This window comes from Aurantibrevibacter litoralis, assembly GCF_034651555.1.
In the GTDB taxonomy this organism is placed as follows: domain Bacteria; phylum Bacteroidota; class Bacteroidia; order Flavobacteriales; family Flavobacteriaceae; genus Aurantibrevibacter; species Aurantibrevibacter litoralis.
This window is the reverse complement of record NZ_JAYEEQ010000006.1, coordinates 140,070-197,740: the sequence shown is the minus strand read 5'-3', so window position 1 is coordinate 197,740 and position 57,671 is coordinate 140,070. Positions and strand designations below refer to the sequence as shown.

Sequence of the window (57,671 nt, the reverse complement as noted above, 5' to 3'; positions counted from 1 at the left end):
AACACTCATTGGTGATTTTTAAATTGGATCCGGATTGCATAAGTCCTATAAAAAGGAAAAGGTTTATCATATCACGTTACTCTTTTACTTAATAAATTTTACCAAGGAATTTTGGCATTTACCAATAGTTACCATTTTACCTATTACATCCATTCTATTTTTTTTTTAAAACAGCTACTCCATCTCTTTCGTAGAATTCCGAATCGAATAAATTCGCGCGCAAAATTTCTTCATAATTTGCTTGATCCATTTCATAAATTGGATGGAGTTCTCTGCTAACAATCATTTCATTTAGCTGGTCTATGGGCGTTTTTTTACAATTAATAATTAACGTGGAATCCTTTTTGAAAGAATGCAGACCATTTGCTGCTTTCAAATGTAGGGTTAATAAAGCTTGACCTTTACTATCAGGCTCACACCAAGCAGCTTTGGTCTCCTCTGCGAGGATTCCTAAGTTAAATAGTCCTTTATAATTAATAAGATCTAACTCCATTGTTTCCAAGAATTGACCTGTTTCGTTCATATTGAATTTCGCTGCAACACCAAAAAATGTCCCATATAGCTGACTTGCATAGATTAATTGAATATTTTGTTTATCCTTCTTCTCTTTTTCCTTTCCTACCCTAAGATCAACATTTCAAATAACTTGTTTATTTAGCGCAATGGTTCTTGGTTGTACAGGTTCTGTTTCCATTTTTTATAGATTTTATGTGCAATGAGTTTATCGTTATTGGATTAATAACCCTTACTAAGATACTGAAATGAATGGTTTAATTATAATTTTCATTATTTAGTTTGGTCTTTGGTAATCTGGATTTGAGGGAGTTATTGTTTTAAAAGAAGATCGTGCCTAATAATGCAAACCAAGAGTATGTCATAAGACAAAAAAAAGTTCAATTAATTGAAAATCAATATTTTAATCTTATTTAAATCATTGATTTTGGGTATCCTCGTGGTCAATTTCAATACGATTATTTTGAATTCAAAAAACAATATCAAGAACCAAAAGTTAGTGAAAATATACTATTCACCCCAGTTTGATTACTATTTTAGGTTTGTAATTTTGAAAGAAGGCAGAATTTTGTAAGTTAAAGTGTTGATAAATAATAAATTATAAAATGACTGCGAAAATTATAATAAAAAAAGTCACTTAAATTTTCTGTCTTATGACCTAGAAATTGGATTGCTTTTAATATCATCCTTAATTCTTACATAATTATACGCAAACTTCATGGCCAAACTGGTATTTGGACTAGTGACCTATGTTTTTCTAACAAAAATCCTTATATCTGGGGCATCGAAACCGCCAGCCAACTATGCCTGTTTTAATCGCACTCAGGTTATGATGTACAAACGTGAAGTGGCATAAGCTTGAACTCAATGTATTAAAAATAAAATGTTGTACCTATGTTGTACCCGTAAAAAAGAAAAAGCTTTCCAATTGCTTGAAAAGCTTTTTTTTGTGGATGTGGGCCCTACTGGGTTCGAACCAGTGACCCCCTGCTTGTAAGGCAGGTGCTCTGAACCAGCTGAGCTAAGAGCCCGTAACCCTTTGTTATGCGTAAAGGAAATTAAGTTACCTTTCCTGTAAGCGAGTGCAAATATAGGATAGTTTTTCATTCCCCAAAAGAAAAAACAAGAAAAGATTAAACCACTTCTGCCACCACAAATGTACTGCCTCCCACAAACACTAAATCATCTGGATGCGCCTTCTTTAATGCGGCCCTTAAGGCACTTTTTACAGACACATAAATCTTGCCCTCCAAGCCGTTTTCCCTTGCCTTTTCTTTCACCGTTTTTACGGCTAATCCTCTTGCAATATTGGGCCGGGCAAAATAATACTGAGCATCCTTGGGAAATAACGGTAAAATGGCATCCAGGTTCTTGTCCTTCACAAATCCGATAACCAAATGCAAGCGTCGGAATTTTTCATGTTTTACCTGATCTAATACCAAGGCCAAACCCTCACTATTATGTGCGGTATCACAGATAACTTTTGGTTTTTCTTGCAACACGTGCCACCTTCCCAATAAACCAGTGTTTTCAACCACATGCAGTAGCCCCGCTATAATATGCTGCTCCGTAATGGTAAAACCTTTCAGCTGCTGTAATACACAAAGGACACCTTTTATATTTCTTTGTTGGTAATTTCCTAGAAGGGAGACTTTATATTTTTTTAAGCGCTCTTTGCTTGCAAATAGGATTTTTGAATTCGTCTTGGATGCTACATCTATAAATATTGGTGCTGTTTCTTCTTGATATTCACTAATAACCACCGGTACATTTGGCTTTATAATTCCGGCCTTTTCGGTGGCTATTAATTCTAGTGTATCGCCTAAAATGTCAATATGATCAAAGCCAATATTAGTAATGAGTGAAACTTGGGGGAGGATAATGTTAGTAGAATCTAACCGACCACCAAGACCCACCTCTATGATGGCAATATCTACTTTTTTATGCGCAAAATAATCAAAAGCCATACCCACCGTCATTTCAAAAAAGGATAACCTTTTGGAGCTTAAAAAATCCAAATGACGTTGAACGAAACGGGTTACAAAAGTACGACTTACCGGTATTCCGTTAATTTTGATGCGTTCTCGGAAATCTTTTAAATGAGGTGAAGTATATAAGCCCACGGTGTAGCCCGCTTCTTGTAGAATAGACGCAAGCATGTGGCTGCTAGAGCCCTTACCATTGGTACCGCCTACATGTATGCTTTTAAATTTGGTTTCCGGCTGATTGAGATAGTTTGAAAATTCCTTTATGGCATCTAATTTGGGACTATAAGCCGATTTACCGGAATGTTGGTACATGGGAAGTTGGCCATACATCCATGCCAAAGTCTCCTTGTAACTCATTCCTTATTCTCCCAATTTAAAATTGACCACCACAAAACCTATTTGTTGACTTGGGGCATTGGCGTCCAAATTCCACTTGTGCATAAAGGCGGTTTTTTTAGCGGGTTCTAAAAGGCACGGATGATTGTTGGTAGTGCCTTGTACACCCGGAGTAGCGCTCACTACGACCCCATTTCGGTCTACTGTAATTTTTACTACAACCCTTCCTTCTTCATTACAGTCTTGTACTACTTTTCCTTTACTAATTAAGGATCTTCCGTTTAAGCCAAAACCACCGGTTCCGGAACCAGAACCTGGACTTCCGTAATAGCTTGTGGCATAGGGGTCACCATCGGGCTGCCCCTTGTCGCCGGCTCTTTTGTCATCGCCCTCGCCACCTGTAGCAGTACCCTCATTTTTAGGGCCATTGATAATGCTGGAAAGCGCATCGGTGGTGCTCTGGGAAGGTTTAGGAGCTTCAACAGGTTTTTTAACTTCTTCCTTGGGTTTAGGTTCTATCTTGGGTGTTTCTTTAATTTCTTTCTTTTTGGGGGAGATTACTGGAGCATCGATATCGTCATTGGTTAGCACCTCTTCTATTTTTTCTTGAGGAATTTCCTTTACCACTTCCTCTACTTTTTTGTCTGGCTGTTTTTCTTGCTGAGGCACTGTTTTTATGGCTTCTTTGGGCTGTATTGTTCCGGAACCATAGTCCATGGCTCCAAAATTAACAGAAATGCCATTTTCTATTGGCGGATCCAAATAGGTGAGACCAATATAAAATAGCAATAATAGCAGTACACTTAACAAGAGTGTTGTTAGTGTAAAAGATTTTTTCTTGTGTCTTGTATCTAAGAACGACATTAATTGGGGCGCACCGCCAAAATAACCTTGTAATTATTCCTATTAGCGATATCCATAACGTTTACGGCTTCCTTTATCGCAACGCTTTCTTCTGCCCTAAGAATGATGGTAGGTTTATCTTGTCCTTGAAGTGCTTTTTTAAGTTCAATTTCTATATAAGCTCCGTTAATCTTTTGGTTGTTTACAAAGTATTCTAAATTCTTATTAATACTTACCGATACGTTTTGCGTATTGGTAGATTTTCCCTTAGCCTTTGGCAATAATAAGTCTAGGGCATTAGGCGAATTGGCCGTAAGCATAAAGAATACCAATAACAGAAACACAATATCTGTCATTGAAGCCATGCTGAAATCGGGACTCACCTTATTTCTTCCTTTCAATTTCATTTCAACGGCGTTTTATTATATGGGTTCGTTAAGTAAATCTAAGAAATCTACGGCATTGGCTTCCATTTTATGTACAACCTTATCCGTCCGGTTTACTAAATGATTATAACCGATATAGGCAATAATGCCCACAATTAACCCGGCAACCGTAGTGGTCATAGCCGTATATATCCCGGCCGCCAAGGAACCCATTTCCGCTTGTCCGCCACTAGTGGCCATTTGGTGAAATGCCAATATCATTCCAATAACAGTTCCTAAGAACCCAATCATAGGAGCAGCACCGGCTACCGTAGCTAGAATACTCACATTTTTCTCTAGTTTATACACTTCTAGGGTGCCTGCGTTTTCAATAGCTGTATTAATATCGTCTAATGGTTTTCCGATTCTAGAGATACCCTTCTCGGTTAAGCGAGCTACCGGTGAGTCGGTTTGAGCACAGAGTAATTTGGCTGCTTCTAATTTTCCGCCTACAATGTGATCTCGGATTTGATTCATAAAATTTTTATCGATTCTTGAAGCAGCTTTAATGGCAAATATGCGTTCAAAATAGATATACAGCGCTACAAACAGCATTACAAACAGCAAGCCGATAATTACGATACTTGCTGTGCCTCCATTAAATATTAAATCGATTACCGACAGTGTTTTTTCTTCCGATATATCTAGCCCCATCTGAGTCTCATCGACCAGATCCTGAAATAATAACATAGTTTCCTTAGATTACAGTTGCGATAATAACGGTATTTCGTCGATAAAATTATGCGTTTAAAATAAAATTTCGCAATAAGATAAAAACCGCTGCCCCTGCCAAAAAGCCAACCAAAGCTAACCATGCTATTTTTTTTAGGTACCAGAAAAAATCGATCTTCTCCATACCCATAGCGACAACTCCTGCTGCAGAGCCAATAATAAGCATACTGCCGCCTGTACCGGCAGAATAAGCAATAAAATGCCATGCCGGCTCATCAACCCCTATTTGGAACATCCCAATACTGGCAGCCACCAACGGCACATTATCGATGATCGCAGAGCCTGCACCCAACAAGATCACCACAAGATCAGAGATTTTAGTAGAATGCATCTCCGTTCCCAGACCGGGCATTGTTTCGTTTAGCATACCTGCAAAATGAAATAACAACCCCAAAGATTCAAGAGCAGCAACGGCTAATAAAATACCTAAAAAGAATAGAATACTAGGCATTTCTATTTTTGAAAGAGACTTATGAACAGGGCTATGATGTCCGGCAGCATCGTGTTCTGCACTGTCGTTAATATCGGACAAACTAAATTTACGGTAACTGTAGACTTCAGCAAAGGCAGCCACAACCGCTAGGGAAAGCATCATGCCTACATAAGGAGGTAAATGCGTTACAGTTTTAAAAATAGGAACAAAAATAATAGCCGATAAGCCTAAATAGAACATAATTGTGCCATATTTAGATGTAACTGCCTCTTCATCTTCTTCTGCGTCTATTTCTATTTCTCCTTTAAAAACTGCCAATCTAGACGCAATGTAGGTAGGCACTGCAAAACAAAAAAGCGAGGGGATAAAGACATGTTCTATAAGGGATAAGGCGGTAACTTTATTGGCAATCCACAACATGGTTGTTGTAACATCTCCAATGGGCGACCAGGCTCCTCCTGCATTGGCGGCTACAATAATGATACCCGCAAACCACAGGCGTAACTCCTTATCCTTGATCAATTTTTGTAAAATGGTAATCAGAACAATAGTGGCGGTAAGGTTATCAATAATTGCAGAGAGAATAAATGCCAAAGAGGACACAATCCACAACAACTTTTTCTTGTTTTTCGTTTTTACGTAATTCTTTATGGTCGAAAATCCGTCGAAATAGTCTATAATTTCAACTATAGTCATCGCTCCCATAAGGAAAAACAATATCTCGGCTGTCTTTCCCAAATGATGAAGTAAAATCCCTTCTAAGGTACCTTCTTCCAATTCCTGAAGATCGGGATTTACTTCAAATACAGACATGTGGTTTAGGGCAATAATAGCCCATAACAATGCCATCATACCCAATGCCGGAATTAGTTTATCGATTTTCAGATTATGCTCTAAAGTGATGGCTAAATAGCCTAAAACAAATAAAATAATAATTAGGATTTCCATGTTACGTTTGGTTTAATTTATACTAATTGTTGTAAAGCGATTTCGAACCCGGTACGGCTCAGGTTTTTTCGCGTTGAATTTTGGATAAATATATTGAAAATTGCCTTTCTAATGGTATCTGAGGTGTCTTTAAATATTAATTCGTCATCCATGGCGACTCTTCCTTCCATAAAATAGGCAAAAACGCGTGCCATACCGCAATTGGAAATAAAGTCTGGAATGAGGCTCACCCTGCTATCGGTAAACTCCATAATAGGGCCAAAAAAAATGGCCTTATCCGCAAAGGGTACATTGGCGCCGCAACTAATAACTTCTAATCCGGAAAGGATCATACGTTCAATTTGTTCCTTAGAAATAAGGCGCGAGGCAGCGCAGGGTACAAAAATCTCCGTAGACAAATTCCATATACGATCATTGATGTTTTGAAACGACAACATATCCTTGGCTATGAGTGCATTTCCTTTTTTGTTCTTAAAAAAAGTTCGGATTTCATCAAGTGAAAACCCTTCTTCGTTAATGATGCCTCCAGCCCTATCAATAATGCCTACTACTTTAGCACCCATTTGTGCTAAATAAAAAGCGGCTGCCGATCCTACATTGCCAAAACCCTGAACTATAGCCCTTTTGCCTTTAACGTTTCCGCCATGAATATCGTAATAATGTTTAATGGCCACGGCAACGCCATAACCGGTAATTAAGTCGGCTACGGTATATTTACGGTTCGTATCTGGACTTAAGGTTTTGTTTTCCACCACCTTGATAACGCCTAAACGCAATTGTCCAATTCGGTTTATTTTGTCTGCCTCGGTGGGTCTAAAGTGGCCGTTGAATACGCCTTCCTGCGGATGCCAAACTCCGGCATCTTCAGTAATAGGAATTACTTCGTGAATTTCGTCAATATTCAAATCGCCACCAGTGCCGTAATAACTTTTTAGCAAAGGCGCTACTGCGGTATACCAACGTTCTAAGACCGCTCTTTTTCTGGGATCTGACGGATTAAAGTTTATTCCGGATTTAGCGCCGCCTATGGGAGGTCCCGAAATGGTAAACTTTATCTCCATGGTTTTTGCCAAGGAGAGCACTTCGTTAAAATCTAATCCTTCGCGCATTCGTGTGCCACCACCCGCAGCACCTCCTCGTAATGAGTTTATTACAACCCAGCCTTCTGCCTCCGTCGCAGCATCTTTCCAATGAAAGACTATTTCCGGCGGTTTGTTTTCATAAACCTTTAACAATGCTTTCATTGACATTTCTTTTCACTATCTGTACCTCAAAATTTCCGCGCCGCTGGGTTTCAAACTAAATTAAACAGATGTTCATAACTAGACAAACACAACCCCTAGTAGCACCCACGTTTAGGAATGGTTGATTACACCGCCAAATGCCTATTTCATCTTCGACTACATCGGCAACTTTTTGGACTTTCCAAGGGCACATACCATTAGAGCGTTTCAGTCGCTGATGATCCATCGCAGAACATCTTGAAACAAATATAAAATAATTGGGTTGGTTTCAAAATAATTTGGATAAGGACTTTTTTATATTCCAGGTTAATGCCTAGGTGGTAATAGAAAAAAAAAGAATTGAAATTCTTTTTGTTACGTTTTTCACGATATAGGCTTATCTTTGTCTTTGACATCACAAATGGATACCCCCGATATGGATTTTAACCTTTCAGAAGAGCAATTATTAATTCAAGAAGCGGCACGGGATTTTACGCAAAATGAATTATTCCCGGGTGTTCTGGAAAGAGATGAAGATCAAAAATTTCCGATTGAGGAAGTTAAAAAAATGGGGGAACTTGGTTTTCTGGGGATGATGGTAGATCCCAAATACGGAGGTAGCGGTTTAGATACCTTATCCTATGTATTGGTTATAGAGGAGCTCTCTAAGGTAGATGCTTCTGCTGCTGTTATTGCATCGGTAAACAATTCTTTAGTTTGCTGGGGCTTGGAGCAGTTTGGTACAGAAGCACAAAAAGAAAAGTACCTCTCCAAATTGGCTACCGGTGAAGTTTTAGGCGCATTTTGTCTTTCAGAACCCGAAGCCGGAAGTGACGCTACATCGCAAAAAACCACTGCAATGGACAAAGGCGATCACTATCTTATAAATGGCACAAAAAATTGGATTACCAATGGTAATTCTGCATCTATATATTTGGTTATAGCGCAAACGGATGCCGCATTAAGGCATAAGGGTATCAATGCACTTATCGTGGAAAAGAATAGTCCCGGATTTGTGGTTGGTCCTAAAGAAAACAAATTGGGCATACGAGGTAGTGATACCCACTCCTTAACTTTTACAGATGTTCGGGTGCCCAAAGAGAACCGGATAGGTGCAGACGGCTTCGGGTTTACTTTTGCTATGAAAACCTTGGCAGGAGGTCGCATTGGAATTGCTGCCCAGGCCTTGGGGATTGCTTCAGGAGCCTATGAACTAGCCAAAAAATACGCCAGAGAACGACGCGCCTTTGGCACCGAGATAGCCAATCATCAGGCCATTGCGTTTAAGTTGGCAGACATGCATACTCAGATCGAGGCAGCTCGCTATTTGGTGTATAAGGCTGCTTTAGACAAAGATTCGGATAAAAACTATGACCTCTCCAGTGCTGTGGCTAAACTCTATGCCTCTCAGGTGGCCATGGATACAACCATAGAAGCAGTGCAGATTCATGGAGGCAACGGATTTGTGAAGGAATATCACGTGGAAAGAATGATGCGCGATGCAAAAATTACCCAGATTTACGAGGGCACTTCCGAAATCCAAAAAATTGTAATTTCGAGAAGTATTTTAAAAGCTGAATAGATTTAATTGACAACTACCCCCTTCCAAAACAACAAAATAAACGTTTTTATTCACCTTTGTTTTGTTACACGGCACATTCAAAAGGGGTCTTTCTGTTAATTTACATTGTTTTCTACGCTGCACCCCTAAATTCCTAGAAATTTCATTTCAAAGTTTAGTAAATTTGTCAAAATCGCAATGTGCTGCTTTTAAATAGTTGCATTTGATTTTTTTTTAACGATTTGTTGTGAATGATGATTTTTTTGTTCATTATATTTAAAATCACTGCATATTCTTTAATTAAAATAATATTTTTGAAGAAATACCATAATTTATGAAGTTGATAAAGCAAGGGTTGTACCTACCAGAATTTGAACACGACAATTGTGGCGCAGGGTTTATTTGTAGCCTTAAAGGGAAAAAATCGAATGACATTATTCACAAGGCACTTGAAATCTTAGAACGACTAGAGCATAGAGGTGCCGTAAGCTCGGATGGAAAAACCGGCGATGGTGCCGGAATATTGATTGATATCCCCCATGATTTTTTTCAGGCGGAGTGTGATTTTCAGTTGCCTGGCCCGGGTAATTATGCCGTGGGTAATATTTTCTTGCCTCAAAAAGAAAATCAGCGAAATTTCTGTATCACTATTTTTGAAGAGAATATAGAAAAACAAGGTCTAAAATTATTAGGTTGGCGTGATGTGCCTGTAGATCAAAGCGTTCCGGGTAGAATCGCCTCGGAAACCGAACCTTTTGTAAAACAGATTTTTATTGCAAAGGAAAATGAGAATCAGGATTATTTTACCTTTAACCTTAAGTTGTTTGTAGCGCGGAAAGTTACGGAACATACTGTACTTAATTCAAAATTATCGGAGAGTAACTTTTTTTACGTTCCTAGTCTATCTACCAAAATCATCATTTTTAAAGGGCTGTTAATGCCTGAAGATATTAGTCTGTACTACAAAGACCTTCGGGATCCTAGGGTAGTTACCAGACTGGCATTGGTACACCAACGTTTCTCAACCAATACATTTCCTACGTGGGATTTGGCACAACCATTCCGCTACATGTGCCACAATGGAGAGATTAATACCTTGAGAGGCAATATCTCTAGGATGCGCTCTCGTGAAGAACTGCTTCAAAGTGATTTGTTTGGCGATGAGATAAAAAATATTCTGCCCATAGTACTTCCCGGTAAATCGGATTCTGCTACGATGGATATGATTGTGGAATTGTTGTTAATGACCGGGCGATCCCTTCCGGAAGTCATGATGATTTTGGTGCCGGAAGCTTGGGAGAAAAACGAAGACATGTCCGATGCCAAAAAAGCATTTTACGAGTATAATTCTTGTTTAATGGAGCCTTGGGATGGTCCTGCCTCCATTCCGTTTACCGACGGTAATTATATAGGAGCAGTTTTGGATAGAAACGGATTACGTCCTTCGCGCTATTCGGTAACCAAAGACGGCTATGTAATTATGTCTTCGGAAACCGGCGTCGTAGAAATTGAACCTGAAAATGTTGAACTTCACGGTCGGTTAGAGCCCGGTAAGATGTTTTTAGTGAACATGGAAGAGGGGCGCATTGTAAATGATGAAGAAATTAAAGAAGAAATTGCGCAACGATATCCGTACCGCCAGTGGCTTAACAAAAATTTGGTACACCTAAGAGATATTCCGTATAACGATTGCCCACTGTTTTTAAACGAGGCAAGTTTAGATAAGCGTAAATCCGTTTTTGGGTACACCTTAGAAGATATAAACACCATAATTCTTCCCATGGGTAAGACCGCAAAAGAACCCATTGGCTCCATGGGATCCGATACCCCAATCGCGGTACTCTCGGAACGCCCTCAGCTTATTTACAACTATTTTAAGCAACTCTTTGCGCAAGTTACCAATCCGCCTTTAGACGGAATAAGAGAGGAGCTAATTACCGATATTAGCCTTACACTGGGTAGCGATCATAACATTTTCGATTTTACCGAATTGCATTGCCGAAAATTAAAAATTCAGAACCCGGTAATTTCTAAAGAAGATTTAGATAAAATAAAGAATTATGATGCCAGTCCCGATTACAAAGTGGTAAGCATTCCTATACTATATGATATTGAACGCGGACATAATGCGCTTGAGGAAGGATTGGACGCTATTTTAAGTCAAGCTTCAAAAGCTGTAGACGAGGGCGCTAACATCATCATTCTATCAGACAGAAACGTAAACAAAGAGAAAGCACCTATACCGGCATTGTTGGCTTGTTCCTTTGTAAACAGTGGTCTTCAGCGCTTGGGGAAACGATCTAAGCTAAGTATTATTATAGAATCTGCAGAGCCAAGAGAAGTACATCATTTTGCGTTGCTTTTCGGATATGGTGCCAGTGCTATTAATCCTTATTTGGTAAATGAAATTATTGGGGAGCAAATCGAAGCCAATGACATTACCGAATATTCTTTTTCGGATGCCGTAAAGAACTACAATAAGGCCATCGGCAAAGGCGTACTCAAGGTGATGAACAAAATTGGTATCTCTACCCTAAATTCGTACCGAGGTTCTCAGCTATTCGAGTGTATTGGTATAAACACGACAGTTGTGGATAAGTATTTTCCCAACACCCCTACCAGAATTCAAGGGATCGATCTGTATCAAATAGAAAAAGAAATAGCCAAAAGGCATCAAAGAGCCTTTGCACCTCAGGAAATTGCAGCCAATTTAGATTTGGAAATTGGTGGCGAATACCGTTGGCGACGGGACGGGGAGAAGCATTTATTCAACCCTTTAAGCATTGCCAAATTACAGCACTCCGTACGATCGAACAAACCCGAATCGTATAAAGAATTTGCGGATATGGTAAATGAACAATCCAAAAATCTCATGACCATCCGGGGCTTGTTCGAGTTTTCTAATTATGACCCCATTCCATTGGAGGAAGTAGAACCTTGGACAGAAATCGTAAAACGATTTAAAACAGGTGCTATGTCGTATGGCTCAATCAGCAAGGAAGCTCATGAAAACTTAGCCATTGCCATGAATCGGATTGGCGGTAAAAGCAATTCGGGTGAAGGAGGTGAAGACGCCGAACGTTTTTACAGAAATCAAAATGGCGATTGGAGAAACAGTGCTATAAAACAAGTGGCCTCCGGTAGGTTCGGGGTTACCTCCAATTACTTGACCAATGCCAAGGAAATTCAAATTAAAATGGCACAAGGGGCAAAACCCGGAGAAGGCGGACAATTGCCCGGTCCTAAGGTAAACCCGTCCATTGCCAAAACAAGAAATTCTACCCCTTATGTGGGCTTAATTTCGCCCCCGCCGCATCACGATATTTACTCTATAGAAGATTTGTCGCAATTAATTTTCGATCTAAAATCGGCGAATCGAGAAGCGCGAATCAATGTTAAGCTTGTGTCCGAAGTAGGTGTGGGCACCGTTGCAGCAGGTGTTTCTAAAGCTAAAGCCGATGTCATCTTAATTTCGGGTCACGACGGCGGTACAGGAGCTTCTCCGTTAACCTCTTTAAAACACGCCGGATTACCTTGGGAACTTGGTATTGCAGAAGCGCAGCAAACTTTAGTACTAAACGACCTAAGGAATAGGGTAGTGTTAGAATGCGACGGACAACTAAAAACAGGTAGAGATGTGGCTATCGCATGCCTTTTGGGTGCCGAGGAATTTGGTTTTGCCACGGCTCCTTTGGTAGCATCCGGTTGTATTATGATGCGGGTTTGTCACTTAAATACCTGCCCGGTAGGGATTGCTACTCAAAATCCAGAATTGCGTAAAAAATTTAAAGGAAAGCCGGAACATGTGGTAAATTATATGTATTTCGTGGCGCAAGAACTCCGAGAAATTATGGCTAAATTAGGTTTCCGGACTATTAATGAGATGGTAGGACAAGTACAGAAACTAGATCATAAAAAAGCCGTAGATCACTACAAAGCGGCCGGCATCGATCTTACACCCATTTTATATCAGGTTGATGTTCCCGAAGGCACCAAGTTTTATAACACCAAAAAACAAACACACGATGTGGATAAATCGATAGAGTTTCAGATTATCGCCAAGGCGCATCCGGCACTCTTCCGAAAGGAAAAAATTAGTTTAGATTTCCCCATTCAAAATAGAGATAGAGCTATTGGCGCCATTATCAGTAATGAAATCTCAAAAATTTACGGGGCAGAGGGATTACCCGAAAACACTTTAAAATTAAATTTCACAGGTTCGGCCGGACAAAGTTTTGGTGCCTTTGCAACCAAAGGACTTACCATGATTGTGAATGGTAATGCCAATGATTACTTAGGTAAAGGTCTTTCGGGTGCTAAATTAGTGCTTAAAGTACCTTACAAATCTACCTTAAAACCCGAAGAGAATGTTATTGCGGGCAATGTAGTGCTCTATGGCGCCACCTCGGGAGAGGCTTATATTAACGGAAAGGCCGGAGAACGATTCTGTGTCCGAAACTCCGGTGCCAAAGCCGTAGTGGAGGGGATTGGCGATCATGGTTGTGAATATATGACCGGCGGTGTTGCCGTAATTTTGGGGGAAGTAGGGCGCAATTTTGGAGCGGGTATGAGTGGTGGAATTGCATTTGTTTTTGATGAAAAGCAAACGTTTAAAAGGAGGTGCAATATGGAAGCGTTAAACCTTCTTACCGTAGATCAGACCGAAGATATTGCACAGTTGCGCGAACTCATCGAGAATCATTATAATGCAACACTAAGCCCTATTGCACAGCGTATTCTAGAAAATTGGGAAAAAAGTTTGCCCCGTTTTGTTAAGGTTTTTCCGGAAGAATACAGACAGGCCTTGATTCGGCTAAAAGAAGAAGAAATAGAAACCATTTAAATCGATACACATGGGAAAGATAACAGGATTTTTGGAGTTCGATAGAAAAGATGAAGCCTATGTGCCCGCAAAGGAGCGCATAAAACATTTTAAGGAATTTACCCTTCCATTAAACGAAAAGGAGCTTAAAGAGCAAGGCGCAAGATGCATGGATTGTGGCATCCCTTTTTGTCACAGCGGCTGCCCACTTGGTAATTTAATTCCCGATTTTAATGATGCGGTCTATCTCGGTAAATGGGAAAAAGCAGCGCAAATACTACACGCAACCAATAATTTTCCGGAATTTACAGGAAGACTTTGTCCGGCACCCTGCGAGGAAGCTTGTGTTCTTGGTATTAATGAAGATCCGGTATCTATAGAGAATATTGAAAAAAACATTGTAGAAACGGCTTTTAAAAAGGGTTGGGTTGTTCCGAAACCTCCAGCCCTACGAACCGAAAAAAAAGTTGCCGTTATAGGCTCGGGTCCGGCAGGATTGGCAGCCGCCCAGCAACTTAACCGTGCAGGGCATTGGGTAACGGTTTTTGAACGTGATGAGAAACCGGGCGGACTTTTGCGTTATGGTATACCCGATTTCAAATTGGAAAAGCACATTATTGATAGACGTTTGGAGATACTAGAAGAAGAAGGAATCGTCTTTAAAAACGGGATTCATGTAGGTGTAGATATTCCGGTAGATCAAATAAAGGCAGATTTTGATGCTATTGTGCTCAGCGGTGGTGCTACGGTACGACGCGGATTGCCGATCAAAGGAGCACACCTCAAAGGTGTAGTTCAGGCCATGGATTTTTTAAGTCAAAATAATCGTCGTGTTGATGGGGTTAAAGCATTGGGCGAAGAACTAAAGGCTACCGGAAAGGATGTCATCGTTATTGGTGGTGGAGATACCGGTTCCGATTGTATTGGTACCTCTTTTCGCCAAGGTGCGCTTTCTGTTTCCAACTTTGAGATTATGGGAAAAGGCACTTTAGAGCGACCAGAAGACCAACCATGGCCATTTTGGCCTATGCGCTTGCGCACCAGTTCGTCTCACAAAGAAGGGGCAGATCGCTTTTTTAGTATTTCTACTAAGGAATTTATAGGCGATGCAGATGGCAACCTCAAAGGATTAATCACTTCCGAAGTAGAATGGATTCATGAACCCGGTAAGCGCCCCATTCTTAAAGAGGTTCCGGGTACCGAAAAAAATTGGAAATGTGAATTGGCTTTATTGGCACTGGGTTTTACAGGCTCTGAAATGACTATTGCAACGCAATTGGGTCTAGAAGCAGACCCCCGCACGAACATTAAAGCACCTGCAACCAATTATATGACCAATGTTCCCGGTGTTTTTGTGGCCGGAGATCAACGTAGAGGTCAGTCCTTGATTGTGTGGGCCATTTCCGAAGGGCGGCAGGCCGCGTATCATGTAGATACCTACCTTATGGGAACATCCCAGTTGCCCCTAAAGGGGGATGGCGATTTGCCAAGAATTTAGTTCCATTTTTATTTGAATAGAAAGGGCGTTTCTTTAGGGAAGCGTCTTTTTTTTGTTTGATAATACCGTTTATGATCGCTGCTGGGATACCCAATTTAGAGATTTGGCTATTTTTAGCAACGTCACCTAAAAGCGTTCCTCTATATTTTCGGATAACGTTTCTATCGGAATGGGTTTCTTAATCCAAATAGGAGGGTACTGCTTACTAAGTCCTTCTGCCCTCCGGGCGGAATTAGTTTAGAAACATTGGTTCTTTTTACAGGTACAAATATAGGCCAACCCTAATTATTTGGCCACATTCACCGCTCTGGTTTCCCGAATCACAGTTACTTTTACCTGACCCGGATAGGTCATATCAGTCTGGATTTTTTGCGAAATTTCAAACGAAAGTTCAGCGGCCCGTTCATCGCTTACCCGTTCGCTTTCTACAATGACCCTTAGTTCCCTTCCGGCTTGTATGGCATACGCCTTTTGCACACCTCCAAAGGCAAAAGCAATTTCTTCAAGATCTTTTAGACGTTGAATATAAGAATCCATCACCTGCCGCCGAGCACCGGGTCTAGCGCCACTTATGGCATCGCATACCTGAACAATAGGAGCTATCAATGTTTTCATTTCTATTTCGTCGTGGTGGGCACCAATGGCATTGCATACTTCGGGTTTCTCTCCATATTTTTCAGCCCACTGCATCCCTAAAATAGCATGCGGTGTTTCAATTTCTACTTCCGTATTTGGTACTTTTCCTATGTCATGCAGCAGACCTGCTCTTTTGGCTAATTTGGTGTTCAACCCTAGTTCTGCCGCCATAACCCCACATAATTTGGCCACTTCTCTAGAATGTTGCAAAAGATTTTGACCATAGGAAGAACGGTATTTAAGACGACCTACAGCCCGTACCAGTTCGGGGTGCAACCCATGTATGCCCAAATCGATCACGGTTCGTTTGCCAATTTCTACGATCTCTTCTTCAATTTGTTTTTCCGTTTTCTTTACGATTTCTTCAATTCTTGCGGGATGGATGCGGCCATCGGTAACCAGTTTATGAAGCGATAATCGCGCTACCTCCCGGCGAACAGAATCAAAACAAGACAGAATAATGGCGTCAGGGGTGTCATCTACAATAATTTCCACTCCGGTAGCAGCCTCTAAGGCTCTGATATTTCTACCTTCTCTTCCTATGATACGACCTTTTACATCATCGGATTCCAGATTGAACACGGATACGCAATTTTCAACGGCTTCCTCTGTTCCAATACGTTGGATGGTATTGATGATGATCTTTTTTGCCTCCTGCTGTGCCGTGAGTTTAGACTCTTCTACGGTGGTTTGTATATAAGCCATGGCATCGGCCTTGGCCTTTTCCTTCAAGGATTCCAGTAATTGACTTTTAGCTTCATCTGCAGAAAGGCCGGAGATGACTTCTAATTGTTGCACTTGGCTTTTATGGAGTTTCTCCAATTCGGACTGTTTTTTATCTAAAAACTCGCTTTTATACTCCACTTCTTTTACCTTAGACGCAAGTTGCTCATTTAAGTTTTTAGATTTTGCTAATTCCGAACTAATATGAGATTCTTTATCACGAGCGCGTTGCTCGGATTCTGCAATTTTTTTATCCTTGGCAATAATCACTTTTTCATGCTCTGCCTTTAGTTCCAAAAACTTTTCTTTGGCCTGAAATATTTTGTCTTTTTTGATATTTTCGCCTTCTACGGAGGCATCTTTTAGCACGATTTCTGCTTCTCGCTTTGCGCTGGAGATTATTTTGGAGGCCTTCCCTTTTTCCAAAAACTTGGCAACAGCAAAGCCGATGACCAAACCTATAATACCTACTATAATTATTGTACTATCCATAGTTTAAATTATAATTAATAAAAAAACCCACATTGGTGGAAGTCTTGTACAAACTCCAATAAACAGGTTTAGGGCTACAAAGCTGCTCAAGGATCCTTATACTAGTAAGGCATGCTTTTACAACTTAAACTCACCCTTTTTAAACAAATTAGTGTTGAGTTTGTCAAAAATATAATTACCAATGTGGGCAGTAACATTATTTTATGTAAAAGAACTTTGTCTATTTTATGCTAAGCTTGGCTTCTACCAACTGATCTAAGGCTTTAATCCGTTGTAATGCCTCTGAGACACCTTCGGATTGGTCTATTCCCTTTTGCTCAATTTTGGATGCAAACTGCAAGGCACACATAGCCAATACATCTTGCTTGTCCCGGACGGCGTAATTTTGCTCAAATTTTTTAGCTAATTGCTCAATATTTTTAGCTGCTTTCCGCAATCCTTCTTCTTGACTGGGATCTATCGTTAAGGGATATACCCTATCCGCTATGGAAAGCTTTATTTTGAGTTTCTCCGTCATCCGTTTTTTGGTACATTATTCCGAAAGTTGCATAATGCAATGATCTAACTCTCGTATTAATGTATTTATTTTAAGCTTCGCTTCTGTTTTGTCTTCATTACTACCCAGCATTGAACTTGCCAATTTAAGTGAATTGTATTTTTGTTCCCATCCTAAAACAGAATGCCGTAATTCTTCCTGTTGCTTTTGCATGGAAACCAAATCGGCTTCCAGTTGAGCTTTAGAAAGATGTAGCAATTCCATTTTGTGTAACAACTTGCTGATTTTGTTCTCTAAAGAATCAACAATTTCTACTATTTCACTCATGCGCAAACGTTCAAAGCGTTTACACAAAGTTAACATAGATTGCACGACTTAGCAATACTTTTTTGGATTATTCTTTTCATCGAGACAAAAAGCCATAAGTCATTGATTCGGATGAACGTAGAGCAGTGGTTATATGCTATACTTTTTAAGCCCTTATAATGAGGTTTTAGTGGTTTATTAATTTGTGTTTGTTCTGATATAGTTTTATACGGAACGCTTAGAAATCTCCTGCTCAGCACAATCTTTTTGATGTGTTTTGAAAATATACAAACCTGTTTTTATAGTAAATTACAGTTCATTTAGGATGTCTTCTTAAAGGAAGCACATTTTAAATTGCCCAGTTTTTTTCAACCTAAAGATTCCCCTATCCTTGGGTCGGGGTTTCCTATTTACCGCTCCTTTGGAGCGATCGGAACTGCAAAAAAAGCAGTTCCGGGTGAGGTAAAATACAACATTTCGGTTTTTGGCTCAAAGGCCAAAATGAAACTGGCGAAACCCGTACTGAGCGCAGTAGAAGTATACCTCTATGGCTTGCCTCTGGGATAGTCAGTTTCAAGAAATTTTTTATTTAAATGGGTTTGCCTATTTTCGTGTTTAGGAATGCGATTTATGAAAAAAAATGTGATTGGCTTGTTGTTTTTTCTTGCTGTACATAGCAATGCTCAAGAAAATTATCCTACCGATGTTTTTAGAGCTCCGCTAGATATTCCCCTAATTCTGGCTGGAAATTTTGGTGAATTGCGCTCCAATCACTTTCATTCGGGTATAGATATTAAAACCCAAGGCAGGGAAGGACTTCCCATTTATGCTATTGGCGATGGCACGGTAACACGTATAAAAATAGCCACCTCAGGATATGGAAAAGTGCTCTATCTTGGACATCCTAACGGATATACCTCTGTATATGCGCATCTTCAAAAATTTTCACCTTCCATAGAAGCATACATAAAAAAGATTCAATACCAAAAACAAGAGTTTGAAGTAGAAGCATTTCCCGAATTGGGCGAGCTAAGTGTTCAAAAAGGTGAAATTATTGCCTACTCAGGAAATACCGGGAGTTCATCGGGACCTCATTTGCATTTTGAAATTAGGCACAGTCTTTCGGAAAATGCCACAAATCCTTTGTTGTATGGCTTAGACATAGCCGACACTACTGCTCCTACCTTATCTGGTCTTTACGGTTATCCTCTGGGGTCTGACGCCCAAATAAATCAAAGTAACGACAGAGTTCAATTGCGTTATACCAAGCAAGCAGACGGTAGTTTTTTGGCGGATAAAGTGACCGCTTTGGGAACCATAGGCTTTGGATTTTCCGGTTACGACCGGCAGGATTTAGCCGCGAATAGGAATGGTATTTATGAGGTAACACAGCTTGTAAACGGAAAGGTGTACGCCTTGTATAATTTCAATTCCTTTTCATTTAATGAATCACGCTTCATTAACACTTTAATAGACTATCCATATTATATATATCATCGTCGACACATACAAAAAAGCTTTAGGGCACCCGGGAATCAATTAAGTATATTTAAGAATCTTTTTAATGAAGGAAAAATAGACATTGCCGAAGGAATGAGCTATACTGTAGAGGTATATCTTAAAGATCTGGAACAAAATACAACCAAAATTACGATTCCTGTAGAAGGTAAAAAAGAAGTTCTTAAAGTTAAGAAGGAAAAGCAGCAAACAGATCATTATATCATGGCTAAAAAACCTAATAATTTTGATTTGGGAATAGCCAAAGTCTATTTTCCGGCCAATACCTTTTACGAGGATTTTTATATTGATCTTCAGCAAGGAGATGAAAAGGTAAAAATACACGATGGCAGTATCCCCGCCCATACCAATTTTACGATTACCTTCGATGTTACCCCATATAATGAAAAGGAACGGGAACAATTATTTATTGCCCGTTTAGATAGCCGCAACGAGCCCATTTACGCCACCACCTACAAAAGAGGAAATACTTTTACCACTAGAACCCGATACCTTGGTTCCTACAGCTTGGCTAAAGATTCGGTACCACCTACCATAAGACCCAAAAATTTTAGGGATAAGCAGTGGCTTACCAATTACAGATATCTTAGTTTAGAGATTAAAGACGACCTAAGCGGTATAAATACCTATAGCGCTACGCTTAACGGCCATTGGATATTAATGGAATACGAATACAAAAATAATACGTTGACTTATAATTTTGAAGATATCAATGCAGAAAACGACCAATTTGAATTAAAACTAACCGTAACGGATAACGTAGGCAATGTAGCCGAATATAACAGTAGTTTTTTTAGAAAATAAGGATATTAAATAATGTGATTTATTTTGTTCACTTTAAACCTATTGGCTTCACTTTAACCTTTTAATACCTATGCAGAAGCGAACCAATAATGAAAAATCCACTACTTTTGTATGCTAGAACCCATATAAATATCGGTTTTTCAAACCTTAGAAGTACAAAGAGGTGTAACGGCGATTATAAATACCTTAAATAGATATAAACTCATGAAAATCCACTTTTTTTTAATATTCCTTGCGCTAGGCCTTTCGCTTCAGGCACAAAAAAATATTTATGAAAGTGATAAGTTTGATGAATTGAGTGAATCGCATCAAATTTTAGCGATTATACCTTTTGTTACAAGACTGGAATTAAAAGATAGTATTTCTCAAGAGCAATTACAGCAGTTGGAAGAGAATGAAGGGTATACAGTACAAAATGCACTGGAAACTTATTTTTCGCAAGGTAAGAAGAACAAAAGGTTTACTGTAGAATTTCAAAATATAAAGAACACCAACGCTTTATTGGCTAAAAACAATATATCATATGACAATATCGATATATATACCATTAAGGAACTCTGCACCCTTTTAAATGTAGATGGTATTATTAGTGGAAACCTTAGCTTAAATGTATTGCTATCTAAGGGGGTGCCTACCGAATTCAGTTTTATGGACTATATAAAGGGCGATGCCAATTACGGACGCATCGGTATTAAGGTCAGTGATGGCGGTACGGGTAAACTCTTGTGGAAATACGAAAAGGAAATCAATAAAAAATCGGGTAAAAATACTTACGACCTTATTACCATAATGATGAAACAGGCGACTCGAAAATTTCCGTACGACACGGAGCGCAGGAAAAAGAAATCCTAGTGTAGGAATCGCAAAAATTTCAAACTACTTTTTCAATCTAAAGATTCCTCGACCCTTGGGTCGGGGTTTCCTATTTACCTCTCCTTTGGAGAGGTCGGAACTGTCTTTTTGCAGTTGCGGTTGAGGTGAAATACAAAATTTCGGTTTTTGGCCCAAAGGCCAAAATGAAACTGGCGAAATACCCCTATGGCATGCCTCGGGGATAGTCAGTTTCAAGAAATTTTTTATCATTAACTATACACAAATTCCTTTAAGGTAGCAACCACATAGTCTAGTTCTTCTTTGGTGTTGTAAGGCGAAAAAGAAAATCGCAACGATGGGTTTTCCAAGGCTGCTGGAGAAAGAATTTCTTGCAGTACATGAGATCCCGACACACTGCCCGATTGGCACGCACTACCTTGCGAACAGGCTATTCCTTTCATGTCTAAATGAAAAAGAAGCAGTAACGCCTTTTCTTGGTCTATGGGCAAGCGCACATTGACAAGGGTATAGGTGCTTTTATCGAGATCTCCGGAAAGACCATTAAATGAGACCCCGGGAATGTGTTGCTTTAATTGCTGAATAAAGTAGCCTTTCAGTTCGCGCATAAACCCGGTCTCCGATGCCAAATGATCCATGGCGAGCACCATGGCCGTTTCTAAACCGATAATATTATGACTGCCTTCGGTACCGGCACGAAAGCCTCGTTCTTGAGAACCTCCAAAAATAAGAGGTTTTAAACCTGAATTTCTACGAATATAAGCAAATCCAATTCCTTTGGGACCATGAAACTTATGGGCGGCGGCAGTTAAAAAATCGACCTGAATTTCTTGTACATTCCATGCAAAATGACCGATAGATTGTACCGTATCCGAATGAAAAAGTGCTTGATGTGCTTTGCATATGGCACCCACGGTGGCAATATCTAGCACATTCCCAATTTCGTTATTGATGTGCATTAAGCTTACCAGCTTTTTAGTAGCGTCTTGTTTCAAAAGGCTTTCTAAATGTGCTATGATCGGATTCCCAAAGGCATCCAAATCTACATAAAGCAAGCTAATGCCATATTCCTGAACCAATGCTTCTGCCGTATGCAAAACCGCATGATGCTCTATTTTTGACGTTATTATGGTTTTTACACCCAAATCGCGAACCGCAGCCCGCAAGATCATATTGTCGGCCTCGGTACCTCCGGAGGTAAAAATAATCTCGGAAGGATGAGCATTCAGGTATTTTGCAATTGTTTTTCGAGCCTTTTCAATACTCGATTTTACAGATCGTCCATAACTATGGGTTGATGACGGATTGCCATAAAATTCGGCAAGGGCTTGCTGCATTTTTAGAATGACTTCTTCTCGAACCCTTGTGGTGGCGGCATTATCCAAATAAACGCTATCCATGTTAATTGTTCTTCTTTTAGGAAAAGGCAAAATTACTGGAAATAAAGTTAATTTCTCATAAATTGCATCTAAACCTCTAGGATTATCGCTTTAAATTCAATTAAATTTGGCAAATGAAAAAGGGTCTTTTATTTTGGTTTTCTGTTTTGCTGTGTTCCTGCAATGATGGGGATCTGCAAATTGAAGCTATAGACTTTGACAGTGTGGCGGTACAGAGTTGCGCCGCTCCGGTAACTGTGGGCACTCGTATTTTTTTTAAAATAAATCAGGACGAAGCACTTATTCTTACCTTAGCGGCCAATAGCTTACGCAATGAGTTGTCCGATGGTCAAATTATAAGTACTGTGCCAGCGCAATCGCAAATTGTGTATCGGATTTTTTCAGGGAACCTTTCCTCCAATTATTTTTGCGATGCTATTCCCCCAACAACGCCTTTTGTTACCGAAGAAATTCTTGCCCAAGCAGGAGAAGTAAGGGTAACGACCACGCAGAATGCAGATGGCATACGCTTTGACCATAAAATAGAATTAAGCGGCATATCATTGGTTACCGAAACAGGTTCTCGGATTACGGATTTACGGATTAATGAATTTGGAACTGTTACTACGACCGCACCCTAGACAACCCAACGTTTTGAAAAATATACACCTCGGTAGCTCCTAAGCCGTATTTTTGATAATTTGCATCGTAAAATTTCAGATTGTCATATTTCCGAAGCATATAATGAAGTTCTTCTTTAAGAATTCCTTCACCTATCCCATGAATAAATACCACGCTTTGAATTCTTTTGTTCATCGCAAATTCCAGTTGCCGTTTTGCAGTATCTAATTGCAGATTAAGGATTTCAAAGTTGCTCATTCCTTTTGTGGATGATCGCAGTTGGCCTACATGCAAATCTACTTCCATAACGGGAATTTGGCTTTCTTTTTTATGGGCTTTAGTCTTAGTTCTTTTGTGAGGCAGTTCCTTTTCTTTTATTATTTGTGCCACCTCGTACGAAGATACTTGCATAGCTGCTGCATCCTTTACAGGTAAAAGTTCTGTTGCCTTGTAATATAACTCAAAGCCTTCATCACTTTCTATAGTAATACCTTGCGATGCTATGTTAGTTATTATACCAACAACCACATCGTCAATCGCTTCCACTCGGTCTCCAATTTTAAAATGGGTCATTTTCTATGTTCTTTACGTTACAAGCCCAATTTCTGGAAAATAAAGTGACATTTTATTTCCATAATACAAAAATAATAGTAATTTTCGGCTAAGGAACTTGCTTTTTGCCAAAAAATGCCAATCGTTTATACCATAGCGCTAGACAAGTATATGTTGCCGTGCCTAAACAAACAAATTTTAGGTGTAGAATGTCCCGGTTGCGGGCTGCAACGTTCAGTTTCATTGTTGCTAGAGGGTGATTTTGGAGGTGCCTTTATGATGTATCCGGCTATTTATCCCTTATTGCTTTTATTGAGCTTTCTTTTGGCTGATACTTTTTTCAGTTTTAAATATGGCAACAAAATTACAATTTCTTTACTTATTCTTACTGTGTTATTTATATTGACCAACTTTATATTAAAATTTGTATAACGAAAATCAACCTTATGGAACAACAAAAATTACCTAACGTAACTCTGGCCATTGTATTAGGGGTTATTTCCTTTTTCTGTTGCTGTTTTGCCGGATTACCTGGTGCTATTATTGCCGGAATTGCCTTGCTTTTGGTAAACAAAGATGCTAAAAAATATACCTTAAATCCGGAGTTGTATTCCAATTACAGTCAGTTGAAAACAGCTAAAATTATAGCGATCATTGGAATCGTACTTGGTGTCTTATATTTCATTTATACCTATTACACGATCTCTCAAATGGGTGGTTGGGATGGTTATATGGAAAAAGTTCAGGAAATAATGGAACAATACGGAATAGAGGAATAAAAAATTAGAAGTCATGAGCCAAGAATCACTACCGGGCGCTAGTAATGCCCTTACCATGGGTATTATCTCTATTGTGGGGGCACTCATTTGTTGTGGCCCCTTTGCCATTATATTCAGTATTATTGGTCTTAATAGTGCCGGCAAGGCCAAACGGATCTACCTTCAGAATCCGGGTATGTACACCGGCTATGAAAATGCCAAGACCGGTAAAGTACTATCTTATATTGGTCTGGTATTATCCCTTATTATGTTATTCTTGTTCATTCTCTATTTTGGGGTTATCATTGCCTTTTTTACCGTAGCTGCTGCAGGCGGATCCTAGTAGAACGCTCCATAAAGATATCAGTACGGTGTTAGGGACTCATGCCGTTTCTGTCTCCTTTAGAACCACCCTGCATACGATTTGGTACCGGGTGGTTCTATTTGTTTTGGTCCTTAGTAAGACAAAAATATAGATTTCCTCATACCATGCACTAAGATAATACGCTGCATCTATACTCATCTAAAGTGAAATGGATGAGCAGCAATTGTAACAGGTTCTGGTTTTGTTGGTGTCGATAGTGTGTTTTACCTAGTCTTTAGAGGAGCATTTGCGAAATAATTTAGTTGATTACGATAGAATTTTGTATTCTAAATCCGTTGTTCATGACGTTACTGTCAGAGCGGTATTTTCCTGTATTTGAGATCAATTAAACAGACGGATTTTGGATGCATTGAATTATATTGGCATAGATTTGTTGATGTTTAGAAGTACTTTGAGGCATTAGGCTTGCTTAGTTGTTTTTATAGACGCATCAAAAGAGGGAAGCACATCTTATCTTTGAGGTTTTGGGCAGATGGCCGTGAGTTCTATTTTTTTTGGGAGCCATCCGATTTAAAAATAGGGGATTTTTATATATTTGCAGACTTTTGAAAAGCGATTTCACAAAAGTGGAGTGCCTTGGGATATTAGCTCAGTTGGTTTAGAGCGCTGCCTTGACAGGGCAGAGGTCACTGGTTCGAATCCAGTATATCCCACACACGTATAATGCGAGCTGGTTTGGAGATTTACAGTGCCTCCAAAATTCGCTCTAAAGCCATTCCTCTGGAGCCTTTGATGAGTATTTGGTTTTTATGAAGCCCTAGGTTCGCTATATTTACTTCAAGATCTGAATAGGTTCGGAATTTAGGGAAACTACATGTGGTTCTATAAAAATTTTCTCCCACCAAAATCACTTTTTCAAAACCAAGCTCCGAAACATGATCCACGATACGTTGGTGTTCCTCTTCGGCTGCGGCACCCAGTTCAAACATATCACCCAAAAAAAGAACTTTCCGTTCCCCCGATAGCATTTTAAAATTGTCCAAAGCGGCTTTCATGCTACTCGGATTGGCATTATAGGCATCTAAAATAATATGGTGGCCGTTCTTTTGAAGCAGCTGAGAACGATTGTTTTTTGGAATATAGGCTTCAATAGCAGCTTTTATAGCAATTAAGGGTACTTTTAAATAGAGGCCAAACGCTACGGCTGCCGCACAATTGTGAAAATTATAGCTTCCGATCAATTGCGTTTCTATTAGGGTGTTTGCCCCACTTAGATGCACAAAAGGATTGGCTTCTAAAAATTGGATATGGTAAAATTTGTTGTCCGATTCACTAAAGCCGAAGGTAGGCTGGTGTTGGCGCCATTTCAATTGCTGTATAGGATCGTCTGCGTTTATGCAAACCCTTTTATTATGGGAAATAAGATAATCATAAAGTTCACTTTTTCCTTTAATAACACCTTCTTCCCCACCAAATCCTTCTAAGTGAGCCTTTCCAAAGTTGGTGATATAGCCAAAATCCGGTGTTGCAATGCTACATAAAAAAGCGATTTCTTTTTGATGATTTGCACCCATTTCCACAATAGCTATTTCGGTGTCTGCTTCGATCGAGAGTAAGGTTAGCGGCACCCCAATATGATTATTTAAATTCCCTTTGGTGGCAATGGTCTTATATTTTTTTGAGAGTACGTTGTAGATTAGCTCTTTTGTGGTTGTTTTTCCATTGCTTCCCGTAAGTGCAATAATAGTTGCGGTACAATAATTACGGTGATACCGGGCTAGGTTTTGAAGCGTTTCTAACACATCGTCAACAACAATGATATGCGTTGAGGTGGCATATTGTTTTTCGTCCACTACAGCGTATGCCGCACCTTTATTAAGGGCTTCGGCTGCAAAAGCGTTTCCGTTAAAATGAGTTCCTTTTAGGGCAAAGAAAATACTTTGTGCAGGTATAGATCTGCTATCGGTACAAACGGTAGGATAATCTAAAAAAAGGTGATGCAATTCGGCTATAGTCATACCGCCAAGATATAAAAAAAGCCCTTTCGGAAAAGGGCTTTTAAGATCATTTTTTAAGAGGATTATTTTGCTTTTTTTCCTCGGATAGTTTTATTTTTAGTTTTCGATTTTGAACCTACTCGAGACATGGCACATCTAAAACCAATGTAATCCGTAGCCATATATTGCGGTAAGTAACGTCGTTGCGCAGGGTCTAACCAAAACGCTCTATCGCGCCAGGAACCTCCTTTAAACACCCGAACTTCATTGTTGATGAGTGAGGTTCTGTTGTTCGATTTATCGTACTGTCTTATTAAGTTGCCAAGAGAATCCGATTGTACAATGGGTTTTGGTGCATTATACATCTTTTTATCGTCCTGTTCGTCTTCGTCGCTACTAAAGCGATCAAAAAACCGTGTCGATCCAGGGTCACCGTCTCGGTAGCCTCTGTTATCACTAGCCGAAAAGTTTGTACGAAGATAGGTTTCATCTTCGTTTACCGGTACCATTTTTATTTCACCGGGTAAATTTACAGCAATAATCTTACCATTAGGAAGCGTGTCGTACACTATAGATTCCTTGCCGAGTACGTCTACTTTACCATCTTTGCCAATGGCACTTTTCATGTACACATTGCCTCGGTAGTAATTAAAATCACTTATCTCATCATCTACAATAGGGCGATACACATCGGCCACCCATTCGGAAACGTTACCGGCCATATCATAAAGACCATGATCGTTGGGTTTGTAAGACTTCACTTCGGCCGTAATATCAGCACCGTCATCGGACCATCCGGCAATACCACCGTAATCGCCTTTTCCTTGTTTAAAGTTGGCTAATTGATCGCCACGACCTACACGTTGGCCATTTCGAGTATAATCGCCTTCCCAAGGGTATTTTTTCCGTCCTCGGTAATTGTTGTATTCTCGGTTGCCCACATTGGCTTGTGCGGCATACTCCCATTCGGTTTCAGTGGGTAATCGGTATTCCGGCAATATAATCCCGCTGCTTCTTTTGGCAAAGGCGGAAATAGAATCTTTCTTTTTCTTACCTTGTAAAGAATCGATCTGGCCTTCGTACACCGATTCGGGCCTGTTTAAATACGCTTCTGTACTAAAGGTGCCTGCAATTTCCCCGTTCATGGCTTTGTATTTGGCATCCTTGGCCAGAAAACCTTCCCGCTCTAACATCACCTCATTAACTCGGTCTGTACGCCACTCTGCAAATTGGGTAGCTTGTATCCAATTCACGCCAACTACCGGATATTCCGAATAGGCAGGGTGTCGCAAATAATTGTTGGTCATAGTCTCATTAAAGCCCAATCTATTACGCCAAACCAAAGTATCTGGTAGAGCACCCGTATAAATATGAGCATAGCTAGGGTTGTCTGGAGGGTAAACCGCTTTTAGGTAATCTAAATACTCCAAGTACATGACATTGGTAACTTCAGTTTCATCCATATAAAAGGACTGCACGTGTTGTTGGGTAGCGGTGTTGTTCCAATCGCGCATGACGTCATCTTGCACTTTTCCTTTGGTAAACGTACCCCCTTCTATGAATACGAGACCGGGAGCTGTTTCCTGCTCCTTAAAGTCAGAATTGTATTGAAAACCACCTTCTTTGGCATTAATTTTCCAGCCGGTGGCTCGCGATGTATTTTTCGACGTGGAGGTTTTTTTGCAGCCGGAAACACCAACTGCTACAACAAGACACGAGAGTACAACTTTAATACATTGTTTTTTCATAATAAGGACTTGAGATCAAAAGCAGACTGCCACTATAGCATTCTGAAATTCATATTTTAAATTAGTTAAAGGCTCTTTTGGCAAATAAAACGATGAATTACACATTATATTTTACAGGACTACAAAATTTTTGAGCCCTATGGCGCTAACGTTTTAAAAAGCGACGGGCAGGCCTCTTTCCCAATAACGGACTAAAATTAGGATTAGTATGATACGCTATCATAAATCCAACGGTTTTTAATATCGCTATAGGATATTCAAGAGACATTTTGGACTGCAAAACACCCTATTTTGCGGGGAAATAAAAATAATTTAACACAAGCACAAGATATCGATGAAATGGTCGTTATTGTGTATTACAACTAAATTATTTTAGTATATCAGTATTTATTAGGATTTTTGGAACCAACTAAACGAAAAATGAACAATGAAAAAACTTTGGATACTTACTGCGATTATTCTGTTTTTTAAAGTTTCGGCTCAAGAGAATAGAGTAATTACTACGGCGGTTCCGTTCTTAACCATTGCAGCAGATGCCAGGGCGGCAGGCATGGGAGATATGGGCGTGGCTACCTCGGCAGATGCCTTTTCACAACAATGGAATCCTGCCAAATATGCCTTTGCAAGTCAAGAAATGGGTATAGGTGCCAGCTACACTCCTTATTTGGAAAGTCTGGTTACGGATATTGCCTTGTTAAATGCCAGCTTTTATAATAAATTAAATGATAGAAGTGCCTTTGCAGTTAGCTTGCGCTTTTTTACTTTAGGCGAAATAGAATTGCGCCAAAGTGCAATAGATGCCCCAAGAATTGTAAAACCTAATGAAATTGCATTAGACGGATCGTATGCCTTGAAACTTAGCGACCAGTTTTCTATGGCGGTAGCCGGCAGGTTCATTAGTTCTAATTTGCGATTTCAAGATGATGCTACCACAGATTCACAGGCAGCCAATAGTTTTGCGGTAGATGTTGCAGGTTTTTATCGATCTAGAGAAATTGCGTATAACAACTTCGATGGCCGATGGAGAGCCGGGTTTAACATTTCCAATTTAGGTGGTAAATTGCAATACGATGAAGGAGGGCAGGAGAACTTTTTACCTACAAATCTCAAGTTTGGAGTAGGTTTCGATTTTATTTTAGATCAAGACAATGTGTTGGGTATTACTACTGAATTCAATAAATTATTAGTGCCCACACCACGGGATTTTGACGGTGATGGCGATATTGATGCAGACGACAATGCTCGGTATCAAGAAATTGGTTTTTTAAGTGGCGTTTTTGAATCTTTCGGTGATGCGCCAGATGGTTTTAGCGAGGAATTAAGAGAAGTTACATGGGCTTTGGGGGCAGAATATGCCTATCAAGAGGCATTTATGCTTAGGGCGGGTTATTTTAATGAAAATGAATTGAAAGGGTCGCGACAGTTTTTTACTTTGGGTGCTGGCTTTAAATACAGGGCGGCACAAATAGATTTGTCTTATTTGTTTTCTACGGCACAAGTTAGAAACCCGTTAGAAAACACCCTGCGTTTTTCGCTAACTTTTAATTTGGGAAACGAAATGTATAACGACTAATTTATACCGTATTGTAATAAAAAAAACAAAACCTGCTACAGAGCAGGTTTTGTTTTTTGTACATTGGAGGCCGAATTGGGTACATTGTAATTTTACCGGAAAAAAGACCATTACAGATTGCGTAAAGTAATTTATTTTTTATCGTTTCCCGGTCAATAACAAGCCACATGTAATATGAAAAAGCGCCAAGTTAGTTTTGAAGTTTTGGTTTACGATTCTTTCAAAGACCTTCCCTCGGAAGATCAGCATTTAATGACTGTAGCGATAGAGGCAAGAGAAAAGGCCTATGCACCGTATTCAAACTTCTATGTGGGTGCCGCGGTGTACTTGTCTAATGGTAGGATTATTTCCGGAAACAATCAGGAGAATGCGGCGTATCCGTCGGGCCTATGTGCCGAGCGTGTCACTATTTTTTATGCCGCCTCTCAATATCCGCAGGCACAAATGAAAAGGATGGCCATTTCGGCATCGTCCCAAAGCCAAGTTGTTAAAACTCCCGTAGCCCCATGCGGAAATTGTAGGCAAACTTTAGCCGAATATGAAAACAAACAGCAGGAACCCATAGAAATCTTATTTATGGGTCAAGAGGGACAGGTTATTAAATGTAATTCAATATCCAATCTGTTGCCTTTTGCCTTTGATGGGTCTCTTTTGTGAAATAACCAAAGGCCATGCAAATGTGTTTTTAGCCATAGCTTTTACTTTAATTTTTTTCCCCTATTGATTTATATGTGTATTTTTGTTTTCCGATTCTAAGGAATCAATTACTAAAAAAGAGCATTTAATGAAAAAAATCACAAAAGAAGTCTACCTCAAGTGGTATGAGGACATGTTGTTTTGGCGCAAATTTGAAGATAAATTAGCCGCAGTTTATATTCAGCAAAAAGTTAGGGGATTTCTTCACCTGTACAATGGACAGGAGGCGGTTTTGGCGGGTGCCTTGCATGCAATGGACTTAACCAAAGATCGTATGATTACCGCCTACAGAAACCACGTGCAACCCATTGGTATGGGCGTAGACCCAAAAAGAGTAATGGCCGAGCTATACGGTAAGGTTACCGGCACTTCACAAGGAATGGGAGGTTCTATGCATATTTTTTCTAAAGAACATCGTTTTTATGGAGGACATGGAATTGTTGGCGGCCAGATTCCCTTAGGTGCGGGTTTGGCTTTTGCCGATAAATATTTTAAGAGAGATGCCGTTACCCTGTGCTATATGGGCGATGGTGCCGTGCGACAAGGATCGCTTCACGAAACATTTAATTTGGCCATGCTTTGGCAGTTACCCGTAGTTTTTATTTGTGAGAATAACGGCTATGCCATGGGAACTTCCGTAGCCAGAACTTCGCATTCTACCGAAATATGGAAATTGGGATTGGGATACGAAATGCCTTGCGGTCCTGTAGACGGTATGGATCCTGTTAAAGTAGCAGAGGAAATGAGTAAAGCCATAGACCGTGCTCGGAGTGGTGGAGGGCCTACCTTTTTGGAGATGAAAACCTATCGGTACCGAGGTCATTCCATGTCAGATGCCCAGCATTATCGCACTAAAGACGAGGTAGAAGAATACAAAAAAATAGATCCTATATCGCAAGTGTTGCAGGTGATTAAAGAGAAAAGTTACGCCACAGACGAAGAAATAAAACAGATAGATAATCGAGTGAAAAGTTTGGTGACCGAGTGCGAAAAATTTGCCGATGAGTCCGACTATCCACCCGTACAGCAACTTTATGACATGGTATACGATCAAAAGGATTATCCATTTATACAACATAAATTATAAGGAATGGCAGAGGTGATAAATATGCCTAGACTTAGTGATACCATGGAAGAAGGTACCGTAGCTAAGTGGCTTAAAAAAGTAGGAGATAAAGTTTCTGAAGGCGATATTTTGGCCGAAATAGAAACCGATAAGGCGACAATGGAATTCGAATCTTTTCATGAAGGAACCTTACTATATATTGGTATTGAGGAAGGCGATGGTGCACCTGTGGATTCGTTGTTGGCTATTATTGGCAATGAAGGCGAAGACATATCAGCATTAATAAATGGAAGCGAGGCTACGAATGCCGATTCACCGGCCAAAGAAGAAATAAAAAACACAGAAAAAAAGGAAATTGTTGCTGAGCAAAAAACAGCAACGACCCCTTCAGAAATTCCGGAAGGAGTGGAGATCGTAAAAATGCCTAGACTTAGCGATACTATGGAAGAGGGCACTGTAGCTTCTTGGTTAAAAAAAGTGGGCGATAAGGTGGAAGAAGGCGATATTTTGGCCGAAATAGAAACCGATAAGGCTACCATGGAATTTGAATCTTTCTATTCCGGTACGCTATTATATGTTGGGATACAAGAAGGAGAAACGGCCGCAGTAGATACCGTGTTGGCCGTTATTGGTCCCGAGGGTACTAATGTAGATAGTGTTTTAAACGCCAAACCAGCCGAAGCAAAAAAAGAAGAAAGTCCTCAGGCGGATACGAAGTCCGAAGCAAAAAATGAAGATACTCCACCGACGAAAACATCAACTGATGGTCAGCGTATTTTTATTTCGCCCTTGGCTAAAAAAATTGCGGAAGAAAAAGGAATAGATATATCGGAGATTAAGGGCTCTGGAGATCATGGAAGAATTGTAAAAAAGGATATTGAAACGTATAAGCCTCAAAAGAAATCCGAACCAGTGGCGGATGCTACAGCCGCAACTTCAGATAAGAAAGAGGGAATGCCCGTAGCCCTTCCCGTAGGTGAAGAAGGCAGTGAAGAAGTTAAAAATTCGCAAATGCGAAAGGTCATTGCCAAGCGTTTGTCCGAATCCAAATTCAGTGCGCCGCACTATTATTTGGTGATAGAGGTAACCATGGACAATGCCATCGCATCTCGAACGCAGATTAATAGTTTGCCAGATACAAAGGTGTCTTTTAATGATATGGTAGTAAAAGCCTGTGCCATGGCCTTGCGAAAGCACCCGCAAGTGAACACCACTTGGAATGGAGATACTACACGATACAATAAACACATTCATATTGGAGTAGCCGTAGCGGTAGAAGACGGTTTGGTAGTACCTGTGTTAAAATTTACAGATCAAATGGGATTCACGCAAATAGGTAGTGCCGTTCGTGATTTGGCTGGAAGGGCAAAAACCAAAAAATTGACACCAGCAGAAATGGAAGGAAGCACCTTTACAGTATCCAATTTGGGTATGTTTGGTATTTTAGAGTTTACGTCCATAATCAATCAACCTAATTCGGCCATTTTATCGGTAGGTGCCATTGTAGAAAAACCTGTAGTTAAGGACGGACAAATAGTGGTAGGTAATACCATGAAGCTCACCTTGGCATGCGATCACCGAACGGTAGACGGTGCCACAGGAGCACAATTTTTACAAACGCTACGTGCGTATCTGGAGAATCCTGTCACCATGTTGGCATAAGAATTATTAAAACAAGTGAAAAACACCTAGGACAAAAGGCATTCCGAGGTTGGGATGCTTTTTGTCATTAGGCATCTAATTTTATATGGTAGCGCAGAAAATCATCGGTTTTATGGACTTTAGAGTGTAGCGTTACAAAAAGGAGGGAGCCCAAAAATTTAATGTGGACTATTTTAATCTAAAGATTCCCCGACCCTTGGGTGGGGGTTTCCTATTTACCTCTCCTTTGGAGAGGTCGGAACTGCCTTTTTGCAGTTCCGGGTGAGGTAAAATACAAAATTTCGGATTTTGGCCCAGAGGCCAAAATGAAACTGGCGAAATACCCCTATGGCTTGCCTCGGGGATAGTCAGTTTCAAGAAATTTTTTATTGCGTTTTTTACGAAGAGGAGTTGTGTAGGCATGAGCAGCACCGCGGCATTGGGAAATGCAAACTCCAAAATCGTATTAGTTCCATTACGAATCGCGTTTTTTTGTGAATCCACTAATAACAAAACATGTACCTTAAACATATCCGCATGAAACAATGTATCATTTTTCTTGGTCTAGCCCTATTAATGGGCTGTGGCGGGCCGAAACTTTTAGTAACAAATCCCGATCGTATTCCAGCGGTGTCAGATTCCACTTTAGTGGATGTCAGTACCGTAAAAGAAGCGATTGGAATCCGTGATTCGGAGCTAGCGCTGTCATCGCAAAGCGCTATCAACAAATCTATAGCATTTTCAAGTGAAAGTGCTATTGCTTATTTGATGCATTTTTTGGCTTCTGATGAACTTCAGGGGAGAGATACCGGAAGTGGGGGTATTGAGAAAGCGGCACAATTTATTACCTCTATTTTTGAGAAGAATAGTATTGCTCCTTATTTTTCTACCTATTTAGATACCCTCGCCAACTATGAAAAACCTGCTTTTAATGTGGTAGGCTTTTTAGAGGGAACAGATGCAAAACTAAAGCAGGAATTCGTGATTATCGGGGCGCATTATGACCATATCGGACTTCTAACTCCAGTGGGTGGCGATGCCATTGCCAACGGGGCAAATGACAATGCTACCGGCACTTCCGCAGTATTAGAATTGGCCCGCTATTTCGGTGCGGAAAAGACCAACAAACGGAGTCTTATTTTCGCTCTTTTTAGTGCTGAGGAAAAGGGACTTTTGGGTTCGGAACACTTGGCTCAGAAATTAAAACGACAAAACCTAAACCTGTACACCATGCTTAATTTTGAAATGCTAGGCGTACCCCTAAATAATAAACCATACGCGATGTATGTTACCGGGTACGAGCTTTCTAATTTGGCTGAAATTAGCAATCGCTATGCGGGGGAAGCATTGGTTGGGTTTTTACCAACAGCCAAGGAGTACAGTTTGTTTAAAAGATCGGATAATTATCCATTTCATCAAGTTTTCAATGTGCCCTCGCAGACCTTTAGCACCTTCGACTTTACCAATTTTGACCATTACCATCAGGTGGGCGATGAAAATGAGTTAATGAACTTCGACCATATGGCTAAGTTGGTCAATAAAACCATCCCTGTTTTAGAAGGTATTATTAATGCACCTGTTCAAGAAATAAGATATAAGTAATGGCGCAAATTATCATTTCCGGAACTAGCCGTGGTATTGGCTATGCCTTGGCAAAACTTTTGGCAGATGAGGGGCATCGTGTTTTGGCGCTCTCCAGAAATGAGAAACCCATACTGCTTTTGAACCATCCAAATATCATTACATTTCCGTTTGATGTCTCCAAGACCGCCGATTTGGAACATGTGAAGGCTTTTTTGAATACCCAATGGGATCATGTAGATATCCTAATACACAACGCTGGAAAATTGCTGAACAAACCGTTCTTAGAAACGTCGATGACTGCTTTTGAAGAAGTTTATAAGGTTAATGTTTTTGGGGTGGCGGCACTTACACAAGCCGTGTTGCCTAAAATGAAGAAGAAAGGACATGTAGTGAGCATTAGTTCTATGGGCGGCATTCAGGGCAGTATAAAATTCCCTGGACTTTCGGCCTATAGCTCCAGTAAGGCTGCCATAATTACGCTTACCGAATTGTGGGCCGAAGAATTTAAAGAAACAGGCCCCGCCTTTAACGCTTTGGCTCTGGGCGCAGTTCAAACCGAAATGTTGCAGGAGGCTTTTCCAGGGTATCAGGCACCCATTACGGCACAGGACATGGCGCAATACATTAAGGAATTTGCGTTAACAGGACATCACTTCTACAACGGAAAAACGCTGCAAGTTTCATCGAGTACACCCTAATAGGGTAACAACTTCAGAGCAAGCTCTCGAGGCATTAATAGGAACCATTATTGTACGTTTCTATGCCCGTACGGATGGGAACGGTACGTACAGGCGTATCGTAGCTTTACAGCCGCATTATCCTATAAACACACAAGAACCTAAGGATTTTAGGTGCCCTTTTTTGACTGATTTTGGCAGGCACGTACAATAATTTTATTAGTTACAGGGTTTTATAAGGATACCTATAAAAAATTGGGTGTCTCTAGGGGTCTTTATGTTGCGATAAAAAAACGGTAGAACCATGACCTGCCCAAAATGTTTACCTGTGTGGGCATTTAAAAATAGGACAAGACCAACCAATAGAAGCAATTCATAACGCATAATATGTAAATAGTAGCTACGATGAAAAATTATAGTATCCAATACCTAGTAATAGTCTTAACTCTGATGTTGATGGGATGCAGTGCAACCAATCAACTTAGACTTAGTGTTGTGGAGCCAGCTCCTGTATTTATTCCAAATGATGTGAAAAAGGTGGGTATCATTAACAGAAGTTTACCTTCTAAAGGGAAAAAGGCCATCGATAGAATAGAACAGATTCTTACGGCAGAGGGTTTGTATTTGGACCTACAAGGATCCGAAACTGCGATTACGGCACTGCGCGATCAGTTGATCCGAGAACAACGATTTGATAAGGTGATTGTCATTGATTCGCTTACCCATGAAAAATCAGGTTTGGGGGTGCTTCCAGCCAGCCTTTCTTGGGAAGCGGTTGATGCACTTTGTACTACGCATGGCGTAGATGTCCTTTTCTCGTTGGAGTATTTTGATACCGACACGGCGATTGATTATCAACTCACAACTATGAAACTTCCCAATACTATAGGGATCGTTGTAGACGTTCCGGCACATCAGGCTACCCTAAACACGGTATTGAATAATGGATGGCGTATTTACGACCCATACCATAAGGATGTTTTAGATGAGTATTTAGCCAGCAGGCATATCGTTTCTGTGGGGAAAGGCATAAACCCCATAAAAGCGGTTGAAGCAGTACTGGGGAGAAAAGAGGCGGTACTTCAGGAAAGTACGTATTTGGGAAGCCAGTATGCCATGCGTATTTTTCCATACAAAAATAGGGTTACAAGAAATTATTTTGTGCGTGGAAGCACTAATTTTGAAATGGCCAAGCGTCGGGCACAGACCGGAGATTGGGATGGTGCAGCCCTGTTATGGCAAAAGGAACTTTCTAATAAGAATGCTAAAATTGCAGGTCGAGCCAATTACAATATGGCTATAAGCCATGAGATTAATGGCGATTTGGACAAGGCCATGGTCTGGGCTTCCAAATCGTATACAGACTACAAGAACAAGGAAGCCTTGCGCTATCTTCAAATTTTAAAATATAGAGCCTCTCAGAATGAGGAATTACAATATCAAGTGAAGCGCTAATCTATTTCCGCATCATTTTTAATTTTTTCTAAAGATCTCACGGATTTTGTGTGCCTAAAATCCTATTTTTGATTTAATGGATGAGATCCTTAAAAAATACCTTCCTGAAAGAGCAGTTGCGCCTTGTGTAGTTCTCATTAAGGAAAACCATGTACATTTAAAAATTGTAAACCAACGGGTCACACGACATGGAGATTACCGCAGGCTACAGAATGGGTTGCATCAAATAACGGTAAATGCGACGCTTAACAAGTACCGTTTTTTAATCACACTAATTCACGAAATAGCCCATTTGGTCGCTTTCGAGAAATATGGTAGGCAAATTTTACCTCATGGCGTAGCGTGGAAAATAACGTTTCAGCAGCTCATGGTGCCCTTTATTCGTCCTGAAATATTTCCCTCACAATTGCTACCACTTTTGGCTAAACATTTTAGAAATCCTAAGGCCAGTAGCGATACAGATGCCATATTATCCTTAGCTTTGAAACAATTTGACGCACCTAGTGACAAATCCTTTATTTTTGAGCTAGCGCAAGGCAGTATTTTCAGAATATATAATGGGCGGGTCTTTAAAAAAGGTGCAATTCGGGTTAAGCGGTATGAATGCATTGAGATCGCCTCGGGGAAAGTATATCTTTTTCAACCCAATGCGGAGGTTGAACTTATATCAAATTAATACGTAAAGATGAATAAAAACTATTATGCGGTTATAATGGCAGGAGGTGTGGGTTCCCGATTTTGGCCGATAAGCACGGCAGCCCACCCCAAACAGTTTCACGATATGCTTGGTACGGGAGATACCTTGATTCAAAAAACTTTTAAACGTTTGAACACTTTTGTACCCACTTCTAATATTTTTATATTGACCAACGAACGGTACAACGATATTGTATTAGAACAACTTCCTATGGTTCAGCCGCAGCAGGTAGTGCTAGAACCGGCCATGCGCAACACAGCACCCTGTATTTTATACGCCGCCCTGAAGATTCAGAAAATAAACCCCAATGCCGTAATGGTTGTGGCACCCAGTGATCATTGGATAGAGGATGAAACTGCTTTTGCGACCGATGTGGAACAATGTTTTGAGTTCTGCACATCGGAAAATGTGCTATGTACCTTGGGGATTACACCTACCTTTCCAAATACGGGTTACGGCTACATAGAATATGAACAAGGAAAGCCTAATGGCCTTCGTAAGGTACATCAATTTAGGGAAAAACCCGATTATGAAAATGCCAAAGCGTTTATAGCACAAGGTAATTTTCTTTGGAATGCCGGTATATTTATGTGGAGTGTTAAAACCATCCTAAATGCCTTTAAACAACATCAACCCCAACAGTTCCAATTATTTGAAGCTGGTATGGCATACTATAATACGGATAAGGAAGCTCAATTTATTACTGAAAATTATCCCTTAGCGGCCAATATTTCCATAGACTATGCTATCTTAGAACCATCTGATGCTATTTATGTACTGCCGGCAAGGTTTGATTGGAATGATCTGGGCACATGGAGTTCCTTGTATGATAAGTTAGCTAAGGATGAGCATCGTAATGCCATCGTTAATAGTGCGGTGCTCTGTGAAGATGCCCACGGCAACATGATTCGCTCCTCCAAAGGAAAAATTGTAATTGTAGATGGCTTACATGACTATATTATTGTGGATAAAGAAGAGGTCTTGTTGATTTATCCCAAATCAAAAGAACAAGAGATAAAGAACGTGGTGGCCAATGTTAAAAATACTTTTGGAGAAAAATTTACTTAGACAGGAACGTACAAATGGAAAACGAAAACACAGTACCAAATCCAATCCCTAATAAAGAGGGGAGTGATGTTAAGAGAGATTTTAAGGGACTATTATCTAGTCTTACTAAATTTTTATCCGAGCTTTTAGATATTAGGAACAATACCGATCAGGAAGCTACCAAAGAATCTATTATTGCAGATATTCCGTTTAAAGGGCACACTTCGTGGATTCTTATCTGTTCTATATTTATTGCCTCCGTGGGGTTAAATGCCAATTCTACGGCTGTGGTTATCGGTGCTATGTTAATTTCACCACTTATGGGTCCCATTTTGGGCATGGGTCTTTCTCTTGCCATAAACGATATTGACACCCTTCGGCGTTCGTTAAAGAATTTTGGCGTTATGGTGGTGTTAAGTGTGTTTACTGCTTTTTTGTTTTTCTATTTATTCCCGTTACGCGATGAATCTTCCGAGCTTTTAGCACGCACGGCTCCGGATATCAGAGATGTTCTTATTGCCTTTTTTGGAGGTTTGGCATTGGCCATTGCAAGAGCTAAAAGAGGCACTATTGCGAGTGTTATTTTTGGTGTGGCCATCGCAACAGCCTTGATGCCACCCCTATGTACCGTTGGTTTTGGTCTGGCTATAGGCAATTGGAGCTATGCTGGAGGCGCAATGTACCTTTTTACGATTAACACTATTTTTATTGGCTTGGCTACTTTTTTGGTCATAAAATTGTTGCGCTTTCCTATGGTACGCTATGCCAATTCGCAACGAAGAAGATTTATATCTAGATTGGCTTCGTTGGTCGCTATTTTGGTCATGATTCCGGCCGGAATCACGTTTTACAATGTTTTTCAGGAGTCTCGATTTAAGATTCAGGCACAACAGCTCATTAATGAAACTATAGGGGTGTATCAATTTAGTAGTGGCGGACGTTATTTTGAGGATCTTACCAATATCACATACGATCGCAATGGCACATCAGAAATTGAACTATTTTCTTTAGGCGATGAAATTATACCTGATAATGTTATTGAGACCTGGAGAACGCAGAAAAATAAATTTTCTAAGTTAACAGATGCCACTTTAAAGGTAGTTCAGGCTGGGAAGGACGACTCTGAGGTTAAATTTAATTATGTAAGCGAATTGTACGAAGCCAAAAAGGCCGAAATTTTAGGAAAAGACGAAAAAATAAAGGTTTTAGAGGAGGAGTTGAGTAAATTGAGTAAAATGGCCGCATCGCAGGTGCCTTTTGATGAGGTAGCTAAGGAGGCCAAGTCGATCTACGGCGATCTTGTAGCTATGGGGTATGCCTACACCGTTAAAACCGATTTTAATAAGATAGATACCATTCCGGTATTTGAGTTACAGTGGAAAAAAGAAGCCAATAGAAACCAAATTGCATCTGAAAGTAAAAAGCTAGAAAATTGGTTAAAATTACGCCTAAAGAACGATAAAATTCAACTTCGTGAAATAGTTGATTAGTTTCGTTCTTCAATATACATTTGTCGCACCTTTTTGAACAATTCAGAAGAATAAACAAAATTAGTTACGGCTTCATTATCGGTTTTAAAAATTTCTTTATTGGAACCTTCCCATTCTAAAATACCATCTTTTAAGAAAATGATTTTTTCCCCAATTTCCATAACAGAATTCATATCATGGCTGTTAATAACTGTAGTTATATTGTATTCCTGAGTTATTTCATGAATTAGGTTATCAATTAATATGGCCGTTTTTGGGTCTAATCCCGAATTGGGTTCATCGCAAAAAAGATATTTTGGATGCATCACTATAGCCCTGGCAATAGCCACCCTTTTTTGCATTCCACCCGAGATTTCTGAGGGGTATTTATGATGAGCGTCAATAAGGTTTACCCTTTTTAATACAAAATCTACACGATCTTTTTTTTCCGATTGAGACTGTTTTGTGAACATTTCCAATGGAAACATGACATTGCCTTCTACGGTCATAGAATCAAAAAGGGCACTACCTTGGAACACCATACCCATTTCTTGTCTTAGGTTTCTTTTTTGGCCTACAGTGAGTTCAGAATAGTTTTGTCCGTCATAACAAATGCTACCCTGTTCCGGCGTAAAAAGGCCTAATAAACATTTAAGAAAAACCGTTTTTCCGGAACCACTCTGGCCAATTACTAAATTGGTCTTTCCCTTGTCAAAACTGGTCGTAATCCCTTTTAAAACTTTAGTGTCGCCAAAGGATTTGTGAATGTCGTTTACCTCTATCATTAGCCCAATAATAATTGTGTAAGTATATAATTTAAAATAATAATCACCACGCTGGTCCAAACAAAGGAAGTAGTGCTTGCTTTTCCTACTTCCAAAGCGCCTCCTTTCATATAAAACCCATGAAAAGAGGGTATGGTTGCAATAATGAATGCAAACACAATGGTCTTTATAAAGGAATAACTCACATGGAATGGAATAAAATCGGTTCTAATCCCCGTTATAAAATCGGCACTAGTACTAAAACCACCCATAACACCTGCAATCCATCCTCCTAAAATACCCACATACATGGCAATGGCAATGGCGAAAGGATACAACAGCAAGGCAATTATTTTTGGAAACACTAAATAATTTAAGGAATTTACACCCATCACCTCCAAGGCGTCGATTTGTTCTGTAACTCTCATGGTTCCGATACTAGAAGTAATGTAGGATCCTACTTTTCCGGCCATAATAATGCTCGTAAAGGTCGGGGCAAATTCTAAGATTACAGATTGTCTGGTAGCAAAGCCAATAAGACTTTTGGGGATGAGTGGACTGGTGATGTTCAAGGCGGTCTGTATAGTAACCACGCCCCCAATAAAGAAGGATATAAAAATGATAATACCCAATGACCCAAAAATAAGCTCGTCTATCTCTTTAAAAATGAGTGGTTTCATTACCTTCCATTTGGTAGGTTTTTTAAAGACTTCGCATATCATTAAAAAATAACTGCCTATTGATGCTATGTAGTTCATATTAATAAAGAGACTTCGATACCGTAAAAATAACAATATTAGGTTTCATTTAACCTTCATTTCATCTTTAAGGGGTTTATTTATTTATTTTTGTGGTTAAAGTCTGATTATTATTATGAATAGATTCGTTTTCATCCTTTTTGTATCCATTTTAGTTTTGGCATCCAGTTCTGTTGAAGTTTTGGCGCAACGAAAATCAAAAGACAAAGTGTCTTCGTCTCCTGTAGCATCCGAAGTAACACCGCCTCGATTGGTGGTAGGTTTCGTAGTAGATCAGATGCGGTACGATTATATCACCCGGTTTTGGAATCAATATGGCGAAGGCGGATTGAAGCGTTTGGTGAAGGAAGGGTATAATTGTAAAAACAATCATTTTAATTACGCACCTACCTATACCGGCCCGGGACATGCTTCGGTATACACAGGCACAACGCCTGCCGTTCATGGCGTCATCGGAAATGATTGGTACGATAAAACATCAGAAACTATGGTGTACTGTGTACGCGACGAGGAGTATACCACAGTAGGAAGTAGCTCAAAAGCCGGTCAAATGTCGCCACACCGAATGGGTGTAACCACACTAACAGATGAACTTCGACTGCATACCCAAATGAGAGGAAAGACAGTAGCTATTGCCCTTAAGGACAGAGGGGCGGTGCTTCCCGGCGGGCATACTGCCAATGCAGCTTATTGGTATGAAGGGAGTGCGCACGGAAATTGGATTACCAGCTCGTTCTACATGGACGCGTTGCCGGAATGGGTAATCCGTTTTAATGCCTCGGGTAACGCAGCGCAGTACAAAAAACCCTGGACTACTTTAAGGGATATACATAGTTATGTAGAAAGTGGTCTAGATAATACGGCATATGAAGGAGTATTTAAAGGGGAGGCTTCGCCCACTTTTCCCCATGATATTCCGGCACTTTGGGACGATAATGGATTTTTTGAAATTTTAAGAACAACCCCTTTTGGGAATAGCATGACCGTCGATTTTGCTTTAGCGGCCTTAGATGGCGAAAATTTGGGAACCGATACCACTACCGATTTTTTGGCGATAAGTTTTTCTAGTACCGATTATGTAGGGCATAAGTACGGCGTAAATTCTAAAGAAATTGAGGATACCTACCTCCGGTTAGATCAAGATTTGGAACGACTACTTAATGCGTTAGATCAGCAGGTTGGAAAAGGAGAATATACCGTTTTTTTAACAGCGGACCATGCCGCCATAGATGTTCCGAAGTATTTAAAAGATCAGAAAATTCCCGCCGGTTATTTAGATAAGGCGGCCTTAAATGCCAGGTTAAACGATTTTTTAAATTATACGTATGGCACGGCAGATCTTATTAAAAACAGATCGAATGGGCAACTGTTTTTGGACCATCAACTTATAAAAAACTTAAATATTAATCTTAGAGAAGCACAAGAGGCTTTAGCCATAGAAATGGTACAATATGAGGGCATAGCACAAGTATACACAGCTTTTCAGATGTGGGAAAATAGCTATTCGGATGGAATCGCCAAAATGCTTCAGAATGGCTACCACCAAAAACGATCGGGCGATGTACTACTGGTAGTAAACGCTGGAGTCATAGACTATCCGGAGACCGGATCCACCCACGGTTCGCCACAGGTTTATGACACTCACGTGCCTTTGATCTTTTATGGTAAAGGAATACAAAAAGGAGCTACTACGGAGCGTACAGAAATTCCGGATATTGCCCCAACCATTGCGAGCCTATTAGGTATAGCCTTTCCAAGTGGCACCACTGGAAGGCCTATTTCAAAAGTGTTGGAATAAACCGTTATCTGTTTGTTATTTTGGGGCCGTTCAACAAAAGTTTTGAACGGATATTTTTCCATCGCAGTTGTCGGATAAACCGACCTTCTTGCGGGGTCACAATAAACGCCATATTTTCTTTTTTACCTCCAAAAAAACCTTTTAGATTGTCTATAATTACTTGGTAATTACGTTGTTTCCAAGCCATTTTTGCGGAAGCGATACATGTAATCCAAAAGCCGTAGCGCATGGCATACATCGCCTTTCCCTGAAGCAGCTTGGCTTTGGCATTATAGCCTTTTCCTGTGGGTCGAAGGTGCTTCACCTTTAAAGAATCATCCGTTAAAATTTCAAAGCCATGGTAACGTGCTAAAAGCTCGTCTACCGTATCCCAGCCCATAGCATTTTTCAAGCCTCCAATAGCCTTAAAACACGATTTTGAATAGGCTTTAAAGGCTCCCCGCACATGGTTTTTGTCCATCGGATGATTTAGTTGCCATTCCCCCGACGCTTCCTGTTCGTACGCAAAGCCGCCGACAATACCGGCCTTGGGATACTTTTGAAAGAGGGAAGCTATTTTTTCAAAGTAATTTTCTGGAAGTATAACATCTGCATCCAATTTTACGATAAAATCAAAGTCGTAGTTTAATATCTCCAAACCTTTATGGAAGGCATTGATAACTTTACTTCCGGGGATATGTGCAGTAGACGAGAGGGTGTTCCGTTTCTGAATCAGCGCACTTTTTGCGGTAAAACGTTCAATGATAGCTTCTGTTTCATCGGTGGAATTATCGTTTACAACAATAACTTTTTTTGGAGGTAGGCTTTGTGTTAACACGGAGTTTAATGTTAGGGCTAAGAAAGCCTCTTCATTGTGAGCCGGAATGATAATGCAATATTTCATAAAGCAGGTAGCCTAAAGTACATGAATTCCTAGGTTTTTACTACCTCAAAGTCGGGTATGCGTTCTGCATACACGATGTAATAGCGAGGTACAAAAAATCGTAGTAACGGGCGGATGCCTATTTTCTTCGTAGGGTTTGTCCATTGCGCTCGGTCTTTTATTTCCCAGCCCGATTTTTGTAGTAGCCAGTCAAATTGCCAATCTTCAAATTCATGGTAATGCCTGTCCCATGGATCTGTTTTACTTCGATACGCCCTAGAAAACCAAAGTCGAAGCGGGATGCTGGCAACTAATTTTGTTGCCTTTATGCGGCACAACAGGTTGTATGGAGCCAAAAGGTGTTCAAAAATTTCAAATGCCGTAACTACATCTGCGTTAGATTGCGTAATGCCGGAAAAGTCGTTGTCTAAGTCTTCACCTTGGGTGTTTTGTACATCATAACCTTGTTGTCTCAAGATTTGGGTAAAGGGATTTTCTACTCCCAGATCCAGAATTGTCTGGTCTTTTGAGATGTGTTTATGTAAAAATGCAGAAGTGTGTTTGTACCGTTTATTTGGGAAACTGTTTTCGTACATGTTTAATAGCGATATACCAGCGCATTAATGTTCATTCCTGCGCCTACACTGGCAAAGATAATGACATCGCCCTTTTGCAATTCCTGATTTTCAATTTTTCCGCGTCGTATTAAATCTAAAAGCGTTGGTATTGTGGCTACCGAACTGTTGCCCAATTCCCGAATACTCATGGGCATACTGTTTTCTGGCATTTCCAGATTGTACAATTTGTAAAATCGTTTCACAATAGCCTCATCCATTTTTTCATTGGCTTGGTGGATAAGGATTTTTTTTACCTCATGAATGGAAACACCACTTGCATCTAAACATTCCTTCATGGCGCGAGGTACATGGGTTACCGCAAATTCATATATTTTACGACCGTACATTTTAATATAGCGGCGATCGCTTGTGTTGTTTTTACAATAAGACTTCCCAAAGAATAAAAAATAAGCCTCTTCAAAAGTATAGGTTTCCGAAGCATGGGCTAAGATTTCTCCGCCATTAGAGGTAGCCTCGATTATCACAGCTCCGGCACCGTCAGAATAAATCATAGAATCTCGATCATGATCATCTACTACTCTGGAAAGGGTTTCGGCGCCAATCACCAGACATTTTTTTGCAATACCACTTTTAATGAAGGCATTGGCTTGTATGACACCTTCTATCCAACCCGGACAGCCAAAAAGGATATCATAGGCTACACATTTTGGGTTTTTTATTTTAAGATGATTTTTTACTCGTGATGCTAAACTGGGAAGGGTATCTCCCTGTATTCTGCCGTGGGCAACATCACCAAAATTATGTGCAAAAATAATATAATCTAACGCTTCCTTTTCAATGCCTGCATCTGCAATAGCTTGTTCTGAAGCTAAGTAGGCAATGTCCGAAGTGTTCAACTCCTTATCTACATAACGTCTTTTGGCAATGCCTGTAATGGCTTGAAATTTTTGAATGATAACGTCGTTACTTTGGTTAAAGGAAGAACCGTCTTCGTTTAGAAATTCATGTGCCCTAAAGTCTGCGTTGTCTGTAACGATGGCGGGTAGGTAACAACCTGTTCCTGTAATGGCAATATTCATGTTCTTGCGTGTAGTGTAATAATGGTTTAGCTTCGTAAAGGTATACAAAGTAGGTTCAGATGCTATGTACGCATAAGAATGAATACGATGTTCAACCCTATTTCAAAAAGAGTAAATTTCCTATAACCCAATCCATTTCCGGTGCTTGTATCTGTGAAATCCCTTGTGTTTACAGGGTTTCTAAGCTTCCATGTAGGCTTCCATAGGTGCACAAGTGCATATTAAATTACGGTCTCCATACGCGTCATCTACCCTTCGTACGCTTGGCCAAAATTTAGAGTCCTGTAAATACGGCAATGGAAAAGCAGCTTTTTCCCGACTGTAGGGAAGGTGCCAATGGTCTTCCGTAAGTAGTTGTAGGGTGTGCGGGGCATTTTTTAAGGGGTTGTTGCTGTCATTTTCACAAGCGGCATCGATCTCGTCTCTAATCGCTAACATAGCATCGCAGAAGCGATCCAGTTCTACTACACTTTCACTTTCTGTAGGCTCTATCATTAAAGTGCCCGCAACCGGAAAGGAAACCGTCGGGGCATGAAATCCGTAGTCCATAAGCCGTTTTGCAATATCGGTTACTTCTATACCGTTTTTTTTGAAGGGTCTGCAATCAATAATCATCTCATGAGCTGCCCTTCCTTTTTCGCCGGTATAAAGTACGTCGTACTTACCACTTAGTCTTTGTTTTATATAGTTGGCATTAAGAATGGCTATTCGGGTTGCCTGAGTAAGCCCTTTTTCGCCCAACATTCTAATGTAGGCATACGAAATAAGACAGACCAATGCACTTCCCCATGGTGCAGAGGATATGGCAGAAATTGCTTTTTCGCCTCCTGTTTTTATAATAGGGTTGCCCGGTAAAAAAGGAACCAGTTGTTTGGCTACACAGATAGGCCCTACACCCGGGCCGCCACCGCCATGAGGAATCGCAAAAGTTTTATGAAGGTTCAGGTGGCATACATCTGCCCCTATGGTCGCAGGGTTAGTTAAACCCACCTGTGCATTCATATTGGCGCCGTCCATATAGACCTGACCACCATGATCGTGAATCAGTTGAGTGATGTATTTGATGGAGGATTCAAAAACCCCATGGGTAGAGGGGTAGGTCACCATTAAGGCGGCTAGATTGTTTGAATGCAAGAGAACTTTAGCTTCTAAATCGGACACATCTATATTGCCTTTTTCATCCGTTTTGGTAACCACTACCTGCATTCCGGCCATTACTGCCGAAGCCGGATTGGTGCCATGTGCCGAGGCAGGAATAATACATATATTTCGATGCGATTGGCCGTTAGCTTCGTGAAAGGCGCGTATGGTCATCAGTCCGGCATATTCTCCCTGTGCTCCAGAGTTTGGCTGTAGCGAAGTGCCTGCGAATCCTGTAATGATGTTGAGAAAGGATTCTAATTCCTTCAAAACAATTTGATATCCTTCTGCTTGCGCCATAGGAACAAAGGGGTGTACATTGCTCCATTGCGCCCAACTTAGGGGCAGCATTTGTGTAGCCGCATTAAGCTTCATAGTGCAAGATCCTAAGGCAATCATAGAATGGTTTAATGCCAAATCCTTACGTTCTAATTTTTTAAGATAGCGCATTAACTCCGTTTCTGAATGATAGGCATTGAACACGTTATTCGTTAAAAAAGCGGAAGTGCGTTGTAGTGCTTGTGGTATGGCCCAAATTTCTTTTATCGAGGTTATAGGTGCGCATTCCTTTCCGGTGGCCTCTGAAAAAATAGCACTAATCTGCTGTAAATCGGACACCGAAGTGGCCTCATTGAGTGCAATGGTAACGGTGCTTTCGTCCGGATAGTAAAAATTGACTTCTGCTTTTTCTGCAAACTGCATTACTTTTTGAGCGTCTGCCTTTACCGTTATGGTATCAAAAAAGGAAGCGTTTGTTTGGTACAATCCCAATTGCTCCAGTTGATCTGCCAAAGTCGTGGCCATGAAATGTATTCTTTGCGCAATGTTCCGAATACCCTTGGGGCCATGATATACAGCATATGTGCCAGCCATTACAGCCAACAGCACCTGCGCTGTACAGATATTTGAGGTGGCCTTATCTCTCTTTATATGTTGTTCTCTGGTTTGCAATGCCATCCGTAAGGCACGCCGGCCGTCAACATCCTTAGTAACACCAATAATGCGTCCTGGAATATTTCTTTTGTACTCGTCTTTGGTAGCAAAAAAGGCGGCATGCGGTCCTCCGTAGCCAAGGGGAATGCCAAAACGCTGTGTGGTTCCTACAACGATATCTACCCCAATCTCGCCCGGGGGCGTAAGCAAGGCTAAACTCAAAATATCTGCTGCAACAGCTGTTTTTACATCCTTTTCCTTGGTTTTTTTTACAAACGGACTTAGATCAACGAGTTCACCTGTTTTGCCCGGATATTGCAAGAGTGCACCAAAAAAATTGGCCTCCGGTTGAAACTGCGTATGATTGCCGACCACAAGCTGAATTCCCAACGGCTTAGATCGGGTTTCTAAAAGCGCCAGAGTTTGTGGCAGTACTTCTTCAGAAATAAAAAACTGAACGGCGTTGTTATTTTTTTGCACTTTGGTTCTTAGGTCAAAAAGCATGGTCATTGCTTCTGCGGCAGCCGTACTTTCATCTAAGAGCGAGGCATTGGCCAATTCCATGCCAGTAAGATCGCAGACCATAGTTTGAAAATTGAGTAAGGCTTCTAGTCGGCCTTGGGCAATTTCGGCTTGGTAAGGGGTATATGCGGTGTACCAACCCGGATTTTCTAAGATATTGCGTTTTATAACCGAGGGGATAATACTTTCGTGATATCCCAATCCTATGTAGGTTTTAAAAACTCTGTTTTTTTCTGATACTGATTTGATGTGCGACAAGAACTCGTGCTCCGACATAGCCTCCGGTAGATCTAGCGGTTTTTTAAGCCTGATGTCATCCGGAATGGTTTCATAAATAAGTTGATCTAAGCTACTCGCCTCTATTTTTTCAAGCATTTTTAAATAATCATCTTCCTGAATGCCAATATGACGTGTTACAAACGAATCCGTTTTCATAGAAATCCTTGTTTTTAAAGAAATTGCGGCAAAATTACAGATTAATTCTGGTAAAAAGGATGATTTTAAAGCTTGTGCTTTTAAAGTTTTTAACCAAGATTAGGGGTTATGAACAGTTTGGTTACTTTTGTTCGATGAAGTGGTTTCAGCGCATTTTCAACTTTTACCTAAATGCCAGTATACACGTGGCGCTATCTGTTTTTTCCTTAGTACAGCTTACAGCGATACAGTTTGATGTTCCCATAAATTCACACCTGTCTTATGGTCTTTTTTTTGCTACTATAAGCAGTTATAATTTTGTAAAATACGGGGTAGAAGCGCCAAAATATGTAAAGATGGCCAATACGTACCAAAAACAAATACAGGTATTAGGTGTCTTGGCCCTTTTGGGCGCCTTGTACCATTTCTATTTTTTAGGCCTGGATATTTGGATTGGTCTTATCTCCCTTTGTTTGCTTTCGGGTTTGTATGCCTTGCCACTATTGCCTAACGCCAAAAATCTTAGAAGTCTGGGCGGATTTAAAATCTTTGTGGTGGCTACGGTGTGGACCGGCACCACGGTAGCGTTGCCTTTACAAGAGGCCCAGTTGCCAATGAGTTGGGATTATGGTATCGGTTTAGGGCAACGATTTTTACTCATTTTGATTTTGCTGTTGCCTTTTGAGATTAGAGATCTAAAGTACGATCCTTTGGAGCTGCAGACGCTTCCACAGCGTTACGGTATTAAAAAAACAAAGCAGATAGGTATACTACTATCGATTCTATTATTTTTTAGCACATTTTTAAAAGACACAGTACATTCCATGGAAGTATACCTAAATGCGCTCTTGACACTCACATTATGTATACTTATATGGATAAGCAAAAAAGACCAAAATGTTTATTTTGCGTCATTTTGGGTAGAATCTGTACCCATTTTGTGGTGGGGAATCTATCTTTTAGCGGTTTCCTACTACTAAAATTTCTTCTCTAATTGCTCTCTTAGCTTTTTTTTATCGTTTTCAGATAAACTCTGCAAATTTGCTTTTTCAAAAAGCGAAGTAAGTTGCGTATTCTTTTTCGTAAATTTAGAACATGCTTTGCACATTAAGACGTGAAATCTTAGGGTTATTTTTTGCCAAGTAGTTGCTTCGTTGTATTGTTTTTTATTGCAGATGGCTGTTGCTTCTTCACAAGAAATCATAATTAAAACCAGTTTTTGTTAAGGCAATCCATGAGTGCGGTGCGCGCCCTATGTATCATTACCCAAAGATTGGACGGATTAATATCTAATTCTTTACAAATATCATCGGTTTCTATGCCTTGAATGGTTTTCATGGTAAATACCATGGATTGTTTTTTGGGTAATTTAGAAATACACTCCTGTATGGCAAGACCCAATTCTTCATTTTCAATGGCATCGTTTTCTAACACACTTTGCGGATCGGCCACTTGTTCTTCGAGCCAATCGCCATCAGAATCACTATTAGAAGCATAACTTAATCGAACCTCTGCCTTTCCCTTATTCGAGTTTATTTTGCGGTAGTGATCTATAACCTTGCGCTTTAATATAGCAATGAGCCATGTGCGTTCTGCTGCATTGCCTTCAAAGTTCTTGGCAGATCTTAAGCCGGCAAAAAAAGTTTCCTGAACCAGATCTTTGGCAATTTCGGCATCGCTAACTCTTGCCACCGCATAATTAAAAAGATAGTCCGCATAAAGGTCTACCCAAGCATTCGGATTTAATTGATGCATTTGTAACACGTTTTTACTAGTATCAAATGTAGTGGATTTTTTTTGGGAAATAATAGTTATTTTTGATTCAAATTAACACATTATGAAAGTAGTATTGGCTTGCAGTTTTTTTCTTTTTTTATGTCTGCAAATTGGACATGCACAAATTAACACAAAACCGATCAAAGAAATTTCACAAAAAGAGTTAAATAATGCGATCGTGATTGATGTACGCACACCGGAAGAGTATCAGCAAGGACATCTACCAAATGCGATCAATATTAATTGGTATGATGCTGATTTTGCGGAACAATTTTCTGCAATTGATAAGAATGAAACCATCTACATCTACTGTAAGGTTGGTGGTCGCAGTGCCAAGGCTACAGAAAAACTGGATGCTTTGGGGTTTTCCAAGGTCATTAACCTCGATGGCGGTTATGACGGATGGTCCAAAAAGCAGGAACAGCACTAATAGTAGTATTAAAACATAGGTACACGTCGTTCCTTATTGTTGGGTATTTTACAACAATCCTGCTCGTTCTAGCAAGGCTTCCACTTTAGGTGCGGCACCCCGAAACCTTTTGTAAAGAATCATAGGTTTTTCCGTACCTCCTTTAGACAGAATGTGCTCTTTAAATTTGGTGGCAACTTCCGTATTAAAAATACCTTTTTCTTTAAAATAAGCAAAGGCATCGGCATCCAGTACTTCGGCCCATTTATAGCTGTAATAGCCCGAAGAATACCCTCCTTGAAAGATATGGGAGAAGGAAGTGCTCATGCAGGTTTCCGGTGTTTCCGGATAAAGATCTGTGCCCGTAAATGCTTTTGTTTCATGCGCTTTTACATTTGTTATTTTAGATGGATCTGCACCGTGCCAAGCCATATCGAGTAGGCCAAAGCTTAGTTGGCGAAGCGTTGCCATACCTTCCTGAAAAGTGGCCGATGCTTTTATTTTATGCACTAATTCCATAGGAATCAGTTCACCGGTTTCATAGTGGGTTGCAAACAATTCTAGGGCTTCTTTTTCGTAACACCAGTTTTCCATAATCTGGCTGGGAAGCTCTACAAAATCCCAATAGACCGATGTGCCCGAAAGGCTGGGATAGGTAGTATTGGCTAGCATACCATGCAGCCCATGACCAAATTCATGAAACAAAGTGGTAACTTCATTAAAAGTAAGTAAGGAAGGTTTGGTGGCTGTGGGCTTGGTAAAATTACAAACATTAGAAATATGGGGGCGCACATTGCTGCCTTGTACCATATACTGCGATTTAAACGAGGTCATCCAGGCACCACCTCTTTTGCCGGGACGCGGATGGAAATCGGCATAGAAAAGGGCTATGAATTTCATATTGGCATCGTACACCCGATAGGTTTTTACCTCCTCATGGTATTTTTCTACATCAAAAACTTCTTCAAATTGAAGTCCAAATAGTTTTTGGGCTACTTTAAAAACACCATTGATTACGTTTTCCAATTTAAAATAGGGCTTTAACTGCGCATCATCTAAATCGAAAAGTTTTTGTTTTAATTTTTCGGAATAGTAGCTGCCATCCCATTTTTCGAGTCGGTCTATGCCGTCTAATGCCTTGGCAAAGGCTTGCAGTTCGCTAAATTCTCGTTCTGCCGCAGGTTTCGCTTTTGCCAATAAGTCGTTTAAAAATTGCGCGACTTTTTCAGGTGTTTCTGCCATCCGTTCTTCCAACACAAAATGCGCATGGGTTTGGTATCCCAATAATTGAGCCCGCTCATGACGAAGCCGGGCAATGCGTAAAACGTTGTCCTGATTATCCAGTGCATCCCCATGAAATCCTTTGCTGCCAAATGCAATAGCCAATTCTTTACGAAGAGCTCTGTTTTTGGCATATTTCATAAACGGAATATAGCTGGGGTAGTCTAAGGTGATAAGCCAGCCCTCTTTATTTTTTGAGGCCGCCAATTGCGCAGCTGCTTCTTTCTCCCCTTCTGGTAAACCTTCTAAATCTGACTCTTTGGTAATGTGTTTTTCATAGGCGTTGGTTTCCGCCAATATATTTTCACCAAACTTTAGTTTAAGTTTAGAAAGTTTCGCATCAATTTCTCGGAGTTGTTTCTTTTTTTCCTCCGGTAAATGAGCACCGTTACGGCTGAAACTTTTATATTTTTTATCAAGCAAGGTTAATTGTTCGGTAGTTAGTTCTATGGTTTCCTTTTGATGGTAAACTTCCTTTACGCGGGCAAACAAGGCGGCGTTTAACGTAATATCGTTGCTAAATTCTGAAAGCATGGGCGAAACCTCTTGCGCTATGTGCTGAATTTCGTCGTTGGTTTCTGCCGAGTTTAAATTAAAGAAAACACTAGAGATCCTATCCAATTGTTGTCCGGCAAATTCAAGAGCTTCTATGGTATTTTCAAAAGTGGGAGGTTCGGTATTTTGGGTAATGGCATCTATTTCTGCTCTGGCATCGGCCATGGCTTGCAAAAAGGCGGGTTTAAAATGATCATTTTTTATTTGTGAAAACGGAGCGGTATCAAATGGGGTTAAAAGGGGATTCATATGCTGATTGTAAGGTTTTATTTAAGTTAAAGAGGAAAAAGAGTTAAAGAGAAAAAGGGTTAAGAAGTTATAGTCAGACGGGCAACTGCCAACTGAAAACTGCCAACTATCTTTTGGTATTTCTTATTTCAGCGGATCCGTCTAAGACTTTTTGCTTTAACCCTTCTTTATAAAAAATAATCTTGTCCAAAACACATTTGTCTGCACTGCCAATAATTTGAGCGGCAAGAATACCCGCATTCTTTGCACCGTTGAGGGCTACGGTTGCTACTGGCACACCACCGGGCATTTGAAGAATAGATAAAATAGAATCCCATCCATCGATGGAATTGCTGCTTTTTACCGGAACACCAATAACAGGTAAAGGCGTCAAAGAAGCGACCATGCCGGGCAAATGAGCAGCACCGCCGGCACCGGCTATGATTACACTGTAACCATTTTTATGGGCATTTTTGCTGAAGTCAAATAACTTTTCCGGGGTTCTGTGTGCCGATACAATATCTACATCAACCTCAATATCAAACCCTTTTAAAATATCTACAGCTTCCTGCATCACAGGGAGGTCACTGGTACTACCCATTACTACGGCTACTTTACTCATGTTATTTTTTCAAATTAATTATAATCCAATCCTTAATGCCTTCGTATTCAATTTCTCCTTTCGATACACATATTACAAAACTATATTTTTCATCATCTGATGCCTCAATGTCCAGACCATTTTCTGAAAGTAAGAGACGCATTAAAACATACCCCATTCTTTTATTTCCATCCAAAAAAGGATGATTTAACACAATACTTTGAAAGATTGCGGCGGATTTATCAATTGCAGAAGGGTATAACTCTTTACCATCAAAGGTTTGGAAAGGACGACTTAATGCTGAAGATAATAATTTTTCATCCCGTATTCCACTCGAGCCACCGGATGATTCTGAAATAATTTTGTTTAACTCCTCTGCTAGTTGTATTGAAATCATTCAGCTAATCTTGCAAACAATTGTTTTTCTCTCTCTAAGAGATTTTTTACATAAAGAATACGTTTCTTATCTTTAATTGCCAAGTCCTCCATATACAAAATAGCTTGGTCTAAGGCATTATCAGAGAGCTTATCAATAATTTCTTTTAGAGCCTCTTTCTTTTCAATTTCTGACATAATCAACGAATTTTAACAAAATTACGAAAATCTTATCTTGAGATAACTTTTATAGTATTTTTTACTACTCCTGCAATTTTTCGTGCTTCTTCAATGTCTGGATTTACTATAGTTACATGTCCCATTTTTCGAAAAGGACGTGTTTGTCGCTTCCCATAAATGTGTGGCGTAACTCCATCTAATTTCAAAATTTCTTCCAGATTTTCATAAACCACATTTCCGCTATAACCTTCAGCTCCCACCAAATTAACCATGATACCCGCCACTTTACTTTCAGTGTTGCCCAAGGGTAAGTTTAAGATGGCTCTAATATGTTGCTCAAACTGATTGGTATAACTGGCTTCAATACTATAGTGTCCACTATTGTGAGGTCTTGGGGCGACTTCATTAACCAAAATTTCATCGTCTTGTGTTTGGAACAGTTCTACCGCTAAAATTCCGATGTGCTTTATTTTTTCAGATACCTTTAGCGCTATCTCTTGAGCTTTAGCGGCTACTTTATCATCAATTCGTGCCGGACAAATTACATACTCTACCTGATTGGCCTCAGGATGAAATTCCATTTCTACCACCGGGTAGGTTACCACCTGTCCGTTAGGGTTGCGTACCACGATCACGGCTAACTCATTTTTAAATGGTACCATTTCCTCGGCAATACATTCCCCCGAAGGTAACCCATCCAAATCCTGTAAGGACCTAACCACTTTTACCCCTTGTCCGTCATACCCAAATTGCGCCGCCTTCCAAACAAAAGGTAAATCCAGTCCGCCATTTTCAATGCTATCTTCTATTTCACTTTTGTAGGCAAAACGCGAGAAATCTGCCGTAGGAATCTCATGATCTACATAAAACAATTTCTGTTGCGCCTTATTTTGTATGGTGCGTAATGTTTTTGATGCGGGATACACCGTAATACCTTCTGTTTCTAGCTTTTCTAGGGCATCAACATTAACGTTTTCGATCTCTATGGTGAGGACGTTTACTTTTTTGCCAAAATTATAAACAGCCTCATAATCCATTAAATCACCCAAAAAAAATTCATTGCACGCAATTTTGCAGGGTGCTTCGGGTGATGCATCCATCACCAACGTATAAATGTCAAACTTTCGGGTTTCATACAACAGCATTTTTCCCAGTTGTCCACCACCAAGAATACCCAACTTAAAATCAGAAGAAAAATAGTCCATGAAATCGTTAGTAAATTATTGCTCTTTTGGGTTAACGTTCACAAAAATACGGTTAAATCTGAGAAACCCTTTGCGTTCACTAAAAAAAGAGAAATCAAAATGGTATCTTTGGCAACCCAAAATTTTTTAAGGTGATACAACTTTACGACAAATATTTTGAGCCCTATATCAGTGAAACGGAAATTTCATCGGCCATAAAAAAAATGGCAGAAGCGATCGCTGACGATTATAAAAACGAGATTCCGCTTTTTGTGGGCGTGCTCAACGGTTCATTTATGTTCGTTTCCGATTTCCTTAAGGCTTACCCCCATCCATGTGAGGTATCCTTTGTAAAATTGAGCTCGTATCATGGCCTAACTTCTACGGGAATTGTAAAAACCCTTTTAGACGTTCCTGAAAATATAGAAGGGAAAAGTGTCATTATTTTAGAGGATATTATTGATACCGGCCGCACGGTAAAGGAACTGGTTCATTTGTTCTCGCAAACGAATGTTAAAGAATTTAAAATTGCACCTTTGTTTTATAAGTCTAGTGTCTACACCGGAGAGTATCCTATAGCCTATTATGGCATGGAAATCCCCGATAAGTTCATTGTAGGCTATGGATTGGATTACAAAGAGTTAGGAAGAAATTTAAAAGAAGTGTACCAACTAAACCAAAAGAATATGATCAATCTTGTTTTGTTCGGAAAACCGGGTGCCGGAAAAGGAACGCAGGCAACTTTTTTAAAGGAAAAGTACAATTTAAAACACATTTCTACCGGCGATGTATTTCGGTATAATATTTCTAATGATACCGATTTAGGGAAACTTGCAAAATCGTATATTGACAAAGGAGATTTAGTCCCCGATGAGGTTACAATAAAAATGTTGCGAGATGAAGTAGAGAAGAATCCCGAAGCTAATGGGTTCATTTTTGATGGATTTCCAAGGACCACTGCACAGGCAGAGGCTTTGGATAACCTATTAGAGTCTAAGGATATGAAAATACATGGCACAATAGCGCTAGAAGCTGAAGATGCGGTATTAATAGCGCGACTTTTAGAACGTGGTAAGGTAAGTGGCCGTAGCGATGACGCCGATGAAGAAAAAATTAAAAATCGATTTGAGGAGTACAATCAAAAAACGGCACCTTTAGCAGCGTATTACGAAAATCAGGGGAAATTCTACAGAGTGAATGGTATTGGTGCCATCGAAGAAATAACGCAGCGCTTAGAAAAGGTAATAGGAGGATTATAAGGCTATTGGCTACACCCATAGCTGTTTCCATGGTAGTCATACAGAGGTGAAAGTAGGAGCCGTTGGGTTACCACAGTCTAGTAGGCGATCTTCAAGATTCTAATCGTTCATCGGATAAACTTAGGGATATAGACAAATGACAGAGGGCAATTTTGTAGATTATGTAAAAATAAAAATGGCATCTGGCAACGGTGGTAAAGGCTCTATGCACTTGCATCGCGAAAAATTTATTTCCAAAGGAGGTCCCGATGGTGGCGATGGAGGTCGCGGCGGCCATATTATTATTAAAGGCAACAAAAATCTGTGGACTTTATTGGGGTTTAAGTTTAAAAGGCATTTTGATGCAGGGCATGGGGAACATGGTAGTGCAAGCCGAAGTACCGGTGCCGATGGTGCCGATGTGTTTGTAGAAGTTCCCTTAGGTACTACGGTAAAAGACGCGGAGACTCAAGAAGTGCTTTTGGAAATTACGGAAGACGGACAAGAAGAAATCATTTTAAAAGGCGGCATGGGCGGTCGCGGCAATTGGCATTTTAGAACCGCTACCAATCAAACCCCACGG

General features: G+C 40.1%; 52 protein-coding genes, 2 tRNA genes and 1 other RNA gene (2 of these 55 cut by a window edge). 25 read left to right on the top strand and 30 right to left on the bottom strand.

Translation table 11 applies throughout. The features are described 5' to 3' along the window. The 9 genes from U1E44_RS07660 to U1E44_RS07620 all read right to left on the bottom strand — a co-directional run. On the bottom strand, positions 1–70 hold the 5' portion of the coding sequence (locus U1E44_RS07660; protein WP_322930477.1) for a sensor histidine kinase. The gene continues 1,757 nt to the left of window position 1, outside the view; 70 of the gene's 1,827 nt are visible here — the first part of the coding sequence; it begins with the start codon at positions 68–70; its stop codon lies beyond the left edge, outside the window. Between the two features lie 84 nt (positions 71–154). Next, positions 155–523, bottom strand: coding sequence for a hypothetical protein (locus U1E44_RS07655; protein ID WP_322930476.1), 369 nt, complete (start codon positions 521–523; stop codon positions 155–157). Between the two features lie 946 nt (positions 524–1,469). Beyond that, a tRNA-Val gene (locus U1E44_RS07650) sits at positions 1,470–1,544 on the bottom strand. A gap of 102 nt (positions 1,545–1,646) precedes the next feature. After that, the gene (locus U1E44_RS07645) at positions 1,647–2,858 is read right to left on the bottom strand and encodes a bifunctional folylpolyglutamate synthase/dihydrofolate synthase (protein ID WP_322930475.1); all 1,212 of its coding nucleotides are present in this window, start codon (positions 2,856–2,858) and stop codon (positions 1,647–1,649) included. A gap of 3 nt (positions 2,859–2,861) precedes the next feature. Continuing rightward, complete coding sequence (locus U1E44_RS07640) at positions 2,862–3,701, bottom strand: uracil-DNA glycosylase family protein (protein WP_322930474.1); 840 nt, start codon at positions 3,699–3,701, stop codon at positions 2,862–2,864. Further along, positions 3,701–4,087 (bottom strand): ExbD/TolR family protein, encoded by a 387-nt coding sequence (locus U1E44_RS07635; RefSeq protein WP_322930473.1) that lies wholly within the window; start codon positions 4,085–4,087, stop codon positions 3,701–3,703. The genes U1E44_RS07640 and U1E44_RS07635 overlap by 1 nt, the downstream gene beginning before the upstream one ends. 15 nt (positions 4,088–4,102) lie before the next feature. Beyond that, a complete protein-coding gene (locus tag U1E44_RS07630) occupies positions 4,103–4,795 on the bottom strand; it encodes a MotA/TolQ/ExbB proton channel family protein (RefSeq protein WP_322930472.1) in 693 nt (230 codons plus the stop codon). 49 nt (positions 4,796–4,844) lie between these two features. Continuing rightward, complete coding sequence (gene nhaD / locus U1E44_RS07625; protein ID WP_322930471.1) at positions 4,845–6,218, bottom strand: sodium:proton antiporter NhaD; 1,374 nt, start codon at positions 6,216–6,218, stop codon at positions 4,845–4,847. Between the two features lie 17 nt (positions 6,219–6,235). Further along, positions 6,236–7,462 carry a Glu/Leu/Phe/Val dehydrogenase dimerization domain-containing protein gene (locus U1E44_RS07620; RefSeq protein ID WP_322930470.1) on the bottom strand — a complete coding sequence of 409 codons (1,227 nt, stop codon included), beginning with the start codon at positions 7,460–7,462 and terminating at the stop codon, positions 6,236–6,238. 415 nt (positions 7,463–7,877) lie between these two features. Here U1E44_RS07620 and U1E44_RS07615 point away from each other — a divergent pair, with 415 nt between their 5' ends. The 3 genes from U1E44_RS07615 to U1E44_RS07605 all read left to right on the top strand — a co-directional run bounded on the left by U1E44_RS07615 (position 7,878) and on the right by U1E44_RS07605 (position 15,322). Beyond that, positions 7,878–9,023, top strand: a complete 1,146-nt coding sequence (locus tag U1E44_RS07615; protein WP_323673864.1) for an acyl-CoA dehydrogenase family protein — start codon at positions 7,878–7,880, stop codon at positions 9,021–9,023. A 313-nt stretch (positions 9,024–9,336) separates the two neighbouring features. Further along, complete coding sequence (gene gltB / locus U1E44_RS07610) at positions 9,337–13,845, top strand: glutamate synthase large subunit (RefSeq protein WP_322930468.1); 4,509 nt, start codon at positions 9,337–9,339, stop codon at positions 13,843–13,845. Between the two features lie 10 nt (positions 13,846–13,855). After that, a complete protein-coding gene (locus U1E44_RS07605) occupies positions 13,856–15,322 on the top strand; it encodes a glutamate synthase subunit beta (protein ID WP_322930467.1) in 1,467 nt (488 codons plus the stop codon). Positions 15,323–15,607: 285 nt separating this feature from the next. Here U1E44_RS07605 and rny read toward each other — a convergent pair whose 3' ends face one another. The 4 genes from rny to U1E44_RS07585 form a co-directional block, all read right to left on the bottom strand. Next, positions 15,608–17,173: a ribonuclease Y gene (gene rny, locus U1E44_RS07600; RefSeq protein ID WP_322930466.1), complete on the bottom strand. Its 1,566-nt coding sequence runs from the start codon at positions 17,171–17,173 to the stop codon at positions 15,608–15,610. 50 nt (positions 17,174–17,223) lie between these two features. Continuing rightward, positions 17,224–17,333, bottom strand: a non-coding RNA gene (ssrS, locus tag U1E44_RS07595) — 6S RNA. Positions 17,334–17,393: 60 nt separating this feature from the next. Further along, a complete protein-coding gene (locus U1E44_RS07590; protein WP_322930465.1) occupies positions 17,394–17,690 on the bottom strand; it encodes a cell division protein ZapA in 297 nt (98 codons plus the stop codon). 15 nt (positions 17,691–17,705) lie between these two features. After that, positions 17,706–17,996, bottom strand: coding sequence for a hypothetical protein (locus U1E44_RS07585; RefSeq protein WP_322930464.1), 291 nt, complete (start codon positions 17,994–17,996; stop codon positions 17,706–17,708). Positions 17,997–18,605: 609 nt separating this feature from the next. Here U1E44_RS07585 and U1E44_RS07580 point away from each other — a divergent pair. Together U1E44_RS07580 and U1E44_RS07575 are read left to right on the top strand one after the other, a co-directional pair. Further along, a complete protein-coding gene (locus tag U1E44_RS07580) occupies positions 18,606–20,297 on the top strand; it encodes a M23 family metallopeptidase (RefSeq protein ID WP_322930463.1) in 1,692 nt (563 codons plus the stop codon). Positions 20,298–20,501: 204 nt separating this feature from the next. Further along, positions 20,502–21,149: a hypothetical protein gene (locus tag U1E44_RS07575; protein WP_322930462.1), complete on the top strand. Its 648-nt coding sequence runs from the start codon at positions 20,502–20,504 to the stop codon at positions 21,147–21,149. Positions 21,150–21,379: 230 nt separating this feature from the next. On the opposite strand, the gene U1E44_RS07570 is transcribed toward U1E44_RS07575, so the two are convergent. Further along, positions 21,380–22,528, bottom strand: coding sequence for a cysteine desulfurase family protein (locus U1E44_RS07570; protein WP_322930461.1), 1,149 nt, complete (start codon positions 22,526–22,528; stop codon positions 21,380–21,382). A gap of 113 nt (positions 22,529–22,641) precedes the next feature. Here U1E44_RS07570 and U1E44_RS07565 point away from each other — a divergent pair, with 113 nt between their 5' ends. Then, positions 22,642–23,148 (top strand): hypothetical protein, encoded by a 507-nt coding sequence (locus U1E44_RS07565; protein ID WP_322930460.1) that lies wholly within the window; start codon positions 22,642–22,644, stop codon positions 23,146–23,148. Here U1E44_RS07565 and U1E44_RS07560 read toward each other — a convergent pair. Beyond that, positions 23,132–23,701 (bottom strand): Smr/MutS family protein, encoded by a 570-nt coding sequence (locus tag U1E44_RS07560; protein WP_322930459.1) that lies wholly within the window; start codon positions 23,699–23,701, stop codon positions 23,132–23,134. The two genes, U1E44_RS07565 and U1E44_RS07560, sit on opposite strands and share 17 nt — an antisense overlap. 114 nt (positions 23,702–23,815) lie before the next feature. On the opposite strand from U1E44_RS07560, the gene U1E44_RS07555 reads away from it, so the two are divergent. The 4 genes from U1E44_RS07555 (at position 23,816) to U1E44_RS07540 (ending at position 25,476) form a co-directional block, all read left to right on the top strand. Then, positions 23,816–24,112, top strand: coding sequence for a DUF2752 domain-containing protein (locus U1E44_RS07555; RefSeq protein WP_322930458.1), 297 nt, complete (start codon positions 23,816–23,818; stop codon positions 24,110–24,112). A 14-nt stretch (positions 24,113–24,126) separates the two neighbouring features. Then, complete coding sequence (locus U1E44_RS07550; RefSeq protein ID WP_322930457.1) at positions 24,127–24,459, top strand: CCC motif membrane protein; 333 nt, start codon at positions 24,127–24,129, stop codon at positions 24,457–24,459. A 13-nt stretch (positions 24,460–24,472) separates the two neighbouring features. Next, positions 24,473–24,781, top strand: coding sequence for a CCC motif membrane protein (locus U1E44_RS07545; RefSeq protein ID WP_322930456.1), 309 nt, complete (start codon positions 24,473–24,475; stop codon positions 24,779–24,781). Between the two features lie 620 nt (positions 24,782–25,401). After that, a tRNA-Val gene (locus U1E44_RS07540) sits at positions 25,402–25,476 on the top strand. A 30-nt stretch (positions 25,477–25,506) separates the two neighbouring features. On the opposite strand, the gene U1E44_RS07535 is transcribed toward U1E44_RS07540, so the two are convergent. Further along, positions 25,507–26,781, bottom strand: a complete 1,275-nt coding sequence (locus U1E44_RS07535) for a UDP-N-acetylmuramoyl-tripeptide--D-alanyl-D-alanine ligase (protein WP_322930455.1) — start codon at positions 26,779–26,781, stop codon at positions 25,507–25,509. Between the two features lie 62 nt (positions 26,782–26,843). Then, positions 26,844–28,508, bottom strand: coding sequence for a gliding motility lipoprotein GldJ (gldJ, locus tag U1E44_RS07530; protein WP_322930454.1), 1,665 nt, complete (start codon positions 28,506–28,508; stop codon positions 26,844–26,846). A gap of 427 nt (positions 28,509–28,935) precedes the next feature. Between gldJ and porV the strand changes: the two genes are divergently transcribed. The 10 genes from porV to U1E44_RS07480 all read left to right on the top strand — a co-directional run bounded on the left by porV (position 28,936) and on the right by U1E44_RS07480 (position 40,434). After that, positions 28,936–30,081, top strand: coding sequence for a type IX secretion system outer membrane channel protein PorV (gene porV, locus U1E44_RS07525; RefSeq protein WP_322930453.1), 1,146 nt, complete (start codon positions 28,936–28,938; stop codon positions 30,079–30,081). 174 nt (positions 30,082–30,255) lie between these two features. Next, positions 30,256–30,738, top strand: a complete 483-nt coding sequence (gene cdd / locus U1E44_RS07520) for a cytidine deaminase (RefSeq protein WP_322930452.1) — start codon at positions 30,256–30,258, stop codon at positions 30,736–30,738. 127 nt (positions 30,739–30,865) lie between these two features. Beyond that, positions 30,866–31,864, top strand: a complete 999-nt coding sequence (pdhA, locus tag U1E44_RS07515; protein ID WP_322930451.1) for a pyruvate dehydrogenase (acetyl-transferring) E1 component subunit alpha — start codon at positions 30,866–30,868, stop codon at positions 31,862–31,864. Between the two features lie 3 nt (positions 31,865–31,867). Then, positions 31,868–33,505: a pyruvate dehydrogenase complex dihydrolipoamide acetyltransferase gene (locus U1E44_RS07510; RefSeq protein WP_322930450.1), complete on the top strand. Its 1,638-nt coding sequence runs from the start codon at positions 31,868–31,870 to the stop codon at positions 33,503–33,505. Between the two features lie 516 nt (positions 33,506–34,021). Then, positions 34,022–35,086, top strand: a complete 1,065-nt coding sequence (locus U1E44_RS07505; protein ID WP_322930449.1) for a M28 family metallopeptidase — start codon at positions 34,022–34,024, stop codon at positions 35,084–35,086. Continuing rightward, positions 35,086–35,766: an SDR family NAD(P)-dependent oxidoreductase gene (locus U1E44_RS07500; RefSeq protein ID WP_322930448.1), complete on the top strand. Its 681-nt coding sequence runs from the start codon at positions 35,086–35,088 to the stop codon at positions 35,764–35,766. Before U1E44_RS07505 ends, U1E44_RS07500 begins: the two co-directional genes overlap by 1 nt. Before the next feature lie 384 nt (positions 35,767–36,150). After that, positions 36,151–37,200: a DUF6340 family protein gene (locus tag U1E44_RS07495; protein ID WP_322930447.1), complete on the top strand. Its 1,050-nt coding sequence runs from the start codon at positions 36,151–36,153 to the stop codon at positions 37,198–37,200. 76 nt (positions 37,201–37,276) lie between these two features. Continuing rightward, positions 37,277–37,876 (top strand): SprT-like domain-containing protein, encoded by a 600-nt coding sequence (locus tag U1E44_RS07490; RefSeq protein ID WP_322930446.1) that lies wholly within the window; start codon positions 37,277–37,279, stop codon positions 37,874–37,876. 9 nt (positions 37,877–37,885) lie between these two features. Then, positions 37,886–38,965 carry a mannose-1-phosphate guanylyltransferase gene (locus tag U1E44_RS07485; protein WP_322930445.1) on the top strand — a complete coding sequence of 360 codons (1,080 nt, stop codon included), beginning with the start codon at positions 37,886–37,888 and terminating at the stop codon, positions 38,963–38,965. 14 nt (positions 38,966–38,979) lie between these two features. After that, a complete protein-coding gene (locus U1E44_RS07480) occupies positions 38,980–40,434 on the top strand; it encodes a DUF389 domain-containing protein (protein WP_322930444.1) in 1,455 nt (484 codons plus the stop codon). Here the strand turns inward: U1E44_RS07480 and U1E44_RS07475 are convergent. Further along, the gene (locus tag U1E44_RS07475; protein WP_322930443.1) at positions 40,431–41,198 is read right to left on the bottom strand and encodes an ABC transporter ATP-binding protein; all 768 of its coding nucleotides are present in this window, start codon (positions 41,196–41,198) and stop codon (positions 40,431–40,433) included. The genes U1E44_RS07480 and U1E44_RS07475 overlap by 4 nt on opposite strands. Beyond that, a complete protein-coding gene (locus U1E44_RS07470; RefSeq protein ID WP_323673861.1) occupies positions 41,198–41,935 on the bottom strand; it encodes an MlaE family ABC transporter permease in 738 nt (245 codons plus the stop codon). The genes U1E44_RS07475 and U1E44_RS07470 overlap by 1 nt, the downstream gene beginning before the upstream one ends. A gap of 115 nt (positions 41,936–42,050) precedes the next feature. Here U1E44_RS07470 and pafA point away from each other — a divergent pair, with 115 nt between their 5' ends. After that, positions 42,051–43,733 carry an alkaline phosphatase PafA gene (gene pafA, locus U1E44_RS07465; RefSeq protein WP_322930441.1) on the top strand — a complete coding sequence of 561 codons (1,683 nt, stop codon included), beginning with the start codon at positions 42,051–42,053 and terminating at the stop codon, positions 43,731–43,733. A gap of 4 nt (positions 43,734–43,737) precedes the next feature. On the opposite strand, the gene U1E44_RS07460 is transcribed toward pafA, so the two are convergent. The 4 genes from U1E44_RS07460 to gcvP all read right to left on the bottom strand — a co-directional run bounded on the left by U1E44_RS07460 (position 43,738) and on the right by gcvP (position 49,282). After that, entirely contained in the window at positions 43,738–44,616 is an 879-nt protein-coding gene (locus U1E44_RS07460) for a glycosyltransferase family 2 protein (RefSeq protein ID WP_322930440.1), read from the bottom strand. A 29-nt stretch (positions 44,617–44,645) separates the two neighbouring features. Continuing rightward, positions 44,646–45,191, bottom strand: a complete 546-nt coding sequence (locus U1E44_RS07455) for a hypothetical protein (RefSeq protein WP_322930439.1) — start codon at positions 45,189–45,191, stop codon at positions 44,646–44,648. Positions 45,192–45,193: 2 nt separating this feature from the next. After that, complete coding sequence (locus U1E44_RS07450; protein WP_322930438.1) at positions 45,194–46,252, bottom strand: 3-oxoacyl-ACP synthase III family protein; 1,059 nt, start codon at positions 46,250–46,252, stop codon at positions 45,194–45,196. A gap of 180 nt (positions 46,253–46,432) precedes the next feature. Next, positions 46,433–49,282 (bottom strand): aminomethyl-transferring glycine dehydrogenase, encoded by a 2,850-nt coding sequence (gcvP, locus tag U1E44_RS07445; RefSeq protein WP_322930437.1) that lies wholly within the window; start codon positions 49,280–49,282, stop codon positions 46,433–46,435. Between the two features lie 134 nt (positions 49,283–49,416). Between gcvP and U1E44_RS07440 the strand changes: the two genes are divergently transcribed. After that, positions 49,417–50,241 (top strand): hypothetical protein, encoded by an 825-nt coding sequence (locus U1E44_RS07440; RefSeq protein ID WP_322930436.1) that lies wholly within the window; start codon positions 49,417–49,419, stop codon positions 50,239–50,241. On the opposite strand, the gene U1E44_RS07435 is transcribed toward U1E44_RS07440, so the two are convergent. Together U1E44_RS07435 and U1E44_RS07430 are read right to left on the bottom strand one after the other, a co-directional pair. Next, positions 50,238–50,465 (bottom strand): hypothetical protein, encoded by a 228-nt coding sequence (locus U1E44_RS07435; RefSeq protein WP_322930435.1) that lies wholly within the window; start codon positions 50,463–50,465, stop codon positions 50,238–50,240. The genes U1E44_RS07440 and U1E44_RS07435 overlap by 4 nt on opposite strands. A gap of 2 nt (positions 50,466–50,467) precedes the next feature. Further along, positions 50,468–51,016 (bottom strand): sigma-70 family RNA polymerase sigma factor, encoded by a 549-nt coding sequence (locus U1E44_RS07430; RefSeq protein ID WP_322930434.1) that lies wholly within the window; start codon positions 51,014–51,016, stop codon positions 50,468–50,470. Between the two features lie 82 nt (positions 51,017–51,098). On the opposite strand from U1E44_RS07430, the gene U1E44_RS07425 reads away from it, so the two are divergent. Next, positions 51,099–51,467: a rhodanese-like domain-containing protein gene (locus U1E44_RS07425; protein ID WP_322930433.1), complete on the top strand. Its 369-nt coding sequence runs from the start codon at positions 51,099–51,101 to the stop codon at positions 51,465–51,467. A gap of 48 nt (positions 51,468–51,515) precedes the next feature. Here the strand turns inward: U1E44_RS07425 and U1E44_RS07420 are convergent, their stop codons facing one another. The 5 genes from U1E44_RS07420 to U1E44_RS07400 all read right to left on the bottom strand — a co-directional run bounded on the left by U1E44_RS07420 (position 51,516) and on the right by U1E44_RS07400 (position 55,871). Further along, positions 51,516–53,531, bottom strand: a complete 2,016-nt coding sequence (locus U1E44_RS07420) for a M3 family metallopeptidase (RefSeq protein WP_322930432.1) — start codon at positions 53,529–53,531, stop codon at positions 51,516–51,518. Between the two features lie 106 nt (positions 53,532–53,637). Then, positions 53,638–54,132, bottom strand: a complete 495-nt coding sequence (purE, locus tag U1E44_RS07415; RefSeq protein ID WP_322930431.1) for a 5-(carboxyamino)imidazole ribonucleotide mutase — start codon at positions 54,130–54,132, stop codon at positions 53,638–53,640. A 1-nt stretch (position 54,133) separates the two neighbouring features. Next, on the bottom strand, positions 54,134–54,508 hold the full coding sequence (locus tag U1E44_RS07410) for a type II toxin-antitoxin system death-on-curing family toxin (RefSeq protein WP_322930430.1): 375 nt from the start codon (positions 54,506–54,508) through the stop codon (positions 54,134–54,136). Continuing rightward, complete coding sequence (locus tag U1E44_RS07405; RefSeq protein WP_322930429.1) at positions 54,505–54,684, bottom strand: hypothetical protein; 180 nt, start codon at positions 54,682–54,684, stop codon at positions 54,505–54,507. Before U1E44_RS07405 ends, U1E44_RS07410 begins: the two co-directional genes overlap by 4 nt. A gap of 32 nt (positions 54,685–54,716) precedes the next feature. Continuing rightward, a complete protein-coding gene (locus tag U1E44_RS07400) occupies positions 54,717–55,871 on the bottom strand; it encodes a 5-(carboxyamino)imidazole ribonucleotide synthase (RefSeq protein WP_322930428.1) in 1,155 nt (384 codons plus the stop codon). Positions 55,872–56,002: 131 nt separating this feature from the next. On the opposite strand from U1E44_RS07400, the gene U1E44_RS07395 reads away from it, so the two are divergent. Further along, entirely contained in the window at positions 56,003–57,109 is a 1,107-nt protein-coding gene (locus U1E44_RS07395) for an adenylate kinase (protein ID WP_322930427.1), read from the top strand. A 136-nt stretch (positions 57,110–57,245) separates the two neighbouring features. Beyond that, positions 57,246–57,671: the 5' portion of a GTPase ObgE gene (obgE, locus tag U1E44_RS07390; RefSeq protein WP_322930426.1), read on the top strand. Its footprint extends 576 nt past the window's final position; the window shows 426 of its 1,002 coding nt (coding positions 1–426); the start codon lies at positions 57,246–57,248; its stop codon lies beyond the right edge, outside the window.

What these genes read in the sequence shown, in the direction of transcription:
- U1E44_RS07645 (WP_322930475.1), bottom strand. Translation starts at nt 2,858, where the DNA reads ATGAGTTACAAGGAGACTTTGGCATGGATGTATGGCCAACTTCCCATG.
- U1E44_RS07400 (WP_322930428.1), bottom strand. Translation starts at nt 55,871, where the DNA reads ATGGACTATTTTTCTTCTGATTTTAAGTTGGGTATTCTTGGTGGTGGA.
- U1E44_RS07475 (WP_322930443.1), bottom strand. Translation starts at nt 41,198, where the DNA reads ATGATAGAGGTAAACGACATTCACAAATCCTTTGGCGACACTAAAGTT.
- U1E44_RS07470 (WP_323673861.1), bottom strand. Translation starts at nt 41,935, where the DNA reads ATGAACTACATAGCATCAATAGGCAGTTATTTTTTAATGATATGCGAA.
- U1E44_RS07430 (WP_322930434.1), bottom strand. Translation starts at nt 51,016, where the DNA reads ATGCATCAATTAAATCCGAATGCTTGGGTAGACCTTTATGCGGACTAT.
- U1E44_RS07570 (WP_322930461.1), bottom strand. Translation starts at nt 22,528, where the DNA reads ATGGATAGCGTTTATTTGGATAATGCCGCCACCACAAGGGTTCGAGAA.
- U1E44_RS07500 (WP_322930448.1), top strand. Translation starts at nt 35,086, where the DNA reads ATGGCGCAAATTATCATTTCCGGAACTAGCCGTGGTATTGGCTATGCC.
- U1E44_RS07620 (WP_322930470.1), bottom strand. Translation starts at nt 7,462, where the DNA reads ATGAAAGCATTGTTAAAGGTTTATGAAAACAAACCGCCGGAAATAGTC.
- gltB (WP_322930468.1), top strand. Translation starts at nt 9,337, where the DNA reads ATGAAGTTGATAAAGCAAGGGTTGTACCTACCAGAATTTGAACACGAC.
- U1E44_RS07510 (WP_322930450.1), top strand. Translation starts at nt 31,868, where the DNA reads ATGGCAGAGGTGATAAATATGCCTAGACTTAGTGATACCATGGAAGAA.
- pdhA (WP_322930451.1), top strand. Translation starts at nt 30,866, where the DNA reads ATGAAAAAAATCACAAAAGAAGTCTACCTCAAGTGGTATGAGGACATG.
- U1E44_RS07555 (WP_322930458.1), top strand. Translation starts at nt 23,816, where the DNA reads ATGCCAATCGTTTATACCATAGCGCTAGACAAGTATATGTTGCCGTGC.
- U1E44_RS07615 (WP_323673864.1), top strand. Translation starts at nt 7,878, where the DNA reads ATGGATTTTAACCTTTCAGAAGAGCAATTATTAATTCAAGAAGCGGCA.
- U1E44_RS07580 (WP_322930463.1), top strand. Translation starts at nt 18,606, where the DNA reads ATGAAAAAAAATGTGATTGGCTTGTTGTTTTTTCTTGCTGTACATAGC.
- U1E44_RS07575 (WP_322930462.1), top strand. Translation starts at nt 20,502, where the DNA reads ATGAAAATCCACTTTTTTTTAATATTCCTTGCGCTAGGCCTTTCGCTT.
- rny (WP_322930466.1), bottom strand. Translation starts at nt 17,173, where the DNA reads ATGGATAGTACAATAATTATAGTAGGTATTATAGGTTTGGTCATCGGC.
- U1E44_RS07655 (WP_322930476.1), bottom strand. Translation starts at nt 523, where the DNA reads ATGAACGAAACAGGTCAATTCTTGGAAACAATGGAGTTAGATCTTATT.
- nhaD (WP_322930471.1), bottom strand. Translation starts at nt 6,218, where the DNA reads ATGGAAATCCTAATTATTATTTTATTTGTTTTAGGCTATTTAGCCATC.
- gcvP (WP_322930437.1), bottom strand. Translation starts at nt 49,282, where the DNA reads ATGAAAACGGATTCGTTTGTAACACGTCATATTGGCATTCAGGAAGAT.
- U1E44_RS07565 (WP_322930460.1), top strand. Translation starts at nt 22,642, where the DNA reads ATGAAAAAGGGTCTTTTATTTTGGTTTTCTGTTTTGCTGTGTTCCTGC.
- U1E44_RS07640 (WP_322930474.1), bottom strand. Translation starts at nt 3,701, where the DNA reads ATGTCGTTCTTAGATACAAGACACAAGAAAAAATCTTTTACACTAACA.
- U1E44_RS07505 (WP_322930449.1), top strand. Translation starts at nt 34,022, where the DNA reads ATGAAACAATGTATCATTTTTCTTGGTCTAGCCCTATTAATGGGCTGT.
- U1E44_RS07495 (WP_322930447.1), top strand. Translation starts at nt 36,151, where the DNA reads ATGAAAAATTATAGTATCCAATACCTAGTAATAGTCTTAACTCTGATG.
- gldJ (WP_322930454.1), bottom strand. Translation starts at nt 28,508, where the DNA reads ATGAAAAAACAATGTATTAAAGTTGTACTCTCGTGTCTTGTTGTAGCA.
- U1E44_RS07420 (WP_322930432.1), bottom strand. Translation starts at nt 53,531, where the DNA reads ATGAATCCCCTTTTAACCCCATTTGATACCGCTCCGTTTTCACAAATA.
- U1E44_RS07410 (WP_322930430.1), bottom strand. Translation starts at nt 54,508, where the DNA reads ATGATTTCAATACAACTAGCAGAGGAGTTAAACAAAATTATTTCAGAA.
- U1E44_RS07485 (WP_322930445.1), top strand. Translation starts at nt 37,886, where the DNA reads ATGAATAAAAACTATTATGCGGTTATAATGGCAGGAGGTGTGGGTTCC.
- U1E44_RS07440 (WP_322930436.1), top strand. Translation starts at nt 49,417, where the DNA reads ATGAAGTGGTTTCAGCGCATTTTCAACTTTTACCTAAATGCCAGTATA.
- U1E44_RS07635 (WP_322930473.1), bottom strand. Translation starts at nt 4,087, where the DNA reads ATGAAATTGAAAGGAAGAAATAAGGTGAGTCCCGATTTCAGCATGGCT.
- U1E44_RS07585 (WP_322930464.1), bottom strand. Translation starts at nt 17,996, where the DNA reads ATGAGTGAAATAGTAGAAATTGTTGATTCTTTAGAGAACAAAATCAGC.
- U1E44_RS07605 (WP_322930467.1), top strand. Translation starts at nt 13,856, where the DNA reads ATGGGAAAGATAACAGGATTTTTGGAGTTCGATAGAAAAGATGAAGCC.
- U1E44_RS07560 (WP_322930459.1), bottom strand. Translation starts at nt 23,701, where the DNA reads ATGACCCATTTTAAAATTGGAGACCGAGTGGAAGCGATTGACGATGTG.
- U1E44_RS07455 (WP_322930439.1), bottom strand. Translation starts at nt 45,191, where the DNA reads ATGTACGAAAACAGTTTCCCAAATAAACGGTACAAACACACTTCTGCA.
- U1E44_RS07535 (WP_322930455.1), bottom strand. Translation starts at nt 26,781, where the DNA reads ATGACTATAGCCGAATTGCATCACCTTTTTTTAGATTATCCTACCGTT.
- pafA (WP_322930441.1), top strand. Translation starts at nt 42,051, where the DNA reads ATGAATAGATTCGTTTTCATCCTTTTTGTATCCATTTTAGTTTTGGCA.
- porV (WP_322930453.1), top strand. Translation starts at nt 28,936, where the DNA reads ATGAAAAAACTTTGGATACTTACTGCGATTATTCTGTTTTTTAAAGTT.
- purE (WP_322930431.1), bottom strand. Translation starts at nt 54,132, where the DNA reads ATGAGTAAAGTAGCCGTAGTAATGGGTAGTACCAGTGACCTCCCTGTG.
- U1E44_RS07590 (WP_322930465.1), bottom strand. Translation starts at nt 17,690, where the DNA reads ATGACGGAGAAACTCAAAATAAAGCTTTCCATAGCGGATAGGGTATAT.
- U1E44_RS07460 (WP_322930440.1), bottom strand. Translation starts at nt 44,616, where the DNA reads ATGAAATATTGCATTATCATTCCGGCTCACAATGAAGAGGCTTTCTTA.
- cdd (WP_322930452.1), top strand. Translation starts at nt 30,256, where the DNA reads ATGAAAAAGCGCCAAGTTAGTTTTGAAGTTTTGGTTTACGATTCTTTC.
- U1E44_RS07425 (WP_322930433.1), top strand. Translation starts at nt 51,099, where the DNA reads ATGAAAGTAGTATTGGCTTGCAGTTTTTTTCTTTTTTTATGTCTGCAA.
- U1E44_RS07545 (WP_322930456.1), top strand. Translation starts at nt 24,473, where the DNA reads ATGAGCCAAGAATCACTACCGGGCGCTAGTAATGCCCTTACCATGGGT.
- U1E44_RS07435 (WP_322930435.1), bottom strand. Translation starts at nt 50,465, where the DNA reads ATGATTTCTTGTGAAGAAGCAACAGCCATCTGCAATAAAAAACAATAC.
- U1E44_RS07490 (WP_322930446.1), top strand. Translation starts at nt 37,277, where the DNA reads ATGGATGAGATCCTTAAAAAATACCTTCCTGAAAGAGCAGTTGCGCCT.
- U1E44_RS07450 (WP_322930438.1), bottom strand. Translation starts at nt 46,252, where the DNA reads ATGAATATTGCCATTACAGGAACAGGTTGTTACCTACCCGCCATCGTT.
- U1E44_RS07550 (WP_322930457.1), top strand. Translation starts at nt 24,127, where the DNA reads ATGGAACAACAAAAATTACCTAACGTAACTCTGGCCATTGTATTAGGG.
- U1E44_RS07480 (WP_322930444.1), top strand. Translation starts at nt 38,980, where the DNA reads ATGGAAAACGAAAACACAGTACCAAATCCAATCCCTAATAAAGAGGGG.
- U1E44_RS07630 (WP_322930472.1), bottom strand. Translation starts at nt 4,795, where the DNA reads ATGTTATTATTTCAGGATCTGGTCGATGAGACTCAGATGGGGCTAGAT.
- U1E44_RS07405 (WP_322930429.1), bottom strand. Translation starts at nt 54,684, where the DNA reads ATGTCAGAAATTGAAAAGAAAGAGGCTCTAAAAGAAATTATTGATAAG.